At 61.9% G+C, this 56,762-nt stretch carries 54 protein-coding genes, 1 tRNA gene and 3 pseudogenes (2 of these 58 only partly in view); 29 read left to right on the forward strand and 29 right to left on the reverse strand.

Features of this window, described 5'->3' with window-relative positions; all coding sequences use genetic code 11:
- Both QMK32_RS03645 and nth read right to left on the reverse strand, forming a co-directional pair.
- Positions 1-373, reverse strand: partial view of a TlpA family protein disulfide reductase gene (locus tag QMK32_RS03645; protein ID WP_283473036.1) — the 5' portion only. The gene continues 302 nt to the left of window position 1, outside the view; 373 of the gene's 675 nt are visible here — the first part of the coding sequence; it begins with the start codon at positions 371-373; the stop codon falls past the left edge of the window.
- The gene (gene nth, locus QMK32_RS03650) at positions 370-1,056 is read right to left on the reverse strand and encodes an endonuclease III (protein ID WP_256895513.1); all 687 of its coding nucleotides are present in this window, start codon (positions 1,054-1,056) and stop codon (positions 370-372) included. Before nth ends, QMK32_RS03645 begins: the two co-directional genes overlap by 4 nt.
- A 161-nt stretch (positions 1,057-1,217) precedes the next feature.
- Between nth and QMK32_RS03655 the strand changes: the two genes are divergently transcribed.
- Both QMK32_RS03655 and QMK32_RS03660 read left to right on the forward strand, forming a co-directional pair.
- Positions 1,218-1,478 (forward strand): hypothetical protein, encoded by a 261-nt coding sequence (locus QMK32_RS03655; protein WP_283473037.1) that lies wholly within the window; start codon positions 1,218-1,220, stop codon positions 1,476-1,478.
- Between the two features lie 254 nt (positions 1,479-1,732).
- Entirely contained in the window at positions 1,733-2,407 is a 675-nt protein-coding gene (locus QMK32_RS03660; RefSeq protein WP_019662947.1) for a Crp/Fnr family transcriptional regulator, read from the forward strand.
- 26 nt (positions 2,408-2,433) lie between these two features.
- Here QMK32_RS03660 and QMK32_RS03665 read toward each other — a convergent pair whose 3' ends face one another.
- Genes QMK32_RS03665 through sp36 form a run of 3 tightly spaced genes read right to left on the reverse strand, consistent with a single transcriptional unit; the run spans position 2,434 to position 3,913 of the window.
- Positions 2,434-3,216, reverse strand: a complete 783-nt coding sequence (locus QMK32_RS03665) for an MBL fold metallo-hydrolase (RefSeq protein WP_283473040.1) — start codon at positions 3,214-3,216, stop codon at positions 2,434-2,436.
- 56 nt (positions 3,217-3,272) lie between these two features.
- The gene (locus tag QMK32_RS03670) at positions 3,273-3,740 is read right to left on the reverse strand and encodes a RidA family protein (RefSeq protein WP_269302335.1); all 468 of its coding nucleotides are present in this window, start codon (positions 3,738-3,740) and stop codon (positions 3,273-3,275) included.
- Between the two features lie 5 nt (positions 3,741-3,745).
- Positions 3,746-3,913, reverse strand: a complete 168-nt coding sequence (gene sp36 / locus QMK32_RS03675) for a Sp36 family protein (protein WP_088944003.1) — start codon at positions 3,911-3,913, stop codon at positions 3,746-3,748.
- 136 nt (positions 3,914-4,049) lie between these two features.
- On the opposite strand from sp36, the gene bagA reads away from it, so the two are divergent.
- Positions 4,050-5,057 carry an ATPase BagA gene (gene bagA / locus QMK32_RS03680; RefSeq protein ID WP_283473041.1) on the forward strand — a complete coding sequence of 336 codons (1,008 nt, stop codon included), beginning with the start codon at positions 4,050-4,052 and terminating at the stop codon, positions 5,055-5,057.
- Positions 5,054-6,184, forward strand: a complete 1,131-nt coding sequence (gene bagB, locus QMK32_RS03685; protein ID WP_283473043.1) for an ArsA family ATPase — start codon at positions 5,054-5,056, stop codon at positions 6,182-6,184. The genes bagA and bagB overlap by 4 nt, the downstream gene beginning before the upstream one ends.
- A 25-nt stretch (positions 6,185-6,209) precedes the next feature.
- Here bagB and QMK32_RS03690 read toward each other — a convergent pair whose 3' ends face one another.
- Positions 6,210-6,527, reverse strand: coding sequence for a WhiB family transcriptional regulator (locus QMK32_RS03690; RefSeq protein ID WP_247596322.1), 318 nt, complete (start codon positions 6,525-6,527; stop codon positions 6,210-6,212).
- Between the two features lie 353 nt (positions 6,528-6,880).
- Between QMK32_RS03690 and QMK32_RS03695 the strand changes: the two genes are divergently transcribed.
- Positions 6,881-9,247 carry a penicillin-binding protein gene (locus QMK32_RS03695; protein WP_283473181.1) on the forward strand — a complete coding sequence of 789 codons (2,367 nt, stop codon included), beginning with the start codon at positions 6,881-6,883 and terminating at the stop codon, positions 9,245-9,247.
- Between the two features lie 63 nt (positions 9,248-9,310).
- Here the strand turns inward: QMK32_RS03695 and QMK32_RS03700 are convergent, their stop codons facing one another.
- Positions 9,311-9,775 carry a GatB/YqeY domain-containing protein gene (locus tag QMK32_RS03700; RefSeq protein ID WP_084345641.1) on the reverse strand — a complete coding sequence of 155 codons (465 nt, stop codon included), beginning with the start codon at positions 9,773-9,775 and terminating at the stop codon, positions 9,311-9,313.
- Between the two features lie 149 nt (positions 9,776-9,924).
- Here QMK32_RS03700 and QMK32_RS03705 point away from each other — a divergent pair, with 149 nt between their 5' ends.
- Positions 9,925-10,863, forward strand: a complete 939-nt coding sequence (locus tag QMK32_RS03705; RefSeq protein WP_269302872.1) for a metallophosphoesterase — start codon at positions 9,925-9,927, stop codon at positions 10,861-10,863.
- An 18-nt stretch (positions 10,864-10,881) separates the two neighbouring features.
- A tRNA-Pro gene (locus tag QMK32_RS03710) sits at positions 10,882-10,955 on the forward strand.
- Between the two features lie 65 nt (positions 10,956-11,020).
- On the opposite strand, the pseudogene QMK32_RS03715 reads toward QMK32_RS03710, so the two are convergent.
- The 10 genes and pseudogenes from QMK32_RS03715 to QMK32_RS03760 all read right to left on the reverse strand — a co-directional run bounded on the left by QMK32_RS03715 (position 11,021) and on the right by QMK32_RS03760 (position 21,665).
- A pseudogene (locus QMK32_RS03715) lies at positions 11,021-11,858 on the reverse strand (TIGR03557 family F420-dependent LLM class oxidoreductase).
- Between the two features lie 85 nt (positions 11,859-11,943).
- The gene (locus QMK32_RS03720; RefSeq protein WP_283473045.1) at positions 11,944-13,728 is read right to left on the reverse strand and encodes a glycoside hydrolase family 15 protein; all 1,785 of its coding nucleotides are present in this window, start codon (positions 13,726-13,728) and stop codon (positions 11,944-11,946) included.
- Entirely contained in the window at positions 13,725-14,417 is a 693-nt protein-coding gene (locus QMK32_RS03725; RefSeq protein ID WP_283473047.1) for an HAD family hydrolase, read from the reverse strand. Before QMK32_RS03725 ends, QMK32_RS03720 begins: the two co-directional genes overlap by 4 nt.
- 89 nt (positions 14,418-14,506) lie before the next feature.
- Positions 14,507-14,980, reverse strand: coding sequence for a Dps family protein (locus tag QMK32_RS03730; protein WP_186627218.1), 474 nt, complete (start codon positions 14,978-14,980; stop codon positions 14,507-14,509).
- A 44-nt stretch (positions 14,981-15,024) separates the two neighbouring features.
- Positions 15,025-16,539 (reverse strand): catalase, encoded by a 1,515-nt coding sequence (locus QMK32_RS03735; protein WP_283473050.1) that lies wholly within the window; start codon positions 16,537-16,539, stop codon positions 15,025-15,027.
- A 12-nt stretch (positions 16,540-16,551) separates the two neighbouring features.
- Entirely contained in the window at positions 16,552-17,109 is a 558-nt protein-coding gene (locus QMK32_RS03740) for a Fur family transcriptional regulator (protein WP_349307545.1), read from the reverse strand.
- A gap of 50 nt (positions 17,110-17,159) precedes the next feature.
- The gene (locus QMK32_RS03745; RefSeq protein WP_283473051.1) at positions 17,160-17,846 is read right to left on the reverse strand and encodes an acetoacetate decarboxylase family protein; all 687 of its coding nucleotides are present in this window, start codon (positions 17,844-17,846) and stop codon (positions 17,160-17,162) included.
- Entirely contained in the window at positions 17,834-19,552 is a 1,719-nt protein-coding gene (locus QMK32_RS03750) for a GMC oxidoreductase (RefSeq protein WP_283473053.1), read from the reverse strand. The genes QMK32_RS03745 and QMK32_RS03750 overlap by 13 nt, the downstream gene beginning before the upstream one ends.
- Positions 19,549-21,087 (reverse strand): flavin-containing monooxygenase, encoded by a 1,539-nt coding sequence (locus QMK32_RS03755; RefSeq protein ID WP_283473054.1) that lies wholly within the window; start codon positions 21,085-21,087, stop codon positions 19,549-19,551. Before QMK32_RS03755 ends, QMK32_RS03750 begins: the two co-directional genes overlap by 4 nt.
- Complete coding sequence (locus QMK32_RS03760) at positions 21,084-21,665, reverse strand: TetR/AcrR family transcriptional regulator (RefSeq protein WP_269302311.1); 582 nt, start codon at positions 21,663-21,665, stop codon at positions 21,084-21,086. The genes QMK32_RS03755 and QMK32_RS03760 overlap by 4 nt, the downstream gene beginning before the upstream one ends.
- Positions 21,666-21,914: 249 nt before the next feature.
- Between QMK32_RS03760 and QMK32_RS03765 the strand changes: the two genes are divergently transcribed.
- The 3 genes from QMK32_RS03765 (at position 21,915) to QMK32_RS03775 (ending at position 24,436) form a co-directional block, all read left to right on the forward strand.
- Positions 21,915-22,664: an alpha/beta fold hydrolase gene (locus tag QMK32_RS03765; RefSeq protein ID WP_283473056.1), complete on the forward strand. Its 750-nt coding sequence runs from the start codon at positions 21,915-21,917 to the stop codon at positions 22,662-22,664.
- Between the two features lie 8 nt (positions 22,665-22,672).
- The gene (locus QMK32_RS03770) at positions 22,673-23,449 is read left to right on the forward strand and encodes an acetoacetate decarboxylase family protein (RefSeq protein ID WP_283473057.1); all 777 of its coding nucleotides are present in this window, start codon (positions 22,673-22,675) and stop codon (positions 23,447-23,449) included.
- 102 nt (positions 23,450-23,551) lie between these two features.
- On the forward strand, positions 23,552-24,436 hold the full coding sequence (locus QMK32_RS03775) for an alpha/beta fold hydrolase (protein WP_283473058.1): 885 nt from the start codon (positions 23,552-23,554) through the stop codon (positions 24,434-24,436).
- A gap of 359 nt (positions 24,437-24,795) precedes the next feature.
- On the opposite strand, the pseudogene QMK32_RS03780 reads toward QMK32_RS03775, so the two are convergent.
- Positions 24,796-26,609: pseudogene (locus tag QMK32_RS03780) on the reverse strand (multicopper oxidase family protein).
- A 188-nt stretch (positions 26,610-26,797) separates the two neighbouring features.
- Here QMK32_RS03780 and QMK32_RS03785 point away from each other — a divergent pair.
- Positions 26,798-27,874, forward strand: a complete 1,077-nt coding sequence (locus QMK32_RS03785; protein WP_283473059.1) for an ABC transporter ATP-binding protein — start codon at positions 26,798-26,800, stop codon at positions 27,872-27,874.
- A gap of 63 nt (positions 27,875-27,937) precedes the next feature.
- On the opposite strand, the gene QMK32_RS03790 is transcribed toward QMK32_RS03785, so the two are convergent.
- Positions 27,938-28,960 (reverse strand): aspartate-semialdehyde dehydrogenase, encoded by a 1,023-nt coding sequence (locus QMK32_RS03790; RefSeq protein WP_269302295.1) that lies wholly within the window; start codon positions 28,958-28,960, stop codon positions 27,938-27,940.
- Between the two features lie 5 nt (positions 28,961-28,965).
- Positions 28,966-30,231 (reverse strand): aspartate kinase, encoded by a 1,266-nt coding sequence (locus QMK32_RS03795; RefSeq protein WP_283473060.1) that lies wholly within the window; start codon positions 30,229-30,231, stop codon positions 28,966-28,968.
- A gap of 503 nt (positions 30,232-30,734) precedes the next feature.
- On the opposite strand from QMK32_RS03795, the gene QMK32_RS03800 reads away from it, so the two are divergent.
- The 3 genes from QMK32_RS03800 to leuA all read left to right on the forward strand — a co-directional run bounded on the left by QMK32_RS03800 (position 30,735) and on the right by leuA (position 35,591).
- Positions 30,735-33,266, forward strand: a complete 2,532-nt coding sequence (locus QMK32_RS03800) for a winged helix-turn-helix domain-containing protein (RefSeq protein WP_283473061.1) — start codon at positions 30,735-30,737, stop codon at positions 33,264-33,266.
- Positions 33,267-33,376: 110 nt separating this feature from the next.
- Positions 33,377-33,610, forward strand: a complete 234-nt coding sequence (locus QMK32_RS03805; protein WP_269302292.1) for a DUF8691 family protein — start codon at positions 33,377-33,379, stop codon at positions 33,608-33,610.
- Between the two features lie 175 nt (positions 33,611-33,785).
- A complete protein-coding gene (gene leuA / locus QMK32_RS03810; protein ID WP_283473062.1) occupies positions 33,786-35,591 on the forward strand; it encodes a 2-isopropylmalate synthase in 1,806 nt (601 codons plus the stop codon).
- A gap of 74 nt (positions 35,592-35,665) precedes the next feature.
- Here leuA and QMK32_RS03815 read toward each other — a convergent pair whose 3' ends face one another.
- Both QMK32_RS03815 and QMK32_RS03820 read right to left on the reverse strand, forming a co-directional pair.
- Entirely contained in the window at positions 35,666-35,959 is a 294-nt protein-coding gene (locus tag QMK32_RS03815; protein ID WP_283473064.1) for an SHOCT domain-containing protein, read from the reverse strand.
- A 9-nt stretch (positions 35,960-35,968) separates the two neighbouring features.
- A complete protein-coding gene (locus tag QMK32_RS03820) occupies positions 35,969-36,400 on the reverse strand; it encodes a DUF6325 family protein (RefSeq protein WP_269302287.1) in 432 nt (143 codons plus the stop codon).
- 153 nt (positions 36,401-36,553) lie between these two features.
- On the opposite strand from QMK32_RS03820, the gene QMK32_RS03825 reads away from it, so the two are divergent.
- The gene (locus tag QMK32_RS03825; RefSeq protein ID WP_502943515.1) at positions 36,554-36,946 is read left to right on the forward strand and encodes an SHOCT domain-containing protein; all 393 of its coding nucleotides are present in this window, start codon (positions 36,554-36,556) and stop codon (positions 36,944-36,946) included.
- Positions 36,947-36,984: 38 nt separating this feature from the next.
- Here the strand turns inward: QMK32_RS03825 and QMK32_RS03830 are convergent, their stop codons facing one another.
- Entirely contained in the window at positions 36,985-37,884 is a 900-nt protein-coding gene (locus QMK32_RS03830; protein WP_269302284.1) for a LysR family transcriptional regulator, read from the reverse strand.
- A gap of 72 nt (positions 37,885-37,956) precedes the next feature.
- Here QMK32_RS03830 and QMK32_RS03835 point away from each other — a divergent pair, with 72 nt between their 5' ends.
- The gene (locus tag QMK32_RS03835; protein WP_283473183.1) at positions 37,957-38,916 is read left to right on the forward strand and encodes an EamA family transporter; all 960 of its coding nucleotides are present in this window, start codon (positions 37,957-37,959) and stop codon (positions 38,914-38,916) included.
- On the opposite strand, the gene QMK32_RS03840 is transcribed toward QMK32_RS03835, so the two are convergent.
- On the reverse strand, positions 38,864-39,241 hold the full coding sequence (locus QMK32_RS03840; protein ID WP_269302282.1) for a nuclear transport factor 2 family protein: 378 nt from the start codon (positions 39,239-39,241) through the stop codon (positions 38,864-38,866). The genes QMK32_RS03835 and QMK32_RS03840 overlap by 53 nt on opposite strands.
- A gap of 107 nt (positions 39,242-39,348) precedes the next feature.
- Here QMK32_RS03840 and QMK32_RS03845 point away from each other — a divergent pair, with 107 nt between their 5' ends.
- Both QMK32_RS03845 and QMK32_RS03850 read left to right on the forward strand, forming a co-directional pair.
- Complete coding sequence (locus QMK32_RS03845) at positions 39,349-40,632, forward strand: Mur ligase family protein (protein WP_269302280.1); 1,284 nt, start codon at positions 39,349-39,351, stop codon at positions 40,630-40,632.
- Entirely contained in the window at positions 40,625-41,332 is a 708-nt protein-coding gene (locus QMK32_RS03850; protein WP_283473067.1) for a type 1 glutamine amidotransferase, read from the forward strand. The genes QMK32_RS03845 and QMK32_RS03850 overlap by 8 nt, the downstream gene beginning before the upstream one ends.
- Positions 41,333-41,384: 52 nt before the next feature.
- On the opposite strand, the gene recR is transcribed toward QMK32_RS03850, so the two are convergent.
- The 3 genes from recR to QMK32_RS03865 form a co-directional block, all read right to left on the reverse strand.
- Positions 41,385-41,993, reverse strand: coding sequence for a recombination mediator RecR (recR, locus tag QMK32_RS03855; RefSeq protein ID WP_283473068.1), 609 nt, complete (start codon positions 41,991-41,993; stop codon positions 41,385-41,387).
- Positions 41,994-42,002: 9 nt separating this feature from the next.
- Positions 42,003-42,341 (reverse strand): YbaB/EbfC family nucleoid-associated protein, encoded by a 339-nt coding sequence (locus QMK32_RS03860; RefSeq protein WP_088942966.1) that lies wholly within the window; start codon positions 42,339-42,341, stop codon positions 42,003-42,005.
- A 102-nt stretch (positions 42,342-42,443) separates the two neighbouring features.
- Positions 42,444-42,878 (reverse strand): SRPBCC family protein, encoded by a 435-nt coding sequence (locus tag QMK32_RS03865; protein ID WP_283473070.1) that lies wholly within the window; start codon positions 42,876-42,878, stop codon positions 42,444-42,446.
- 307 nt (positions 42,879-43,185) lie between these two features.
- Between QMK32_RS03865 and QMK32_RS03870 the strand changes: the two genes are divergently transcribed.
- On the forward strand, positions 43,186-44,586 hold the full coding sequence (locus tag QMK32_RS03870; protein WP_283473184.1) for an FAD-binding oxidoreductase: 1,401 nt from the start codon (positions 43,186-43,188) through the stop codon (positions 44,584-44,586).
- Positions 44,583-45,899, forward strand: a complete 1,317-nt coding sequence (locus QMK32_RS03875) for a class I SAM-dependent methyltransferase (RefSeq protein WP_283473072.1) — start codon at positions 44,583-44,585, stop codon at positions 45,897-45,899. The genes QMK32_RS03870 and QMK32_RS03875 overlap by 4 nt, the downstream gene beginning before the upstream one ends.
- Before the next feature lie 30 nt (positions 45,900-45,929).
- Here QMK32_RS03875 and QMK32_RS03880 read toward each other — a convergent pair whose 3' ends face one another.
- Positions 45,930-46,868: an oxygenase MpaB family protein gene (locus QMK32_RS03880; protein ID WP_283473073.1), complete on the reverse strand. Its 939-nt coding sequence runs from the start codon at positions 46,866-46,868 to the stop codon at positions 45,930-45,932.
- A 52-nt stretch (positions 46,869-46,920) separates the two neighbouring features.
- On the opposite strand from QMK32_RS03880, the gene QMK32_RS03885 reads away from it, so the two are divergent.
- From QMK32_RS03885 to QMK32_RS03895, 3 genes are read left to right on the forward strand one after another with little or no spacing between them, the layout of a single operon-like run.
- The gene (locus QMK32_RS03885) at positions 46,921-47,511 is read left to right on the forward strand and encodes a TetR/AcrR family transcriptional regulator (RefSeq protein WP_283473074.1); all 591 of its coding nucleotides are present in this window, start codon (positions 46,921-46,923) and stop codon (positions 47,509-47,511) included.
- Positions 47,512-47,564: 53 nt separating this feature from the next.
- Positions 47,565-47,825 carry an acyl-CoA-binding protein gene (locus tag QMK32_RS03890; protein ID WP_269302268.1) on the forward strand — a complete coding sequence of 87 codons (261 nt, stop codon included), beginning with the start codon at positions 47,565-47,567 and terminating at the stop codon, positions 47,823-47,825.
- A 28-nt stretch (positions 47,826-47,853) separates the two neighbouring features.
- A complete protein-coding gene (locus QMK32_RS03895) occupies positions 47,854-50,211 on the forward strand; it encodes an FdhF/YdeP family oxidoreductase (RefSeq protein WP_283473075.1) in 2,358 nt (785 codons plus the stop codon).
- Positions 50,212-50,221: 10 nt separating this feature from the next.
- Here the strand turns inward: QMK32_RS03895 and QMK32_RS03900 are convergent, their stop codons facing one another.
- On the reverse strand, positions 50,222-50,911 hold the full coding sequence (locus QMK32_RS03900; protein ID WP_283473076.1) for a GntR family transcriptional regulator: 690 nt from the start codon (positions 50,909-50,911) through the stop codon (positions 50,222-50,224).
- A gap of 271 nt (positions 50,912-51,182) precedes the next feature.
- On the opposite strand from QMK32_RS03900, the gene QMK32_RS03905 reads away from it, so the two are divergent.
- The 6 genes and pseudogenes from QMK32_RS03905 to QMK32_RS03930 form a co-directional block, all read left to right on the forward strand.
- Positions 51,183-52,679 (forward strand): aldehyde dehydrogenase family protein, encoded by a 1,497-nt coding sequence (locus tag QMK32_RS03905; protein ID WP_283473078.1) that lies wholly within the window; start codon positions 51,183-51,185, stop codon positions 52,677-52,679.
- A gap of 1 nt (position 52,680) precedes the next feature.
- Entirely contained in the window at positions 52,681-53,616 is a 936-nt protein-coding gene (locus QMK32_RS03910; RefSeq protein ID WP_283473080.1) for an oxygenase MpaB family protein, read from the forward strand.
- A 35-nt stretch (positions 53,617-53,651) separates the two neighbouring features.
- Positions 53,652-55,175: pseudogene (gene fadD5, locus QMK32_RS03915) on the forward strand (fatty-acid--CoA ligase FadD5); the annotation flags it as partial.
- 281 nt (positions 55,176-55,456) lie between these two features.
- Positions 55,457-55,771: an integration host factor, actinobacterial type gene (gene mihF, locus QMK32_RS03920; RefSeq protein WP_084345684.1), complete on the forward strand. Its 315-nt coding sequence runs from the start codon at positions 55,457-55,459 to the stop codon at positions 55,769-55,771.
- A gap of 52 nt (positions 55,772-55,823) precedes the next feature.
- On the forward strand, positions 55,824-56,369 hold the full coding sequence (locus QMK32_RS03925) for a cation:proton antiporter regulatory subunit (protein ID WP_283473081.1): 546 nt from the start codon (positions 55,824-55,826) through the stop codon (positions 56,367-56,369).
- Positions 56,345-56,762 carry the beginning of a cation:proton antiporter gene (locus tag QMK32_RS03930; protein WP_269302254.1) on the forward strand. It continues 749 nt past the right edge of the window, so only the first 418 of its 1,167 coding nucleotides appear in the window; the start codon lies at positions 56,345-56,347; its stop codon lies off the right edge, out of view. Before QMK32_RS03925 ends, QMK32_RS03930 begins: the two co-directional genes overlap by 25 nt.

The raw sequence follows: 56,762 nt of genomic DNA on the forward strand, positions 1-56,762 counted from the left end.
CAGCGCACGGCCCACACCAGTACGCCCACAGATTGATCAAGGCGGGCTTACCTGCCAGTGCTTGGCCGACGTCGATGCTGCTGCCGTCCGAGACACACTCGAGCACGATCCCCGTCAACGGGCCTGCCGGTGCGGGTGATCCTGGATCGGGAGTCGGGCAGGGCTCCAACTGTGCCCGCTCGCGAAGCGAGGCGAGCCCTTCGATGGAATCGACGGAACCACCCGCAGAGCCCACGGTGGGCCCTTGGCCCGTAGCGAGGCCACCGATCGGCGGTTGCAGACCCGGGTTCGTATCGCGCGGCCACAGGGCATAGATCATCCCGACGACGACGATCAGTGCCAGCAGCGACCAGCGCAGTGCAGATTTGTTCACGGTGTGATTCCGGCGAGCGCGAGGAGATGTTCGGTCTCCGGACCCTTGACCAGAGCCGCGGCCTGCGTCTTGTCCACCGGACCGATTCCGTAGGACGGGCAGTCCTTGGCCAGAATGCACACCCCGCAGGCCGGCTTCCGGGCGTGGCATACGCGGCGTCCATGAAAGATCACCCGGTGCGAGAGCAAAGTCCATTCCTTGCGCTCGATGAGTTCGCCGACGGCGTGTTCGATCTTGACCGGGTCTTCCAAGTCAGTCCATTGCCAGCGTCGGACGAGTCGAGCGAAGTGGGTATCGACGGTGATGCCGGGGACGTCGAATGCGTTTCCGAGGACCACATTGGCCGTCTTACGACCGATGCCGGGAAGGGTCACCAGGTCCTTCAGATTGGCAGGCACTTCCCCGTCGAACCGCTCGAGCAGTGCGGCTCCTAGGCCGATCAGTGAGTTCGTCTTGTTGCGGTAGAAGCCGGTTGTGCGGATGTACTCCTCCAGTTCCGTTCTGTCCGCTTCGGCGTAGTCGCGCGCAGTGCGATATCTCACGAATAAAGCAGGCGTGACGAGATTTACGCGCTTGTCGGTGCACTGGGCCGACAGGATCGTTGCGACGGCAAGTTCGAGGGGGGTCGTGAAGTCGAGTTCGCAGTACACATGCGGAAACGCCCTCCCCAGCTCCCGATTCATCCGGCGGGCGCGTCTGACGAGCCCAAGTCTTGTCTCTTCGCGTTTACGCACGTCGAAGGCCTTCGAGGCTGTCGAATCCACTCCACAACTGTACGGACAAGAATCGGCATCTAATTCGCCCTGTGTTCTTATCGAGACTTTTTCGGTGTTAACTTCCCCGTATGCATGGACTCGCCGTAGTGCTTTTTCCAGTACTCCTAATGCTCTTCTCGCTCGCTATGGAGCGCGTCGAAGGCAAGCTGAGCAAGCTGGCGGTTCGTGAGCACGACGTCGAGGAGTTTCTCGATCAGGCCAGTAGTTCCGAGGTGGCAACGCTCGCAAACGACGGCTTCCCCAACGCTCTCGCCAAACTCAACGACCGCAAGAGCCGCCCCCATGTGGTGAAGGATGCCGGCGCATTGGTGGACCAGCGCGCAAGCTGAGCGGTACGTAACGTCCGGCATGCCCGTTTCGAGATGAAGATCCGGTGAACTACCCCTGGTCCATTCATTCTCTTCTAGGGTTCCGTGGCGCCGATCACTCGATATCGGACTCGGCGAAGTAGACTTCACCGAGATTCTTGTCATGTTCAATTATTGGTGTGGCGTTGCTGGCCTTCGGGTACGCAACCTGCGCCGTGTAAAAACGCCTTGTCGATCCGGAAACCTGTATCGACGACATCCCAAAAGGAGCGCAAGTGGACGACGTCCTGGCACGGGCCGGCATCTTCCAAGGAGTCGAACCCTCTGCGGTAGCAGCGCTGACCAAGCAGTTGCAGCCAGTCGATTTCCCCCGAGGACACGTGGTCTTCAACGAGGGCGAGCCTGGTGATCGGCTGTACATCATCGTTTCCGGCAAGATCAAGCTCGGCCGCCGCTCCCCGGACGGCCGCGAAAACCTGCTGACCATCATGGGCCCGTCGGACATGTTCGGTGAGCTCTCGATTTTCGACCCGGGCCCGCGTACGTCCACGGCGACGACGGTCACCGAAGTCCGTGCCGTCAGCATGGACCGCGACGCTCTGAAAGCGTGGATCGATCAGCGTCCGGAGATTGCCGAGCAGCTTCTTCGCGTGCTGGCCCGTCGGCTCCGTCGCACCAACAACAACCTCGCGGACCTCATCTTCACCGATGTGCCCGGACGCGTCGCCAAAGCGCTACTTCAGCTCGCTCAGCGATTCGGAACCCAGGAAGCCGGGTCACTTCGTGTCACCCACGACCTGACGCAGGAAGAGATCGCCCAGCTCGTCGGCGCCTCACGTGAGACCGTCAACAAGGCACTGGCCGATTTTGCGCACCGCGGATGGCTGCGCCTCGAAGGCAAGAGCGTGCTGATCTCGGACTCCGAGCGCCTCGCTCGGCGAGCACGCTAGAACCGCACAGCTCGCTGGAAACACTGCTAGCTATCGCGTAGGTACGCCAGCTGTGTTTTGACGGACATGCGGGCGGCAGGCCACAGCTTCTTGTCAACGTCCGAGTAGACATGCTTGACCACCTGCATCGGCTTCGCATCGGCACCAAGTTCGTGCAGTGCTGCACGAACTTGGTCCAGCCGTTCGAGTCGGTGCTTTCGGTAGAACCTCACTGCCTCGGGGAAGTCGGCGATCTCGGCGCCGTGCCCAGGCAGAGCTACCTTGCCCTCACCCACTTCTTCGAGGCGGTCGAGCGAGGCCAGGTAGTCGGCGAGGGTGCCGTCTTTCGGATCGAGCACCGTAGTTCCGCGTCCCAGAATCGTGTCACCGGTCAGGACCGCGTCATCGAGGACGAAGCACAACGAATCGGCTGTGTGCCCCGGTGTCGCCAGCACCGAGATTGACAGGCCGGCCGCGACGATCACCTCTCCGTCGGTCAACGGAGAGGTGTCGCCATGGACGTACTTGGACTCGAAGGCTCGGATCGGCGCGCCACTCTTCCGGTGAAACCTCTTCAGCCCTGCCGTGTGGTCCCGATGCCGATGCGTAACAAGCGCGAGAACCACGTTGCCCGCCCCGACAACCGCGTCGAGATGCTCGGAGTCCTTCGGACCGGGGTCGACGACGACGCAGTCCCGGCTGCCAGGGGCGCGGAGAATCCACGTATTGGTGCCATCGAGCGTCATCTTGCCCGGATTGTCGGCGAGCAACACAGCAGCTGTGTCGGTCACCTGTCGTAGCTTTCCGTAGGCAGGGTGAGCAAGGGTCATAGACGTACCTTAGGACGAAGAGATGAAGTGGCACGAGGATCTTTACCTCGCGGCGTTCAGGCCTCGGGTGTGAGCTCGACGATGAGCTCGACCTCGACTGCTGCACCCAGAGGCAACTCGGCTACACCGACCGCAGAACGCGCATGCACGCCTGCATCCCCGAAGATTTCACCGAGCAGGTTCGACGCCCCGTTCATTACCGGAGGTTGGCCGGTGAAGCCGGCCGCCGACGCAACGAAGCCGACAACTTTGACTACGCGCGCAATGCGATCGATCCCGACGAGCGAGTGGATCGCTGCCAGCGCGTTGAGTGCGCACGTCCGCGCTGCTGCTGTGGCGTCCTCCGGAGAGACCTCCGCACCGACCTTGCCGATGCAGGTCAACTTGCCGTCGACCATCGGGAGCTGACCGGAGGTGTAGACGTACATTCCCGTCCGAACCGCCGGCACGTACGCGGCCAACGGCGGGACGACGGCGGGCAGTTCGATGCCCAGTTCGGCCAGTCTCGCGGACCAGTCGGCCATACCGATCAGGCCTTCGGGCGCTTGAAGTACGCCACGAGCGAGTCCCCGCCATTGGGACCCGACATGATGGTCACGAGCTCCCAGCCCTCGGAACCGTAGTTGTCCAGAATCTGCTTCGTGGCGTGAATCAGAACCGGTGCGGTGAAGTATTCCCAGATAATCTTTTCGCTCATACCGACGAGCCTAGTCGGCATCGAGGATGCAGTGGTGCCCCATCCGGCATAGGTGACGGACCACGTCACAGCCGGAGACGGTGGGCTCGGCCGTGTTCTCGGGAGCCAATGAGTGATTCGTCTATATGGTCGTGCTGTGGGAACTTCCAGTTTGTCAGCTTGGCCGGACAAGGCCGCGGCCGCTCGCTTGCACTTCGTGTCCGGCAAAGGCGGCACCGGTAAGTCGACGGTGGCCGCCGCTCTCGCACTGTCACTCGCAGCGGGCGGTCGACGCGTACTGCTGGTGGAGGTCGAGGGTAGGCAGGGCATCGCACAACTCTTCGACGTGCCGCCGCTACCGCCCGTCGAAACCCGCGTCGCTTCGGCAGAAGGAGGCGGTGAGGTCTTCGCCCTCGCCATCGACATCGAGACGGCATTTCTCGAATATCTCGACATGTTCTACAACCTCGGATTCGCCGGACGAGCGATGCGCAAGATCGGCGCCATAGAGTTCGCGACGACCATCGCACCCGGTCTACGTGACGTTCTCCTCACCGGCAAGGTGAAGGAGTGCGTAGTCAGAACGGACAGGGCCGGAAACCGCGCGTACGACGAGGTCGTCGTCGATTCACCGCCGACCGGGCGCATCGGCAATTTTCTCGACGTGACCAAAGCGATGGCGGATTTAGCCAAGGGCGGCCCGGTCCGATCGCAGAGCGAAGGCGTTGTCCGCCTGCTGCATTCGGCAAAGACCGTCGTCCATCTCGTGACACTGCTCGAGGCTCTTCCGGTGCAGGAAACTGCCGACGCCGTCCGGGAACTCGAGGCCGCAGATCTGAGGCTGGGAACCGTCATCGTCAACCGAACGGAGCCGACCTTCCTTCCGCCGGAAGCACTCGCGGACGCAGCCGATGGCGTCATCGACGCCGAGCTGATCCAGCAGGGACTGAAGCGAGCTGGAATAGCATTGTCCGACAGCGACTTTGCCGGCCTTCTCACGGAAACGATCGAACATGCTTCGACCCTGGCCGCGCAGGTGGAGAGCGGAAGCCAACTCGACGAGCTGGACACGGCACGAATGCATCTGCCGATGCTCGGCGGGGGAATCGACCTCGGCGGACTGTACGAACTAGCAGCCAAGCTCACAGAACAGGGTGTCAAATGAGCTCTCCCGCAACGGATGTCCTCGACGTCTCCAGAATCCTCCTCGAGAACTCCTCACGCATCGTGGTGGTGTGTGGCGCCGGCGGAGTCGGCAAGACGACCACGGCAGCAGCGATGGCCCTTCGCGCGGCCGAGCAGGGCAGGAAGGTCGTGGTGCTCACCATCGATCCAGCCAAACGACTCGCGCAGGCCCTCGGTGTCGGCGAACTCGACAACACTCCGCAGCCGGTAACACTCGCGGCGGGCGCCACGGGCGAACTGCACGCAATGATGCTGAATATGCGTCGAACATTCGACGAGATGGTCATCGAGCACTCGACGCCGGAAAAAGCGGAACAGGTGTTGGCCAACCCTTTCTACCAAACTGTCGCATCCTCGTTCTCCGGCACGCAGGAATACATGGCGATGGAGAAACTAGGGCAGCTCGCGGCCGATTCGACGTGGGATCTCATCGTCGTCGACACTCCGCCGTCGCGCAACGCTCTCGACTTCCTCGACGCCCCGCAGCGCCTCGGATCGTTCCTGGACGGTCGATTCATCCGCCTACTGATGGCGCCCGGTCGAGGATTGACGAGGATCGTCACCAGCGCGATGGGTTTGGCGTTGAGAGGAGTCTCGACGGTCATCGGGAGCCAGATGCTCAACGATGCGTCGGCGTTCGTTCAATCACTGGATTCGATGTTCGGCGGATTCAGGGAACGCGCGACACTCACCTATCAATTGCTGCGTGAGAGCGGGACAAGCTTCGTGGTCGTCGCTGTGGCCGAACCCGACGCGTTGCGTGAGGCTGCGTTCTTCGTGGATCGCCTCAGCAGCGAGGGCATGCCGTTGGCGGGGCTGATCCTCAATCGAACCCATCCGACCCTGTCGGCGTTGCCCGCCGATCATGCCGCCACGGCCGCCGACCAGCTGGACGATGACGACGACGCCTCAGCTGTTCTGACCGCTGCAGTGCTGCGAATCCACGCGGCTCGCGCGGTGACCGCCACGCGCGAGCTCCGACTGCTCCGCCGCTTCACAGCGGCTCATCCCCGGGTCCCCATCGTCGGGGTCCCGTCCCTGCCCTTCGAAGTCTCGGACCTTCATGCCCTACGCGCTGTGGCCGACCAACTCACCGGAACCGCATAGCGCACAACGCGACGAGAGAGCCGCCTCAGATGGCTGCTTGTGTCTGTCGTTGACTTTCGAAGAACTCGGACCACGAGTCGACCTCGGGATGCTGCTTGAGCAGCGCGCGTCGCTGACGCTCCGTCATCCCGCCCCACACCCCGAACTCGACGCGATTGTCCAGCGCATCTGCGCCGCACTGCATCAACACAGGGCAGTGCCTGCAGATCGTTGCGGCCTTGCGCTGCGCTGCCCCCCTCACGAATAGCTGGTCCGGGTCCATGCCCGAGCACCTTGCCTGCGCCACCCACGCAATACGCGCTTCGGCTTCTTCCACATCGAGCCGCGTCGGCGCTGCTGTCATGTTCATGTGCGGATCCCCTTTGCAGTTCGAACATCCTCGCTGGACGTTCCACAAGCTCTTTCGACCTCGAACTTCACCTCGAAGCACATCGACCTAGGAGCTGCCCCACATTCATATACAAGTGTTATGTGAATCACACCGTGCTCACAATTTAGGTAAAATGCGTCCCGAACGCAAGACGGGCGGGGGAACTTTCTGGTACGCCCGTCTCTACCTGCGGCTCAGCGAAAACCCGAAGAGCCGCGGCGGAGATCGAAGCCCGCGAACGGGCACAAGTCGAGCCCGCAGATCCGTGTCCACTGGGAGAGACGGCGTCGTCCACGTACGCTGTGCCTGTGTCAGTTGGAAAAACCGTGGCGAAGCTCGCCGGATGTTCAGCCCTTGCGGGTGCGTTGTTGGCCGGCGTCATGTTTCCGCTGGCAGGCGGGTTCGGATACGCATCCAACCGTGCGGCCGATACCGTCGACAATGTTTCGGCCGAATTGGTCGAGGGGTCCGTCCCTGCGGTCTCGACCATGGTCGACAGTGCAGGCAACCCCATTGCGTGGTTGTACGAGCAGCGCAGATTCGAAGTGCCGAGCGAGAAGATCTCGAACGAGATGAAACTCGCTATCGTCTCGATCGAGGACAAACGGTTCGCCGAACACAAGGGCGTCGACTGGCAGGGAACGCTGCGCGCGTTTCTGACCAACACGAGCAGCGGTCAGGTCGAACAGGGCGCGTCGACTCTGGATCAGCAGTACGTCAAGAACTATCACCTGCTCGTCGTGGCCAAGACCGACGCCGAGCGTCGGGCAGCTATCGAGACGACGCCCGCTCGCAAGATCCGCGAGATCCGGATGGCGCTCACCCTCGACAAAGAGCTGACCAAGGACGAGATCCTCACCCGCTATCTGAACCTCGTCCCGTTCGGTAACTCGTCGTTCGGGATTCAGGACGCCGCACAGACCTATTTCGGCATCGACGCCAGCGAGCTCGACGCCAGGCAGTCGGCCATGCTCGCGGGCATGGTGCAGTCGAGTTCGGCGCTCAATCCGTATACCAACGAACAGGGCGTCCTCGATCGGCGCAACACCGTCCTGGACACGATGATCCAGAACATCCCAGAACGCGCCACGGAGTTCCAGGCCGCGAGAACCGAGCCGCTCGGTGTGCTCCCCGAACCGCAAATCCTCCCCCGCGGGTGCATTGCTGCCGGCGACCGCGGGTTCTTCTGCGACTACGCGCTGCAATATCTTGCCAATGCAGGTATCAGCCGAGAGCAGATCGACCAGGGTGGATATTTGATCAAGACCACCCTCGATCCCGTTGTGCAGAACTCGACCAAAGCCTCGCTGGTGGCCAATACCAAACCGACACTCGACGGTGTCGCGACCGTCATGAATGTCATCGCACCCGGCCAGGATGCCCATCGCATCCTGGCAATGGGCAGCAGCCGAACGTACGGTCTCGATTCCGGTGCAGACGAAACGGTGCAGCCGCAGCCGTATTCGCTCGTCGGACACGGCGCAGGATCCATCTTCAAGGTGTTCACGACAGCCGCCGCCATGGAGCGCGGCCTCGGCACCAGCGCAACCCTGCAGGTTCCCAGACGCGCCGAGGTCCGAGGCATGGGCGACGGCGGCGCAAAGGGTTGCCCCGCAAACACGTATTGCGTCGAGAACGTCGGTGACTACCCTGCGTCACTCTCGGTTACCGATGCACTGGCGAAGTCTCCGAACACGGCGTTCGTCAAGTTGATCGAGTCCGTCGGAGTGACGCCGACGGTCGACATGGCGGTGCGCCTCGGCCTACGGTCCTACGCTGCACCGAGCACATCCGGCTTCGACGAGCGGAGTATGGCCGACTTCCAGAAAAACCAGAATCTCGGCTCCTTCACCCTCGGACCCACCTGGGTCAATCCACTCGAGTTGTCGAATGTGGCGGCAACCCTCGCGTCTTCGGGCAAGTGGTGCCCACCGACACCGATCGATTCGGTGTTCGACCGTAAGGGCAAGCAAGTACCTGTGACGCAGCAGGCATGCGAGCAGGTCGTCGAGCCCGGCTTGGCCAACACCCTGTCCAATGCGATGAGCAAGGACGACCAGCCCGGTGGCACATCCGCATCCGCTGCAGGATCGGTGGGTTGGACCTTGCCGATGTCCGGTAAGACGGGCACTACCGAGTCGCACATGTCCTCGGGCTTCCTCGGTTACACCAACAATTACGCCGCCGCGGTATACACCTATGGAGACTCCCCGAGCCCCGGTGAAATCTGCTCGTTCCCGTTGCGCCCGTGTGGCGACGGAAACCTGTACGGCGGCAACGAGCCGGCTCGTACCTGGTACGAGGCCGTCAACCCGGTCGCCAACAACTTCGGACCGGTCTCGCTACCTGCCGTCGATCAGAAATACGTTCGTGGATCCGCCAACGGTCAGGTTCCCGACGTGACCGGTTCGACCCAGTCGTCCGCTACCGCGACCCTGCAGGCCGCAGGTTTTCAGGTAACCGTGGTGAGCACGTCCGACACTGCAGCACGAGGAACGGTCACCGGAATGTCCCCCTCGGGATCGGCTATCCCCGGTGCGATGATCACGATTTACGTGAGCGATGGATCCGTTCGACAGGCGCCACCGGCTCCGTCGCTTCCAGCACTACCGGAGCTTCCCAACATCCAGATTCCGGCAATACCGCCGAACCTTCCGATCCCGGCCATACCCGGGCTTACAGCACCCCGCTAGAGCGGGATCCATCGCACGAAGTACGAGGGTGTGCTTCGTGCGATGGATTCCCAGCGATCGAGATTACAAGCGGTCCTTGACCGCCTTCGAGATCCGAGTGCCGTCGGCCTTGCCCTTGGCGAGTTCGGTCGCGACTTTCATGACCTGACCCATCTGCCGAATCCCGGGACGCTCACCCAATTGCTCGGCGACCTGGGCGAGTGCGGTGTCCGCAATATCGGCCAGTTCTGCGTCGGTCAATGGCGTCGGCAGGTATTCGTCGATGATCTGCGCCTCGGCATGTTCGGTCGCCGCCAGCTCACCTCGGCCGTTCTGGGTATAGATCTCTGCGGACTCACCGCGCTTCTTCGATTCCTTGGCAAGAATCTTGATTACCTGGTCGTCGGTGAGATCGTGGGCTTGTTTGCCGGATACTTCCTCGGTTTGAATCGCGGCAAGGAGCATGCGGATGGTCGCGGTTCGAAGTTTGTCTCTGGCCTTCATGGAGGTGGTCAGGTCGGTTCGCAGCTGGGACTTCAGTTCGGACATGTATCAGAACGCTACGCGGGCACTGCCCTGGCCCGCACGTCGATTGCACCACCTGACGTATCGTGGAAGACGTGTCCGTGAAAATCACTACATCGGCCCGACTCCTCGCAGCAGCAGAACGTACTCGCGCCGCTGCCTCGGAGGCCCCCATCAGAAGCGCAGCGATTGCGACAGCCGGCGCGGCGGCACTGGGTATCGGTTATGCGACTCTCGTCGAACGTAATGCCTTCACATTGCGGGAGACGTCGATGGCAGTGCTGGAACCTGGTTCGTCTTCGCTTCGGGTGCTGCACATCAGCGATCTGCACATGATGCCCGGCCAGCGTTCGAAGCAGAATTGGCTCCGCGAACTCGACAGCCTGGAACCGGATCTGGTGGTCAACACCGGGGACAACCTGTCGCATCAACGCTCGGTGCCTGCCGTCGTTCAAGCTCTCGGTCCCCTGTTGTCCCGACCCGGGCTGTTCGTCTTCGGCAGCAACGACTACTTTGCGCCCAAACCGAAGAATCCACTGCTGTACTTCAAGAAAGAGCACAAGAAGGTACTCGGTGAAGCATTGCCGTGGCGTGATCTGCGGGCAGCCTTCTCCGAACGCGGTTGGCACGACGTGACGCATGTGCGCAGAGAACTCGAAGTCGCGGGCGTACGCATCGCATCGGCCGGTGTCGACGACCCTCATCTGAAGCGCGACAGGTACGACACCATCGCCGGCCAACCGAATCCCCTCGCAGACCTTCGGCTGGGAATCACGCACTCCCCCGAGCCACGCGTGCTGGATCGTTTCGCCGACGACGGTTACGACTTGGTCCTTGCCGGACACACCCACGGCGGTCAGATCTGCCTACCGTTCTACGGTGCCCTCGTCACCAACTGCGAGCTCGATCGGTCTCGGGTGAAGGGTCCGTCGAAATGGGGCGCACATACCCAGCTGCACGTCTCGGCGGGTGTCGGCACGTCCCCCTATGCCCCGGCCCGGTTCTGCTGCAGGCCCGAGGCGACACTGCTGACGCTGACCCCTGCCCCGCGTCAAGGACCTCGCGAAGGGTCGAACGAGGGCGTTTCGCGTTCAGAGGCAGTCGTAAGCTAGACTCTCCGAGGCGGTACACGGGGTGTGGCGCAGCTTGGTAGCGCGCTTCGTTCGGGACGAAGAGGTCGTGGGTTCGAATCCCGCCACCCCGACAAAGTATCGGTGAATCACAAAAGTCCTGGCCTTTCCACAAGGCCAGGACTTTTGCGTTCTCGACTCAGTTCGCAGCAGCGCGCAGCTTCTCCAACAGCGGACCTGCGGCCTCGGCGAGGAATCGTTCCTGGGTTTCGTCGCCTACCTGCACCAGTGCGATGTCGGTGAAACCCGCCTCCCAGTACGGTTTGACGGACTCGACGATCGCATCGAGGTCCGGTCCGCAAGGAATTGTTTCGGCCACATCTTCTTTGCGAACGAATTGCGTCGCTCCAGCGAACCCGGCCGTTGTCGGGAGGTCCGCGTTGACTGCCCAGCCGCCGGCGAACCAGCGAAAGCGGTCGTGCGCGCGGTCGATTGCCGCATCCTTGTCCGGATCCCAGGAGATCGGAATCTGACCGATGGTGCGTGAGCGTCCCGAGTGCTTCTCGGTCCATTGCTTCACCAGGCCGCCATTGGGTTCGACGGCGATCAAATGGTCACCGTACGGAGCGAATCTCTCGATGGACTTTTCTCCCGAAACTGCGATTCCGATCGGGATGCCGCCGTCGGGCATATCCCATATCTTGGCGGAGTCGACTCGAAAGTGCTTACCCTCGTAGGTGATCAACTTGCCTGTGTGAAGTTGCGCGATGATCTCCAACGCTTCGACGAACATGTCCTGACGCTTGTCGATCGATGGCCATCCCTCACCGACGACGTGCTCGTTGAGATTCTCCCCGCTGCCGAGTCCGAGCGTGAATCTGCCGTCGGCGAGTATTTGCATGGTCGCGGCTTTCTGTGCGACGACGGCAGGGTGGTAGCTCGAAGTCGAAGCCGACTTTCTCGGCGCCGACCGCATACTTTACAAGTTCTTTGGGACCGCTCTGCTCGGTCATCAATGTGTAGCCGAAGTTGGTCATCGGTTTCTCCTAGATGGTTGCGCAGTCGTGACTCCGGAAGACTGACCCAGAATTTCTATATCGCCCAGCACTTTTCATCGCTCCCCTATCGATTCGTGGTGGCATCGTGCGAGCGCGCGATGGTCAGTGCCGCGTTCACGAGCGCCAGATGGCTCAATCCCTGCGGGAAGTTACCCAGGAAGGAGCCATCCGATGCGTCGATCATTTCGCTGTACTGGCCGACGTCGTTGGACATGGCAACCAGCTCGTCCATCAGGTCCATCGCTTCGTCGTCACGGCCGACGCGGGAGAGTGCGGACACTCTCCAGAAGGCGCAGGCAACGAACGTTGCTTCTTCGGCGTCGACCCCGGTGTAGCGGTAGAGCAGTGGTCCGGCGCCGAGTTCGGCACCGAGTGCATCGATGGTCGAGGACATGCGTTCTCCGCGATCGAAGTTCATCTCCGCCGCCAGCAGTACCGACGCATCGAGCCCTTCCGCGCCTGGATAAGCCATGTAGGACTGCCGCTCGTCCGACCAGCATTTCTCTTCGATGTACGACCTGATTCGCTCTCGCTCGGCTCTCCACCTGTCGGGGATGCCGGGGATCTGGCCGTCCTCGGCGAGGTAGACAGCGCAGTCGAGTGCCTGCCAGCATCCGAGCTTCGAGCTCGTGAAATGCTGCTCGTCCTCGAGTTCCCAGATTCCCGCATCTCGCTGCTGCCAGGAATCGCACGTCTGGTCTGCGATCGTCGCGAGGAGTCGACCAGTGGAAGCATCGAGCACATTGCCTGCATCGACGTACAACCGAATAATCGAGAAGAGATCTCCGAAGATGCTCAGCTGCAGTTGATCTGCTGCCCGATTACCGTTCACGACGGGCCCGATGCCACGCCAACCCGGCACGTCGGGTTGTTCGGTTCCGCCAGGTAATTCACCACCGAGGGTGTAGAAGACATTGACCAGGGGACCGTTTGCCCGGATGACTTTCAGTAGCCACGCAACGGCGGCGTGTACTTCTTCGCGCAGCCCGAACCGAATCAAAGCTCTGAGTGTGTATGCGGTGTCACGAACCCACGCGTAGCGGTAGTCCCAGTTCTTACCTCCCGCAGGATTCTCCGGCAACGACGTGGTCGCTGCGGCAGCAATGGCACCGGAAGGGCTATGAATCAACAACTTCAGCGCGAGTGCACTCCGAGCCACGTGTGCCGCCCATGGGCCGTCGTACTGGAATTCGTCGGTCCACGCACGCCAGTTCGCGATGGTTCTGTCGACACCTTCGTCGACCTCCCGTGGGTCCGGGATGTGCAGTGGTTCGTTTTCGGTGCCGGCCAGTCCTACGAGGTGCCGCGATCCAGCACTCGTGGTGAAGACGCCGTGGATGTTCTGTTCTTCGACGGTCACGTCGTCGGCCTCGAGGGTTCGTACGGCCAGCGTCACTCCGTCGACACGCAGAACGGTCCCGTGGGAAGTGTCGTAGGCCCATGGCGATGCTTTGCCCATCATCGTTCCCGGCGCGACCCGCCACTCCATGTCGACCACACCTTCGACACCGTCGATTCGACGGGCCAGTTCCAGCCACGGCAATCGACCCGCCACTCCGGTGTTGAGTGAATCGGTTACTCGCACCGAACCGGTTGCGGTTCGGTAGGTGGAGGTCAAAACGTTTGTGCCTTCGACGAATTCACGTTCGACTGTAAACGGCTCAGCCGGTGACATTTCGAATCTTCCGCCATGCTCGGCATCGAGAAGTGCCGCAAACGTCGGCGGCGAGTCGAGATTGGGAATGGGCAACCAATCGATCCGGCCGTCCATTGCGATCAGGGCTACCGTTCGCCCGTCTCCGATGGCGGCATAGTTCTCGATTGCGGTGTATCCGTGCTCACGACTCATGGTGCGGTCAGCCTCGAGATCGCACTCGACTCGAGCCGGCCGAGCAGGTCGGCGGGATCCTCGTACACTTCTTCCGCACCGGCAGAGCGTAGTTCGGCGTCGGCAACGCCGCCGCACCGAACACCGAGACAGACCACCCCCGCTTTGCGGGAGGCCTTCATGTCCCACACGCTGTCACCGACCATGACCGCGCTGCCCGCCGATACGTGGGCCCGTGCCAGTGCGACCTCCACGATCTCCGGGCTCGGCTTCGCCACCTCGGCGTCCTCTGCGGATGTCACGACCGCGACGATGTCCTCGACGTCGAGCAGATCGCGAAGAAGAGCAAGCTCGGATTCGGGTGCCGACGTCGCCAACACGACGATCGATCCGCGGTCTTCGAGCCGCTTCAGCAGGTCCCTCGCGCCGGGAAGAACCTGCAGGCGATGACTTGCCTGTCGGAAGTACTCGCTGTGAAGGCTCTTCGCCTCACTTGCGATGTCGCTGTCCGCAGATCCGACCAGCGACTCCAACAGTTTGCCACCGTCCATTCCGATGCAGCGGTGGATGCGCCAGGCCGGCACGGCAACGCCTGCCTCGAAGAATGCTCTGGACCAGGCGTCGACGTGGATGTAGTTCGAGTCGACGAGCGTGCCGTCGATATCGAACAGCACCGCAGTTGAACCTTGGCCACGCGAGAGTTCGCTCATTCCACCCTCGTACCCGAGGCGTACAGCCACGAAACAACAAAGAGGGCCCCTCGGCATGCGAGGGGCCCTCTTTCGTATCGTTGGGGCGATTAGCCGACCTGTGCCTGCCACATCCAGTGCAGCTGCTCGAGTCGTGCGGTGATCGCGATCAGCAGATCCTGGGTGACCGGGTCGGCCGCCTCGGTGTCGGCGATGCGGCCGCGTAGGCGATCGATCACCGCGGCGAGGTTATCCACCACTGCGGCGATGACCTGCTCATCCTTGGTCCAACCGTCACCGATTCCCTTGGTTCCCGCTGTCGCCGAAACCGTGGCGGAGCGGCCGTCCGGGCTGACCCCGATAGCGGTGGCGCGCTCGGCCGACGAGTCGGTGAACTCTCGCGCTGCGGCTACGAGTTCGTCCAAAGCGAGGTGGACCGAACGGAAGTTCTTTCCGATGACGTTCCAGTGCGCCTGCTTGGCGATCAAGGACAGATCGATCAGGTCCACGACGGTGCCCTGCAGCGCGTCGCCTGCGATCTTCTGCTGTCCGGCGTCGAGTGAACTGGTAATGGGGTTGTTCATGATGTGCCTCCTAATGAGAGTCGGAGAGAAGGAGCCGTGAGCGACTAGACCTTTGCGGCCTCGTCGCCAGGAGCGGTCGGCGACTGACTCGTCGTCGGCTCGGCGTCGGACTGACCTGCACGGACACCTTCTTCGACCTTCTTGCCGAGTTCTGGGTCCACATTCGACCAGTACTGGAAGACTCGAACCAGTACTTCCTCGGTCACGCCGTTGAGCGCATGTCCGACGATGTTGCCTACCAAGCGCTCCCGCGCCGCATCATCCATCACCTCGCGGTACAGCGTCCCTGGCTGAACGAAGTCACCGTCCTCGGGATGCTCGACGTAACCGGTGCGCACGAACCGTGGCTCGAAGTCCCAGGATCCGTCGTCGCCGTACGTATTCGTGTCGGCCTTCGGTCCGCCGTACGAATTCGGTGCGTACACAGGGGTGTCGGCGGAATTGAACGAGTACCGCATCGACCCGTCCTTGGAGTACGAATTGACCGGAACCTTCGGTGCATTGACGGGCAGCTGCGCGTAGTTGGCGCCGATCCGGTAGCGGTGTGCATCGGCGTAGGAGAAGACCCGGCCGAGCAGCATCTTGTCCGGGCTGAACCCGATGCCGGGAACGATGTTCGACGGCTCGAAGGAGCTCTGCTCGATCTGGGCGTGGAAGTTCTCCGGGTTGCGATTGAGAGTCATCTTACCGACCTCGATCAGCGGGTAATCCTTCTGCGACCAGATCTTGGTGAGGTCGAACGGGTTGAACTTGTAGTCTTCTGCCTCGTTGTACGGCATGATCTGCACCTTGAGCGTCCAGCTGGGGAAGTCACCCTTCTTGATGGAGCCGAACAGATCCTGACGGTGATGATCGGGCGAGGTTCCGGCAAGTTCGTCAGCCTTGGCCTGCGTCAAGAATTCGATGCCCTGGTCGGTCTTGAAGTGGAACTTCACCCAGTTGCGTTCACCGGCCTCGTTGATCAGCTGGTAGGTGTGCGAACCGAATCCGTCCATGTGGCGGAAAGACTTCGGGATGCCGCGGTCCCCCATGAGCCACGTAACCTGATGCGCGGTCTCGGGAGAGAGCGTCCAGAAGTCCCACTGCATATTGTTGTCGCGCAATCCGGAGTCCGGCATGCGCTTCTGGCTCCGAATGAAGTCCTGAAACTTCATCGGATCCCTCATGAAGAAGACCGGGGTGTTGTTGCCCACGAGGTCCCAGTTGCCTTCCTCGGTATAGAACTTGAGCGAGAATCCGCGCGGATCGCGCCAGGTGTCCGGGCTACCCTGCTCGCCCGCCACCGTGGAGAAGCGTGCCAACATTTCGGTCTTGGCGCCGGGCTGGAGAACCTTGGCCTTCGTGAATTTGCTTATATCACCGGTGATTTCGAGTTCACCGAATGCACCTGCGCCCTTGGCGTGGACGACGCGCTCCGGGACACGCTCGCGGTTGAACTGCGCCATCTTCTCGATGAGGTAATGGTCATGTAGCAGGATCGGACCCTGCGTGCCTGCAGTGAGCGAATGCTCGTCGCTGGCGACTGGGATTCCGCCATTGGTGGTGGTTGGCTTCGTCATATGCACAGCCTCCTAAGTTGATGAGTGGTTGCCGACCGAGGGACTGGCCCGGAAGGCTTGGTTCGACGCCGCCTGCGTTGCAATGGCGTTTCGAGCGGATGCAGCCGAAGGTGCCGTGTTCGAGTCGAGTTGCGAATCGTGTGTCGATGCGCAGTCGGAACAGAGCCCCCAGAACACGATCTCGGCTTCCTCGACGACGAATCCATGAGAATCCGACGGCTCGAGGCATGGCGATCGGCCGACGACGCAATCGACGTCGACCACTGTTGTACATACGCGGCAGACCAGGTGATGGTGATTGTCGCCGGTTCTGCTTTCGTACAGCGCAGAAGAACCTGCAGGCTCGATCCGTCGGAGAAGTCCGGCACCGACGCAGGCACGAAGAACGTCGTATACCGCCTGCGTGGACACCGAGCCGATGCGGGATCGCACCACTGCTGCTACCTCATCTGCATCCGAATGCGGTTGGGCTGCAACCGCAGTCAGAACCGCCACCCGTGGCGCCGTCACTCGCAAACCCACCGAGCGCAATTGCGCGGTGGGTTCGAGTGTGGCGTCGTTCAGTGGCATGCATTCGAGTATGCCCCTTTTCTGGAATTAGTCAAGAAAAGGCAGGCTAACTACACGCGACCGCCGCTGAGCAGTGTTGATACCCCCGTGGCCATCCGGCCCGAGACGATCTGCAACCCGAAATGGATGCCCGGAGTGATCCACTTGCCCAAGCTCGGACCCGACGCATCGACTTGGACCCGCGCGAGCCGTGCCTTACCCGTCAACCGCGCAGTCGCCAGAACCGAACCCTCGTCCGAAGGCTGCGCGAACCCGAGCGCACCCTTGATGGGGAAGCTCGGGCCGATACCTTTCGCCGACGTGCGCACAGACCAACCGTCTCCCGACGACCCTTCACCTGACACCCCTGCAGCCGATACCGAGGCGTCGGCAAGTACGTCGCCGCCGAAGTCCGCGAGAACTTTGGGTAGATGCCAATGGGTACGGCCACCGTGCACCGAAGTCTCGGAGTCGACGGCGATGAACGGAACCGATATTCGTGGCATCGGACCCATTCCACGGCCCGGACGCCACAACACCGGACTGGCGAGAACCTCGCGGTACGGCCCGACCGGTGAGTTCAGGTAGTCGATGACCATCACCACCGTGATCGGAATCGTCCGACTACTCAGTAGCGCACGCCCGGCGGGCCGAGCCCGATGCCACCAGATGGTGGCTTTCACTTCGGCAGGCCACGGCGGCGGCGGACTTTCCGGCCACTCGGTTCTCGTCGATTGGGATTCTGTCACGCTCCACATGTCGAACCTCCGGGAGAGTCGACCGAAACGACGGTCAACGGCAGTCGCAGTGCGCCAGGAGCAGCGGCAGGTACTACCGGGCTTCTCGGCGACGTCGGGAGGATCTCACGGTACCCGTCTCCCAGTTCTGGACGTCGGTCCGGCTCACCCTTGTTCGGCCACAACGCCATAGCTCGTTCGGCCTGGGCGGTGATGGTGAGCGATGGGTTGACACCGAGGTTGGCGCTGACGGCCGAACCGTCCACCACATGGAGACCAACGTGTCCGTAGACACGGTGATAGGCGTCGACGACGCCCGTGTCGGCCGAGTCTCCGATAGCGCATCCGCCGAGAAAGTGGGCAGTCATCGGGATGTTGACGATCTCGGCCATCGACCCTCCCGGGTCGCCGCCGATCTTGTCCGCGAGCAGCCTGATTGCCTCGTGGCCCTGCGGGATCCACTGCGGTGGCGGGTCGCCGGCTCCGGGCCGAGAGGTGAGGCGCCTGCCGAAGACACCGGACTTGGAGCCGAGCTCGAGCGAGTTGTCGTCGGTCTGCATCACCAACGCGATCACTGTCCGCTCCGACCAATGACGGACGGACAGGCTGCGAAACGCCGCTCCCGGATGGCGTAGCGCCACGCAGAGAGTCTTCAGAATACGAGGCGTTTTACCGCCACCGTCGCTCAGCACAGTCTGCAAAAGCCCGATTGCATTGCTGCCCTTGCCATATCGAACCGGTTCGATATGTGTGTGATCATCGGGATGGAACGATGAGGTGATCGCGACGCCTTCGGTGTAGTCGACCTCGCGGCCACGTGCGGTCGCGGCGAGTACTGCTTCGGAATTGGTCCGTACCAGTGAACCGATCCTGTTCGACAGATTCGGCAGTCCCGCAGTCTCCTTCATCGCCAACATCAGCTTTTGAGTTCCGTACGTACCGGCTGCGAAGACCACTTGGTCGGCCGTCAGCACGGTGACGCTTCGGCGAAGCTTGCCACCGGTCCTACGTGTGGAAACCTCGAATCCACCGCCTGGCGCGGGCCGAACAGCCGTCACGGTTGTCAGTGGAAATACCTGTGCACCAGCTTTTTCTGCCAGGTAAAGGTAGTTCTTGACAAGAGTGTTCTTGGCCCCGACCCGGCATCCCGTCATGCACGATCCGCACTCGGTACAGCCGGTGCGCGTTGGCCCGACGCCACCGAAGAACGGATCCTCCGACTCCTGCCCTGGCGTTCCGAAGAAGACACCGACCGGCGTACTGGTGAAGGTGTCCCCGACTCCCATGTCCTCGGCCACTTCCTTCATGACCTTGTCCGAGGGCGTGATGGTCGGGTTCGTCTCCACGCCCAACATCCGTTTGGCCTGGTCGTAGTACGGCGCGAGTTCCCGATGCCAGTCGGTGATGTGCCCCCATTGCGGATCCTCGAAGAATCGGCGCGGGGGTTGGTACAGAGTGTTGGCATAGTTGAGTGAGCCACCGCCCACACCTGCGCCCGCCATCACGAGGACATCGGGAAGTAAATGGATTCTTTGCACGCCGTAGCAACCTATAGCGGGCGCCCACAAGTACTTTCGAAGCCGCCAACTGGTCTTCGGCAGTTCGTCGTCGGTGAAACGTCGACCGGATTCGAGTACTCCGACGCGGTATCCCTTCTCCACTGCGCGCAAGGCCGCCACGCTACCGCCGAACCCTGATCCGATGACGAGGACGTCGAAATCACTCATACCCGAACACCTTTCAGTGCTGCCGTACTCACATAGTCCGCAGTGTCGAAGGTCCGAGTCGAGTTTCGGAAGGTGAAGGTGTAGGTCGGCCACATCACCGGATTGCGGCCTTCCGCATCCAGATACCAACTCGAGCAGCCACCCGAATTCCACACCGTTCCTGCCAACGAGTCGTGAATCCACGAATTATATTGCCGCTGAGCTGCTTCGGTGACCTCGACGCTGGCGATCCCGCCCTCGCGCATCTGTTCGAGTGCGGAGGCGAGATAGTTCGCCTGCGACTCGAGCATGTACACGATCGAACTGTGACCGAGGTTCGTATTGGGCCCGTACATGAGGAACAGGTTGGGGAACCCATGCACCGTGGTGCCGCGGAATGCGTTGGGGCTGCCGTCCCAATGCTCGGCGAGGGTGCGCCCGTCGAGGCCTGTCAGAGCGTGCGATACCGGAGGCTCCGTCGGCGTGAACCCCGTGGCGAAGATGATCGTGTCCACCGGATAGTGATTTCCCGACGCGTCGAGCACGGAATCGGCGGTGATTTCGGTCAGGCCGCTGGTCACGAGGTCGACGTCGGGCCGATCGAGAGTGGAGAGCCAATCGTTGGAGAGAAGCATTCTCTTGCAGCCGATCGTGAAGTCCGGAGTCAGCGCAGCTCGGGTCAGAGGGTTCTTCACCTGCCTGCGCAGATGAGCCTTGGCCACCACCGACACCGCCGGTAGCACCCAGGGGTTGTGCGCCAGCGCGGTGACGTAGAGCTCGCGGTAACTGTATATCGTTCCACGTACTGCCTTTTGGACAGCCGGGAACTTCCGATACAGCATGCGTTCGGCTTTACCGAGGGTGCGGTCCAGCCTGGGAACTACCCACGCGGGCGTTCGCTGAAATACCGTCAGCCGTTCGACGCGGTCGACGATCTCGGGAACGAACTGGACAGCGGACGCGCCGGTACCGATGACCGCTACGCGGCGACCAGTCAGGTCCTGCTCGTGATCCCACGTCGCCGAGTGGAATACCGTGCCAGTGAACTTCTCCAGACCGGGTACGTCAGGAAACTTCGGGGTCGATAATGCACCGGTGGCGGCAACGAGGACGTCGGCGTGCACGATGCCCTTGCTCGTCTCTACGATCCAGATGTTCTGCGCCGCATCCCATCGTGCCGCATCGAGCGAACAGTCGGTGATGATCCTGCGACCCAGACCCGACTTGTCGACGACGCCGCGCAGGTAGCGGTAGATCTCAGGTTGACGCGCGAAGGTGTGCGACCACTCGGGGCTCGGTGCGAAGGAAAAGGAGTACAGCGAGGTCGGGACGTCGCAGGCGCATCCCGGATAGGTGTTGTCACGCCAAGTTCCGCCGATCTCGTGTGCTCGTTCGATGACGAGAACGTCGGCGTCGGGGTCGTCCTGCAGGATGCGGGAGACCGCGGCGATACCGGCGAACCCGGCTCCCACAACAAGTACGTGCACCGATTTCGGCAACGCAGATTTTTCAAGAGGAGTGGATTCCTCGGCAAGGACCGATTCGGCTTTTGTCATGACTGGATCACCTTTGCCTCCCATACCGGGAGAAGTCGGGCCCGCAACTGGGCGTCGGCGTCGGAAGTACGAAATATCGACGACACCGCCAGTCCGCGAGCGAGTTCTACGCTCAGTTCGATGGATTCGGGCGACATCGTCTTACCCATGATTGCGGTGGCCCCGCCGGCAATGGCGTCGGCGACCTTGCGTTCCAGCGGGACCATTGCCTCGTGCAATATCGGGTCGGTTCGCGCGGCCACCCACAGTTCGAGGGCGGCGTAGAACAGCGGTCCGGAGAACGCTTCGCTGAGAAGTTCGACGCCCCGGGTGCCATCGGTATTCGCCGCGAGGATTTCGGCCAGCCGCTTGTCCACCAGATGTTCGACGGCGGCGATGAACAGCGATTCTTTGGTCGGGAAGTGGTGCAATTGCGCTCCGCGGGACACGCCTGCGCGACGGGCTATCTCTTGTGTGCTGGTCTTTGCGAAACCCTTTTCGACCAGGCAGTCGATTGCCGCGTCGAGCAATTTCGTCTGTGTACCGGCAGTGCGTTGCGCCTGCGTGCGCCGCTCTTGCGGCTGAGTGCTCTGGGTCACATGCGCGACTGTAGCCTGAAATCAACAAACAGTCCAGACTGATTGTAAGTGTGGTGAGATCGCAGCCACGCACCTGCTCGCCGAGGCGGGTGCCCACACTCACCGCTACGTGGGCATTTTTACGTGAAGCACAGAGAGCGCTTCGCGGACACTTCTCGTGAGTCTCGTCGAATCGTGGACAGAATGTGAACTGGCTCATATAGTCAGCCGGTAATACCGAGCGATCGCTCGGTCGCTTGAGGAGGAAGTATGACGCCATTCGTGGAAGGTTCTGGCGATATCCGGGTGCTCGTATTGCACGGGTGGGCGCTTGATAGTGCTGTGTGGGCCGCGGCCCGATTGGAGACGAATCTCGACAAATTCACTTACGCTTTTGTCGACTTCCCTGGCTATGGCCCGAACCGTTCCGACGCTGACTCGCCTACGGACGGCATCGATGGCATGGCGGCGGCGGCTCTAGCTGCGGCCGACGACATTGGCTGGGACAAGTTCGCGATCCTTGGCCACTCGATGGGCGGCGCGACCGCCCTCCGAATAGCAACTGTGGCTTCGGATCGTGTGAGCTCAGTGGTCGCGCTAACTCCCGTCTCGCCTTTCGGCACCCCGTTCGACAAGGCAACGTATGAGGGATTCGCCTCTGCGTACTCCGATCCAGGCCCGACGTTGGGCGGACTGGCTCCGCACCTCAGTGACGCTCAGCTTCAAAACCTGGTGGCGCGATCGCAAACGGTTCTGGACCGGGAAGTGTGGGAGGCCTACTTGGCGAACTGGAGCAACGCGAGTTTTGGCAGCGAACTCCCCGGATACCACGGCCGAGTCATATTGGCCTATGGGGAAAGCGATCCATTCGTCAGCAAGGAGTACCTGCAAGAAACCGCCGACTCGCTCCCCAACGCTTCGATGGTCGCCATTGAGCACGCCGGCCACTACCCCATGGTCGAGGCGCCGGTCCAGACCGTGCGGCTCTGGGAAGACGCATTCACCGACAAGCAGGAATGAGATCCATCATGACCAAGGTTCCGTATCGGGGCATGCCCCCCACTGTGTGGGCACCCGAGGCTCCCCAACTCATCCGCGATGCACGCATGGTGATCGTGGGCTATCAATCCGACCGCGAAGCGCTACAGGAAATGCTTCCCCCGGGCCTGGTTCCGCACGAAAACAACACAGTTCAGATGAATATGTACGACATCGAAGCCGACCAGAGCAGCGGGTTTGGGGGGTTCTCCCTGACGTACCTGACGGTTGAAATCGACGGGCACGACAGTCTCGCAGCCGACGGCGCCATGGCGATTCCGGGCCGATACTTCGCGTATTACTGGAACAGCTCCCAGCGAGTCATCTCGTACGCGCGAGAATCCTCCGGCATCCCGGCAATGCTCGGCACACGAACCGCGGAACTGGAGGGAAGCAAGCTCACCTCCACCCTGAGCATCGACAACAGCGCAGCCATCACGGTGTCGGCAAGCGTCACCGACACGCCCGTCGGCAACCTTGGCGGGCATCTGAATTACTACAGTCACCGCCAGATCCCAGAACCGTCTGGCGGGTACGCAGCGCTGAGTCAACTTATCGAGCTTCCTCTCCCGTTCACCGTCGAACTCTTCGACGCGTCGGTCGACGACATCACGTTTACGATGCCCGACGGGCATCCCGCGGCGAAGCTCGCTCCGACCACCCCGTTGAACGTCACCTCACTCCTATACGGCGACGTGACATTCACATATTCAATGGGCCGAGTCATCCATGACTACCTCGAGGACCCTGATCCCGGAAACCTCTAGTAGAGCCTGTCGCTCCTGCTGACAGCAGACCACTTTTTTGCCCGCGTGCGTCGGCTCCAGCCCGATTGAATCCCCTCCTCACTCGAACCCAGAAGGACCTCGATGACTACGAAAACTATCGATATCCCCCACCTTGGCGGATCCACCATCGGCTACAAGTTCGGACGCGAATACGATGCGTCGCTGCCAACCATGGTCATGGCCAACTCGTTCACCACGTCCGTGGAGCTGTACCGCCCTCAATTCGCCAACGCAGAGCTCAATGCGGCTATGAACCTCCTGGCCATCGAGCCCTACGGTCACGGCGCAACCCGCGCCAACTACCGTCAGTTCACCTACTGGGACAGCGCAGTCGCGAACCTGCAGGTCCTCGAGGCACTCGGCATCAAAAAATCGTTCGCGCTCGGAACCTCCCAAGGAGGATGGATCGCCACGCGGATGGCGATGCTTGCTCCTGATGTCATCCAGGGAATCGTTATCTTTGGCACCTCCATGGACTTCGAGAGCCAAGCGAGCATGGACAGAGGTTGCTGGAACGGGTCAGAATTCTGCAGCCCATCCATTGATGCACTATCGACGCCTGTCAGTGACGACTGGGTGGTAGGAGACGATTTCGTAAACGCCGTCCTTGGCGCCGGCTTGGGCGAAGTAGTCTCCGAGGAAGAACGCGATTTTTGGCTGCAAACCTACCGATCCAACTACACCGGAGACGAGGGCCGGCGCCGACTCCGGACGAGCACGGTCAATCTCCGCGATCGGGATGGCCTCGAGGCACGCCTCGGCGAAGTGAAGTGCCCAGTGCTGTGGGTACAAGGCACTGCCGATCAGGTTTACTCCGTCGCCAACGCCGAGCATGGAATCTCACAGTTCACGCAATCTCCTTCAGCCGAACTCCAGATCGTCGACGGGGGACAACACTTCCTGACTGCATCACACCCCGATACCGCGAACACCGCCGTGGGTGCGTTCGTCGAACGGTGGACGTGAAGCCTGCATGCGGTCCCGCCGTCGACCTTCCAAAAGCAAAGCTGTCCTTCCAAATCTGGAGTCGTAGCGCAGGTTGGCTGGAGGTCTGGCGAGGCGGGAGATGAAGAGGTCCTGGGGCGGGTGAAGATGAGTTTTACGCCAACTTTCATCCGCCTCGGGGTCTCAGCAGCGGCCATCACCCGTCGGCCCTGTCGCGGTCCGACGAGCACCCCCCACCCACAGCTAGCGCGTTGACCAGCGGCTTGCAACTGGCAGGGGCAGGAACTCGGAAGCTGAGAGTAGTTTCCTCAGCCGCCGCGTAGTCGATAGCAACCGGGTGGGTCGTCTCGGCCTGAGCTTTCCGTGTGGCATCGACGCGACTAGGCACGTAGTCGGTAACGCAGCATCATCTCGTGATCCTCATGATCAAGCATGTGACAGTGCCACATGTAACCCTGCAGCTCGGTCGAGCTCGCCTGCCCACCGCCAGCCTCGTGACCTGCATGGCCGCCATCGAGCACAGGCGCAGGACCGGCAAAAGTTGCATCGGGATCGAATCCGAGCTCGTCGGCCGTGGGGAATCGCACCAGAATTCGCGTGACGGTCCCCGGATAGGTGTTGACGGTGTCCTTCGCGCCCGACTCCCATGCGGCCGGCGGAGACAGCGGCCCGGTCACATATCGCTCGACGTCGGGTGCCCACTTGACGCCGACGTCCGGACGCGGGCTGTCTCGCATGTACGCCGTCAGATCCACCGGCGCTCGGCCGAGCGTTCGAAAGTGCACCAGATGCAGGTGAATCGGGTGGGGTTCGAGGGTGGTGTTGACGATGTTCCACTGTTCGACGACGCCCTGCGTCGGCATCTCGATATCCGGGTCGCTGTAGCGAAGATTGTTGAGCGTCATCATCGGCGGTGCCAACGACAACCCTGCCGAAGGCTGATTGACGGTCACCGTCCGCTGAACCTGGGCCGTAGGAACCATCGGGAGCAATGGTGGCTGACCCTTGCCTCCGCGATACATCGTCATGACGTCACCGACATATCCTCGGCCCGATGCCACCCTGAACTGGCAGAACAACGGCATCGGAACCGCTCCCAACGATGCAGCCTGGGCGGGTGGCGGCTCGTCGTTGCGGAGCTCGACCAGTTCGCCGGGTGCCAGCGAGCCGAAATCGACCAACACATCGACCCGTTCGGCCGGCGCCAGTCGAATACTGTCGGTCTGCACCGGCGCATCGAGAAGCCCGCCGTCGTTCCCGATCACCCAGAACCGCATCCTGTTGCCGAAGAACAGATTCCACACACTGTAGGAGCCGGCATTGACGATGCGGAAGCGGTACAGCCCCCGTGCCACTTCCATCGTCGGCCAGATCTTCCCGTTGACGACGCCGACGTCTCCGGTCGCGCCACCTTCCCATTTTCCCTGGGGGACAGTGATATTGGATCTGATACTCATACGGCCGTCAGGATTCATGATCTTTTCCTGCAGCACCAACGGCACTTCGAACTCACCGGACGGCAAGCCCAGAGAGTTGTCGGCGAGGCCCGAATCGAATTGATCCCGAACCAGATTCACTCCAACCAGACCCGCATAGACATTGATGCGCGTCATCGACATCGCGTGATCGTGGTACCACAACCCGGCAGCTTCGTTGAGCCCCGGAAACCTATGAGTGAGAGATTCACCGGACGGACGAGCATCTCGGAGTTGCCGTCACTGTCGGGTGGAGTGATACTCCCATGCAGATGCAGCGACGTCGGAGTCATGTGCCGGTCCTGCTCGCTCATCCCGTGCAGCGAAGTATCCACATCGGCCGCAAGCGGATTGCCTTCGGTGCGATTGGTGTAGTTCAACGTCCACGGCTGACCCTGCACGGACTCGATGGTCGGGCCCAGATAATCCAGTTCGCCGTATCCGAACGTCGGACCGGCCGGGAGATCAGCATGGAAAGAATGCATCGCACTCCGCGCATCGAGCGACACCTGCGAACCCCCGACAACCGGCAGCCTCGGCAACTCGTCACGAAACGGTGCAAGCGTGGGCGAATGGAACAGCAATGGGCTACGGCCGCCGAAGATATCGTCGGCAAAAGCCCGCCGAGCTACCGAACTCGACGGCAGCGCTGCACCCCCGGCAACGGCAGCAACCAGAGCGAGACTCCGAAAGACCGACCTGCGCGAAATACCGTCCACATCCACACCCTTCGCCCGTACCGTGTCATGCCGCGGGCTACCCTCCCGCCCACCTGGGTCGTTCCGCGGGCTACCCTCCCGCCCACCGGTGTGACCGCGCCCATACTATGTTCCTTCGTCGGCACCCGTCGATACCCCACACTCGGATCGTCCGGCACGTTCCTGCCGGTGGAGGGATTTCACAGAACATGGCATCGATTACCTTCGATCGCGCGAGCAGGCTTTTCCCGGGCTCGGATGCGCCTGCAGTGGACGCACTGGACCTGGAGATAGAGGACGGCGAGTTCCTCGTCCTCGTCGGCCCATCCGGTTGCGGCAAGTCCACCTCGCTCCGCATGCTTGCTGGTCTCGAAGAAGTGAACAGCGGACGGATCCTCATCGGGGGCAAGGATGTCACCGACGCCGAGCCCAAGGATCGCGACATCGCGATGGTGTTCCAGAACTATGCGCTCTATCCGCACATGAGCGTCGCCGAGAACATGGGCTTCGCGCTCAAGCTTGCGAAGGCGAGCAAGGAAGAGATCAACGCGCGAGTGCTCGAGGCTGCGAGGCTGCTCGACCTGGAGGACTACCTCGACCGGAAGCCCAAGGCACTCTCCGGTGGTCAACGGCAGCGAGTCGCCATGGGGCGCGCCATCGTGCGTCAGCCGCAGGTATTTCTCATGGACGAACCACTGTCCAACCTCGACGCCAAGTTGCGGGTGCAGACGCGTACCCAGATCGCCCAACTGCAACGGCGGTTGGCCACCACCACGGTCTACGTGACGCACGACCAGGTCGAAGCAATGACGATGGGAGACCGCGTCGCAGTCTTGAAGGGTGGAGTGCTGCAGCAGTGCGCTTCACCGCGCGAGCTGTACCGAACCCCGGTCAACGTGTTCGTCGCGGGTTTCATGGGTTCGCCGTCGATGAATCTGTTCAGGCTGCCGATTACCTACGGCGGGGTGCAGATCGGTGATCAAGTGATTCCGGTTCAGCGCGAGGCCCTTGCGGCGTCATCCGGGGCGGAGGTCGTGTTCGGGATCAGGCCCGAACACGTGCAGATCGCAGACTCGGGAGTGAAGCTCGAGATCGACATCGTCGAGGAACTCGGCTCGGAAGCGTTCGTGTTCGGTCGCGCTGATATCAATGGCCGGACGCAGACGATCGTCGCGCGCGCCGACTGGCGTGATCCACCACAGAAGGGCCAGGTCGTGCACGTCCGGTTCGACGAGGCCCATGCGCATCTGTTCGACGCATCTGGCGACGGGCACCGCCTGGGCTGAGCCCATTGCGATCCGCTTCCCGGTTGTGCTCGATCGCACAACCGGGAGGCAGATCGGGTAGATCTAGACCAGCAGCTCCGCAATCTGAATGGTGTTGAGCGCAGCACCCTTACGAAGATTATCGCTCGACACGAACAGCGCGAGCCCGCGGCCTTCGGGAGCGCCCGGGTCCTGCCGGATACGCCCGACGAGGGAATCGTCCTTGCCTGCAGCCTGCAACGGCGTCGGCACATCCACCAACGTCACACCCGGTGCCGCTGAGAGAAGCTCACGAGCACGTTCCACCGAGAGCGGGTTCGCGAACTCTGCGTTGATCGACAGTGAGTGCCCAGTGAACACAGGGACGCGCACGCAGGTGCCACTGACCAGCAGGTCCGGGAGTCCGAGGATCTTCCGCGATTCGTTACGCAGCTTCTGATCCTCGTCGGTCTCGCCTGATCCGTCGTCCACCAGCGCTCCGGCCAGCGGAAGAACATTGAACGCGATCGGCGCTACGTAGTTGTTCGGAGCCGGGAAGTCCACCGAAGATCCGTCGTGCACCAACTTCTCGACGTCACCGATGACGGCCCGTGCCTGCGTGGCGAGTTCTTCGACGCCTGCAAGCCCACTGCCCGACACTGCCTGGTAGCTGCTGACGATGAGGCGTCGAAGGCCCGCTTCGTCGTGCAGAACCTTCAGGACGGGCATCGCGGCCATGGTGGTGCAGTTCGGGTTGGCGATGATGCCCTTCGGAGGGTTCTTCGCTTCCTCTGGGTTGACTTCGCTGACGACGAGCGGCACCTCGGGGTCCTTACGGAATGCCGAAGAGTTGTCGATGACGACTGCACCTGCTGCGGCGAACCGTGGTGCCTGCGCACGTGAGAGCGTGGCGCCGGCAGAGAACAGTGCGATGTCGATGCCTGCGAGATCGGCCGTCGACGCGTCCTCCACGACGATCTCCTCCCCACGGAACGGCAGCTTCTTGCCCGCGGATCGCGCCGAGGCGAAGAACCGCACCGTGTCGGCGGGAAAGTTGCGTTCCTCCAACAAGGTTCGAATGACAGCACCGACCTGACCGGTCGCGCCCACTACTGCGACTGTTGTCATCTTTTCTACCGTCCTGTTCCGCCGTGCACGACAGCTTCTTCGTCGCTGCCAAGCTCGAAGGCAGCGTGTAGTACGCGCACAGCCTCGTCGAGTTGGGTGTCACTGACCAATACCGAGATACGGATCTCCGAGGTGCTGATCAAATCGATATTGATGCCGGCGTCGGCGAGCGCTTCACAGAACGTCGCAGTAACACCGGGGTGGGTCTTCATGCCTGCGCCGACGAGCGAGACCTTGCCGATGAGATCGTCGTAGAGCACCTGAGCGAAGCCGATCTCACCCTGCAGCTTGGTCAACATCTCCACTGCCCGCGGGCCGTCGGACTTCGGGCAGGTGAAGGTGATGTCGGTCTTGCCGGTGTCGATCTTGGATACGTTCTGCAACACCATGTCGATGTTGATCTCGGCATCGGCGACGGCGCGAAAGACCTTGGCTGCGTAGCCAGGTGCATCGGACAGACCGACGACGGTGACCTTCGCTTCACTGCGATCGTGTGCGACGCCGGTGAGAATGGCTTCTTCCACTGGAATGTCCTCCATAGATCCGGAGACGATTGTTCCGGGTTTCGTGGTGTACGACGACCGAACATGTACGGGAACGTTGTATCGACGGGCATATTCGACGCATCGCAGCATGAGCACCTTGGCACCGCATGCCGCCATTTCGAGCATCTCTTCGAACGAGACTGCGCTCAGGTGGCGGGCGTTGGGAACGATGCGCGGATCGGCGGTGAAGATGCCGTCGACGTCGGTGTAGATCTCGCACACGTCGGCATTCAACGCCGCGGCGAGTGCGACGGCAGTGGTATCGGAACCACCGCGGCCGAGTGTCGTGACGTCCTTGCTGTCCTGACTGACGCCTTGGAACCCGGCGACGAGCACGATCGCACCTTCGTCGAGTGCGTCGCGGACACGCCCCGGTGTCACGTCGATGATCTTGGCATTGCCGTGCACGCTGGTAGTCACGACGCCCGCCTGCGATCCGGTGAAGGAACGAGCCTCGGCGCCGAGGGAGTGGATAGCCATCGCGACCAGTGCGTTGGAAATTCGCTCACCCGAGGTGAGCAGCATGTCCATTTCACGGGCGGGTGGCGCTGGGCACACCTGCTTGGCGAGATCGAGCAGTTCGTCGGTGGTGTCGCCCATGGCGGAGACCACGACGACGACGTCGTTGCCGGCCTTCTTGGTCTCGACGATTCGTTCAGCAACGCGTCGGATGCGCTCGGCGGTTCCCACCGACGATCCGCCGTACTTCTGGACGATGAGAGCCACGCGTGTGTACCTCCGGTGCAATTTCATGTGTGTTTGTGGTGCATCTGGCCCCGCCACCTTACCGAGGTATGTCGTCGCCAGCAGCCTTGGGTGTTCCGGGGAGGGCTCGTCGGAGCCCTCTACCTGCGGCGACATGGTGCGGGTGGGCTGGTCACCGGACAAGTCGTGTCATTCACGACAAATGGGACGCCCATGCATTTCAACCGAAGAAACCGCACAGCGACATATTCCGCTTTCCCCATTCGGCGTATCCAGTATCCATGCCAAAAAAAGGCACGCCGCACCCGCAAAGAAACTAGAACATACCGGTTAGTACCGAATATCGCTTTCGTCGCACAAGATCACTTCGAGTGGAATATTATCGACGCGTCCAGCAACCTCCGTGTGGCCTTTTCGTCGGGAGACGGTCGTATATGAATACGCTGCATTGCGCCGCACCGAGAGTGCGGAGCCGAAAACCACAGAGATCCAGCGCCACGATTCGGAGACGTCGCCTTCTGGCCATGCTCGAACCGACGGGTGACCGCAGCCCCATCGCTGTGATCACGGCCCCCGCAGGTTCAGGCAAAACGACCCTGCTCGTCGATTGGGTCCATACGATCGACGCCGAAGGCGGCACGCTTCTCGCCTGGATCACCATCGACGAATCCGACAACGACGTGGCCGTACTCAGAGCGTGCGCCGTCTCGGCGCTCGCCCAGTGCGGATCGCCCCACCTCGCGTCTGCTGTCGGATCCCTTCCGTCCGTCAACGATCCGTCCTACTCGGAGTTCAGCGCACTGCTGGTCGAGGCCATCGAAAGCGTCGACGCACAGATCTGCCTGATATTCGACGACGCCCACCTCTTGCACAACCGTGAAGTCCTGGCACTTCTGGGTACATTTCTGCATTGGCCGCCGTGCAATCTCCGAATCATCCTCGCTGGACGATTCGAACCTCCACTCGCACTGCAGAAACCTCGACTCGACGGGCTCGTTCGCGACATTTCCACAGCAGACTTGGCATTCACCACCGATGAAGCGTCGGAGATGTTTCATCGATCCGGAATCGCCCTTGCCCGAAACGATCTGACGAAGGTCATGAAGCGAACCGAGGGCTGGGCAGCGGGTCTGAGGCTGGCTGCGATGACGCTGAGCGGTGGCGCGAATTCTCCCGAACTCATCGACGGTTTCACCGGAACACAGCACACGGTCGTCGACTACCTCGTGAACGAGATCTTGGCCGGATTACCCGATGATGCTCGTACGTTCCTGATCGAAACCTCCGTACCCGAATGGTTCACAACCGATCTCGCCGAGAAATTGACCGGCGTCGGGGGTGCGCAGGCCACTATCGATCACCTGCTGGCGCAGAACTTTCTCATCGATCAGATACCCGGATCCGAACCCACCTACCGATATCACCCACTGATGCGTGCTTATCTTCGTGCCGAAATTTGTCGTCTCGGCGCCGGGCAGATCAGAAGCCTCGAGCGCGTCGCATCCTCGTGGTTCAACGACTATCGACAGCCACTGCAGGCTTTGCAGCACAGCGTGCACGCTGGTGATTCGAGATCGATTCTCGACATCCTCGGCACATCCGGTCTCGGACTCGTACTTCGCGGCAATGCTTCGGAAATTCTGATCGCCATCGACGACAGCCCGTCTCCGGTACGTAGGCACGAGATCGTTCAGTTGATCAGCGCAGCAGCACTATTGGCTGCCGGGAGTGTCGCACCGGCAACCTCGACGCTGACGGCGCTACGGCGCAGGCCAGTCGACGAGCTTGCGCGCTTCGATCTCGAAATCCTGCGTCGAACTCTAGAGGTTCACGCGGCAGTGCAGGTCGGCAAGGACATCGAGGACACCTTGGGGCGCTTGCAAGAGGTGGAGTTCGGCGAATCCGGTTCGCCCGAACTCGATTCCTACGCGCTGCTGATCGCCGGACTCGCCGAGTTGCATCTCGGTCGAACCACCGAGGCGCAGCGCTACCTCGAGGACGCTGTTGCGAACGGTCGGGCTGGAAATCTCCCAGCGGTTGTCACGACCTGCCTGGTGACCTCGGCCGGGATCTGCTTTCTCACCGGTAGATTGACCGAGGCCATTGCCCGTGGCCAGCGCGCCGTCACCTACGCACGCCTGCACGCACTGACCGATACTCCGCTCTTCTCGGTCGCCGAATCGCTCGAACTTCTCGTTGCCCATATCCGGATGGCCCCGACGCCCGTGGCAGCGGAGGATGTGTGGTCGAGCATCGGTCGATCCGCTGATTCCGCCGTCGCGCAGTACGGCAAGCGCGCGGCTCTCGTGATGAACGGGGCTGTCGAGGTGGTGAGCGCCGCAGGCCGTGAGTGGATCGAGTCGGTTCACCCGGTCATTCCTGCCTACGAGGCACTGCTGGCGCCGATGGTCCAGCGTCGATATCTAACGGCGGGCGAGACCCTCTGGGCCACCGAGCTGGTAGCCGTCACGAGGCGACGGCTCGGCAAGGTCGGCGAGGTTGCCCTGTTGTCCGCCGAGATCCACCGCGTGCACGGACGCTTCGAGGCCGCAGACACCGAACTGTCGGCAATTCTCGGCGGTCAGCTTCGATGCGCCAGCTTCACGACCACCATCCGCGCCACGATCGCTGCCGTAAACGTCGCACTGGCACGACGCAATCCAGCACGCGCATTCGAGCTCGTGTGCCGCGCTCTTGCCGAGGCCGAACCCGAGGCGATACTGCTGCCGTTCGCCGAGGGTGGCGCCACCGTGCGGGATATTCTCACCCACAATCGCGGACGGTTCGGTCTTCTCGAACCATTCGCAGATCGTGCCCGCGAAGTTGTACCGAGGAATCCTGCTGAGGCCGAGTCGAAGATGTCGGGGGCACTGACCCGCCGCGAACTGGAATTGCTCCGCGAGCTGCCGTCCTGGCGTACTGCCGAGCAAATCGCGTCCGATCACTTCGTGTCCGTCAACACAGTCAAGACGCATTTGCGCGGCATCTACCGCAAGCTCGAGGTCAGATCGCGCCGCGACGCGATTGCCGCCGCGCACGAGCTCGGTCTGCTGTGATGCGTCGATCGAAGACAATGCGCGGGTTCACCATCTGCGGGTGATGCCGCGGTGGCCGGGGGCGCGGAACCTGGTAATAACGCAAGCAGGGACCGCGAAGGAGCAGCACCATGGCTCAGCCCGCCGATACCAACACCCGCAGAGTTCGGTACGAATTCCTCGTCGAGGGTGAGCTGTCCGAACGTGCGCAGGCTGCCTTCCCCGATCTCGCCACCACCGAGGTCCCGATGCCGTTCACCCGGCTGTTCGGCCCGGTGGACGACGAGACCGCCTTGCGCGGGATGCTTGCGCGTTTCGACGCGTTGGGACTGACCGTCGTCGAGTTGCGAAGACTTCCCGATTGAAACTTCCCCACTGACCCCGGCACGGGGATTGCGCTCGCGGTAGTACACTCTATTCATGCAGCGTGCGCTCCTCCTCGATCGCCGCGACGGGGTCTGAATCAGACTGGCTTCCCGTCGCGGGGTTCTTCGCGCCGGTCGATAACCATTTCAGCCAGTAACTTCGGAGATTGAGCCAATGTCACCAGCCGACGCATTCACATCGAGAACGATTACTCCTCCTTCACGGCCCGCTCCCAGCGACCAGCCGGCGTGGAACACCCAGAAGAATTCCTCGATGCCGACGTACCGGTATCTGCCGTTCGCCGAGGAGGTCGAGCCGATCACCCTCCCCGACCGCACCTGGCCGGACAAGGTAACGGACCGGACCCCGCAGTGGTGCGCGGTCGACCTGCGGGACGGCAACCAAGCGCTCATCGACCCGATGAGCCCGGCACGTAAGCGACGCATGTTCGATCTGCTGGTCCGTATGGGCTACAAGCAGATCGAGGTCGGATTCCCCTCGGCCAGCCAGACCGATTTCGACTTCGTTCGCGAAATAATCGAAGACGGCGCCATTCCCGACGACGTGACGATTCAAGTTCTGACGCAGTGCCGACCGGAGCTCATCGAGCGCACATTTCTCGCGTGCGAAGGTGCACAGAACGTCATCGTGCATTTCTACAATTCGACGTCGATTCTGCAACGTCGTGTGGTGTTTCGTGCGGAGCGCGACACGATCAAGAAGATCGCCACCGACGGTGCACGTAAATGCCTCGAGGAATCCAAGAAGTACCCGGACACCGACTGGCGATTCGAGTACTCCCCGGAGTCCTACACCGGTACCGAGCTCGCCTACGCCAAAGAGGTCTGTGACGCCGTAGTCGACGTCATCGATCCTTCACCAGCCAAGCCCATCATTCTGAATCTGCCTGCCACGGTGGAGATGGCCACGCCGAACGTGTACGCGGACTCGATCGAGTGGATGAGCCGAAATCTCGATCGCCGTGACAGCGTGATTCTGTCACTACACCCGCACAACGATCGCGGGACCGGCGTGGCTGCTGCCGAGCTCGGCTACCAGGCAGGCGCGGACCGTATCGAAGGATGTCTCTTCGGCAACGGTGAGCGCACCGGCAACGTATGCCTGGTGACGCTGGGTCTGAACCTGTTCACCCGCGGCGTCGATCCGCAGATCGACTTCTCGAACATCGACGAGGTGCGTCGAACAGTCGAGTATTGCAACCAACTCCCCGTCCACGAGCGTCACCCGTACGGTGGAGACCTGGTGTACACGGCATTTTCAGGAAGCCACCAGGACGCCATCAACAAGGGCCTGGACGCGATGAAAGTGTCCGCCGACGAACAGAACTCGGATGTCGGCGAGATCACCTGGCAAGTCCCCTACCTGCCGATCGATCCGAAAGACGTAGGCCGCACCTACGAAGCCGTCATTCGCGTGAACTCGCAGTCCGGCAAGGGCGGCGTCGCCTACATCATGAAGTCCGATCACGGTCTCGCTCTGCCGCGGCGGCTGCAGATCGAGTTCTCGCAGGCTGTTCAACGCATTACCGACGGCGAGGGCGGCGAGGTCTCCCCGAAGGAAATGTGGGATGTCTTCGCCGAGGAATACCTGAGTCCGGTGCGTCCGCTCGAGCGCATCAAGCAGCGCGTCATCGCGGCCGAGACGGACGGCGGGACCGACAACATCGTCGCGACGATTCTGCTCGACGGCGTCGAGCAGGACATCACCGGCTCCGGCAACGGTCCCCTTGCCGCATTCGTCGACGCGCTGTCGACGATCGGTTACGACATCAGCGTCCTGGACTACTCCGAGCACGCAATGTCGGCTGGTGACGACGCCCAGGCTGCCGCCTACGTCGAGGCCTCGGTCACCGGTCCCTCCGGTACTGCTGTGACCGTGTGGGGTGCTGGTATCGCGACGTCGATTACAACTGCATCGTTGCGAGCGCTCGTTTCCGCGGTCAATCGCGCTCTGAAGTAACTCGCTGGAAGATCACTCGGGCCCTTCTCCTCCACAGCGGAGAGGGGCCCGTGTGGTTCCACCACCCCCGGGGATCAGGCGAGGAGCTTTGCTTTCGCTGCCGCGAACTCGTTCTCGTCGAGCACCCCTGCATCGCGCAGCGCGGCCAGCTTCTGGATCTGGCCGACGAGGTCGTCCTCGGCTGGAGGTGCAGCTACTGGTGCAGCTACTGGTGGCGGTGGCGGTGGTGCCTGTTGTTGCTCCTCGCGCGATTGTCTGCGGCGATTCATCGCGTTGGACGTCGCGTTCGCCGTCCCCGCGACGACAGCGGTGCGGGCTACCGTTCCGAGTAGTCCCGGTCTGCCGACGCGTCCTCGTCCGAATACCATGTACTTCTCCTATACCAGCGCTGCAGCGAGCGCGATCTCGACTGTTTCCCGTGGAATTTGAACGTGCAGTGCGACTTCGCCACCTGCCGCGCGCGATGCGTTAGCGAAGGTTCGGGCCCAGGTCTGCTCGTAGACGAGAACTGCGGCGGAAGTCCCCGGTTCGAGGGACTCACGCACGACGTCGAGATCCTCATCGCTGATCAATGCCTTGGCTTCGAGCGAGAGGATCTCGAGACCCACGTCTTCGAGCTTCTCGTCGACATCGACCTGACGGTAAGTTCCGTCCGGTCTTCGTCCGATGAACACCAGATCGAGAAGCGACACCGAGCCTTGGGCGATCGCGCTTTGTAGCGCCTCGACCACCTTGGGATTTGCCCGATCACCGGGAAATGTCATGACCAACAGGCCAACCGGCCCTATGTCGAACACCGTCTCACTCATCGAAACGATATTTCCTTGCATTCGTCGACGACGGCATCATCCGACACGGGTGAATTCACCTGTTTCGGATGATGATCTTGCTCGAAGACAAGTGCGACACTGAGTCGCAAGACCCGCACCAATTTCTGTCGTCAGGAATTGCTCTTACTCGAAATGGAGTATCGAATCGTGGATTCGTTCTGGGATTTCCTCTGGCTGATCATCGTCAGCTTCGCATTCATCGCCTATCTCATGGTGCTGTTCTCGATCATCGGAGACTTGTTCAGGGATCACAAGAGCTCTGGATGGGTGAAGGCCATTTGGGTCTTCTTCCTGATCGTGGCACCGTTCATCACTGCGCTGATCTACCTGATCGCCAAGGGTGGCGATATGACCAAGCGTCAGGTGTCGGCCATGCAGCACGCGAGGGACGAACAAGAGCAGTACATCAAGCAGGTCGCTGGACGCACCTCCGCCGAGGAGATTGCACACGCCAAGGCACTTCTCGACAGTGGAACCATCACCGATGAGGAATTCTCGCAACTGAAGGTCAAGGCACTACAGTAGGCAGATTTCTTCGCATCTGAGCGAAAATGTATGGCATGTCATGCATTTCCGCTCACCTGCGAAGCCTCCGCACGAAAAGCCTCGATGACCGCGGCGACGGCCGGAAGCCTGTGTGCTCCCGGCCGCGTTGCGAGTTCGTAGATCCTCCCGGCCTTCACACCCTTCAACGGCAGTCGAACAAGCAGCGGATGCACCACCGCAAAACGTGGCATCAGCGCGACGCCGTGACCGCGAGCTACGAGCTCCTCTGTCACCCGAAAATCATTGATGCGCTGCACGACTCGCGGTTGCACTCCGGTAGCCGCCGCGACCGACAGCAATACGTCGTCGACCGGGAAGCCACCGCGCACGCTTATCCAGCGCTCTTCCGCCAGCTGGCGCAGATCTACCGAATCCTGCCCTGCCAGTGCATGATCGGGCGGCAACACCAGATCGATCGGTTCACGCATCAGCGGCACGACTTCGATGCGCATTGCCGCGGTCGCCGGGGCAACGTCATCACGATGAGTCAAGACGACGTCATAGTCCGCAAGAAGCGTCGGCACGGAAGATGCGGGGAGGTCCTCGTCGCTGGCGTCGACGCGGGTCCCGCTCTCGCTCAATCTGTCCAGCACACCAGGAAGCAGTAGCGCCGCGCCCGAAGGAAACAGCGCGACCCGCACGCGTCCACGCGGGGAGTTGCCGTACGAGGCCATCTCTGCGGCGGCCCTGTCCAACGCTGACACGACCTCGTCAGCGCGCAGCACGAGCGCATGCCCGGCGTCGGTCAATCGCAGCCTTCGGCCGTCGGGTTCCAACAGCGTCACGCCGGCTTCTTTGGCAAGCAACTTGAGCTGCTGGGACACCGCCGACGGCGTCAAGGACAGCGCCGAAGCCGCTGCCGCGACCGTCCCGCGGTCGGCCAGCTCCCGCAGGATCCGCAAGCGCTCGACATTCATGAAGCAAAGCTTAATCATTCATGTGGATTTATTAGATTGTGCTGATGTTTGCTAACGGTCACGATAGTGACCGTGAACAACCGCGATCGACTCCTCGGGCTCACCGTCGCGGTGCTCTGGGGACTCAACTTTCTTGCCATTCGGGTCGGCCTCGATCACTTCCCGCCGTTCTTCTTCGCCGGTCTTCGGTTTCTCGTGATCGCGATCCCGGTACTGCTGTTCGTTCGTCCGCCGAAGGTGCCGATCGCCTGGCTTCTGCTCTACGGGTTCGGCTTCGGATTTCTACAGTTCGCTTTTCTCTTCGCAGCGATGAATGCCGGGATGCCCACCGGGCTCGCATCACTCGTGCTGCAATCTTCGGCACCATTTACCATCGTCCTCGGTGCGCTGCTACTTCGTGAGCACGTCGGTCGCCGCCGAATAGTCGGTATCACCGTCGCCGTCGTGGGGATGGCCCTCATCGGTTGGGACCGAGCACAGGCCGCGTCGTTGCTGCCCGTCGTACTGACGTTGCTCGCCGGCCTCGGTTGGGCATTCGGCAACCTCGGCAACAGGCTTGCCAGGTCGACCGAACCGATGCGGCTCATGCTGTGGATGTGCGTGATCCCGCCGCTTCCGATGCTTGCACTCTCGGCTGCGGTAGAGGGACCATCCACGGGGTGGCGTGCCCTCGGTGACTCGTTCAGCTCGTCGGGTTGGCCGGCGCTCGCCGGTCTCACCTACATCGTGCTGCTGGGCACCATCGCCGGATCGGGCCTTTGGACGGTACTGATCAGCCGCCACCCCGCGGGTGTCATCGCACCGTTCTCCCTGCTCGTCCCCGTCGTCGGTATCGCCGGAGCGTGGACATTCCTCGACGAGGCCCCGAGCGCCCTATCACTGGTCGGAGCAGCCGTCGTCATCGGTGGCTGCCTCGGCGGAATGACCGGAACTCGGGGAACGACCGGGGCTGTGAGCCCCGGGCGTGATCGACCTCGACTCAGGGAATCTGAACCATGTCTTCCTGACCCCAGATTGCGCGCATCGAAGTGATCTTGCCCTCGTCGTCGAACTCCATCACATCGATCGGCGAGATCTCGAGCATCTTGTCACCGAACTTGGTTGTCAGCTTGAAGTGGAACGCAGCGGTGCTCGCCGCGATTCGCACCGTCAGCACCTCTCCGGTCTGCTCCATCGGTTCGACCACGGCATAGAACTCCCTGATCGATGCTTCGGTGGTCTTGACCTCGGTGCCGACTGGATCTTCCACCGTGGCGCCCTCGGCGTACAAAGCCAAGATGTCGTCGACAGTGCCGTGCGCGACGGCCTGAACGTATGCGTCGACCGTCTTGCGGATGACATCGGCAGTTGGAGCCATGAAAAGTAGTCCTTTCGTAGTTTTAGAACATGTTCTAGAAACCAAGATAGCGGTCCGGGGTGACTTCCGAGGAGAGTTCGTCGGCCAGTCTGTGCCAGACTCGGCGCATGGTTCGAGCGGGTGAGCGCAGAGCGGCGATAGGTGCACGCGGAAGGCTGGCACTACGAGCAGCCGACGCTGCAACGTGGGCGTCACGCAAGGCAGGCCGGGGCAAGGGATCGATGATCGGCGGCCTCGTCGCTCTCAAGATCGACCCGGACATACTGACCGGTCTCGGCTCCGGCCGTCGCACGGTCGTGGTGACGGGTACCAATGGAAAATCGACGACGACGCGAATGACGGCGGCAGCACTCGCTCCCCTCGGAGAAGTAGCCACCCAGGCCGACGGTGCCAACATGGATGCCGGAATCGTTGCGGCCCTGTTCGCCCACCTCGATGCTCCGATCGCTGCGCTGGAAGTGGACGAACTACACGTCCCCCACGTGTGCGACGCGGTATCCCCCGATGCTGTCGTACTACTGAACCTCAGCCGCGATCAGCTCGATCGCGTCGGCGAGATCAACATGATCGAGCGCAAGCTGCGCGCCGGTCTGGCACGGCACCCCGAGACCGTCGTCATCGCCAACTGTGACGACGTCCTCGTCACGTCAGCCGCGTTCGATGCCCCCAACGTCGTATGGGTGGCGGCAGGAGGCGGCTGGGCGGGAGACTCCGTCAGCTGCCCGAGGACCGGCGAACCGATCGTCTGGGACGGCGACCACTGGTACAGCACCGGCGGCGACGTCGGAAACGGCGTAGCCTTCGAGCGCCCGACACCCGACTGGTGGCTCGACGACGAAAATCTGTACGGGCCGAACAGTCTCAAGATTCCGATGACCCTGGCTCTGCCCGGTAGAGCCAACCGCGGTAACGCGGCTCAAGCCGTCGCCGCTGCCGTGACTCTCGGTGCGAGCGCGGTCGACGCCGTTGCCGCTGCGTCGGGAGTGGACGAGGTCGCCGGCCGCTACTCGACAGTCCAGTACGGACCTCATTCCGTGCGTCTGCTTCTCGCCAAGAATCCCGCGGGATGGCAGGAAGCCATGTCGATGATCGACCCCACCGTGGAGGGCCTGGTCATCGCCGTCAACGGTCAGGTTCCTGACGGGGAAGACCTCTCCTGGCTGTGGGACGTACGCTTCGAACATTTCGAGAACGTCGCCGTCGTCGCTTCCGGAGAACGCGCTACCGATCTGGGTGTGCGCCTGCTCTACGCCGGTTCCCCGCACACGACCGTGACAGATCCACTGAAGGCCATAGCATCCTGTCCGCCCGGACGCGTGGAAGTGCTGGCCAATTACACTGCGTTCCGCGACCTCGGCCGCGCGCTCGCACGCGAGGTGCACGATGTCTGAGTCCACCGTTCGGATCGGGCTCGTCCTGCCCGACGTCATGGGAACCTACGGCGACAACGGCAATGCGCTGATTCTCCGCCAGCGTCTTCGTATGCGCGGTATCGATGCCGAAGTAGTTCACATCACCCTGCAGGACCCTGTCCCCTCCTCTCTCGACGTCTACACCTTGGGCGGGGCCGAGGACTCAGCGCAGCGATTGGCGACGCGTCACCTCGCCCGATATCCCGGACTGCAGAATGCGGCCGCGCGAGGCGTTCCCGTCCTCGCGATCTGCGCGGCTATTCAGGTCCTCGGGCACTGGTACGAAACGTCTTCCGGCGAGCGCGTCGACGGCGTGTCACTGTTCGACGTCACCACCAAGCCACAGGCGACGCGGTCGATCGGTGAGGTCGTCACCGAACCTTTGCTCTCCGGGCTCACTTCACATTTGACCGGCTTCGAAAACCACCGTGGTGGAACGACACTCGGTGCCGACGCGTCTGCGCTCGGGAAAGTTACGCACGGTGTCGGCAACGGCGTCGGCGATGGACGCGAAGGCGTCGTACAAGGTTCGGTGATCGGGACGTACATGCACGGACCGGTACTCGCGCGCAATCCCGAGTTGGCGGACCATCTCCTCGAACGTGCGCTCGGATCGCCGCTGGCGCCGCTCGATCTCAACGAGGTCACCCAACTGCGGAAGGAGCGGCTCAGCCGCTAGGGTGTCTCGCTCGTCCTTGCCGAGGTCTTCGGGAGCGAACGCGCTGATCAGGTCAGAGCACCCGACGTCCCGTCAACGCCCGACCCAGGGTGAGCTCGTCCGCGAACTCGAGATCCCCACCCATCGGTAGCCCCGAGGCCAAACGGGTGATCGACAGACCTGGAAAGTCACGCATCGTCCTGGCAAGATACGTCGATGTCGCTTCGCCCTCGGTGTTCGGATCCGTGGCGATGATCACCTCGGATACGTCGACGCCGTCGTCCTGGTTTCCTATTCGCACCAACAACTCTCGAATGCGAAGCTGGTCAGGGCCGATGCCGTTCAAGGGATCGAGGGCGCCCCCCAGCACATGGTAACGGCCTTTGAACTCCCGCGTTCTTTCCACTGCCTGAACATCTTTGGGCTCTTCGACAACGCAGATGATGCTGCGATCCCGTCTCGGGTCGGCACAGATTCGACACAGTTCCTTTTCGGAGACGGTGCCACACACCGTGCAGAACTGGACGCCGTCGCGGACGCGTTGGAGTGCTTTCAAGAGCCGGTCGATGTCGGGTGGTTCCACGCTCAGCAGATGAAACGCAATGCGCTGAGCACTTTTGGGTCCGACACCTGGAAGTTTTCCGAGTTCGTCGATCAGATCCTGAACAGGACCTTCGTACACGTGTCGGCCCTAGAAGCCGGGAAGGCCGAGCGAACCGCCGCCGAGGCCACCAGTGAGCGGACCGAGCTTGTCTGCCGCTACGGTCTGGGCGGATTTCGACGCGTCGGCGATCGCACCGATGATCAGATCCTGCAGTGTTTCGACGTCGTCCGGGTCGACGACCTTCGGGTCGATCGTCAGGCCGACGAGTTCGCCTGTGCCCTTCACCGTTGCCGTGACCAATCCTCCGCCCGCCTGCCCGTTCACCTCGATCTCCGCGATCTGGGCTTGTGCGGCCATCAGTTGCTGCTGCATTTGCTGCGCCTGCTGCATGATCGACGCGATGTCGGGCTGCTCACCGGGTTGCACTGTGGGGGTCCTCTCGGTTCGGTTACACATCTCAGCCTAGCCGCGCCCCACTAAGGTGGCGCGGCCCAGCATCCATACACGTGAGTGTCGCCATACGGCGTTCTATCGAACTTCGCGCTCCAGGTTTGCCAAAGTCTGCGCCTGGATCTTCTTCAGTCCGAGCGGCGCGAAAGTTTTTTCGAAGAATCCGCCGATGCCGCCTGCGCCTTTCCACTCGGTCGTCGTCGTTACCTCGGATCCCGTACCGGACGGGGCGATCGCCCAGGTCGTGACCATCGTGGAGTTGGCGTCCCGCTCGGTGATCTTCGATCCCGCGACCGTCACGGTGGCCAGGACGTTGCGCGAGCGCTTCGAGGTGGCCTGCAGTGTCCACTTGGCCACTGTGCCGTCACCTTGACCGCCCTCGACAACCGCGTAGTCGAGATATTGCTCGGGAAGAATGCGCGGGCGCACCGTTTCGTAGTCGGAGAGCGCAGCCAATACCTTCTCGGCCCCCTGAGCGATGGTGATGGAGCTGCGTGCACTTACCTGAGCCATGTTCTGTCTCCTCCGATGAATCCGTTCAGGACCGAAGCACCATTCTGCCCACCCTTGCCGCTGCGCCGGCCCAGCGGTATGCGGCGGTGTGACAGGGTTCACCAACTTTTATTTAGCCGTGCAAAAGACATGCAAGACGCATCCATTTGACCGATTAGTCCGTTTCAGACGCTGCTTTCGCGCAACGTTTACGTGAAATTTTGCGTACGAGGCCGCATTCTCGGTGGCCCTCGACCTGCAGTAGAGATAGCGTCAGTCTGTGGCTTCCGCGAACGTGCTGACGAGACGACGACCCGAACCTCGAGAGATCGGATTCGCCGCGTATCGCGCCGGAGTCGGCGCAGTACTTGCAAGCTACCGAGCAATCCCCGAGGACGCGACGGTACGACTGGAGAAGAAGACCTCGAATCTCTTCCGAGCACGAGCAGGCTCGACCGCCCCCGGACTCGACGTATCGGGGCTGACCAGTGTCATCACGGTGAACCCGATGGACCGGACAGCCGATGTGGCCGGAATGTGCACCTACGAGGATTTGGTCGACGCGACGCTGCCGTACGGCCTGGCTCCGCTCGTCGTCCCGCAGCTCAAGACCATCACACTCGGCGGTGCTGTCACCGGCCTCGGAATCGAGAGCACCTCTTTCCGCAACGGACTTCCACATGAATCCGTTCTCGAGATCGACGTCCTCACCGGAAACGGCGAGATCATCACCGCCACACCGGACGGCGAGAACGCCGAACTGTTCCGGGGTTTCCCCAACTCGTACGGCACCCTCGGATACTCGACCCGACTGAAGATTCAACTCGAACCGGTAAAGCCGTTCGTCACTCTCCGTCACGTGCGCTTCCACGATCTCGACGCGATGCAGTCGACGATGGATACCATCGTTTCCGAGCGTGCGTACGACGGAATCGAAGTCCACTACCTCGACGGCGTCGTGTTCTCCGCCGACGAAAGCTACCTGACACTGGGTACCCAAACGGCCGAGCCCGGCCCCGTCAGCGAGTACCACGCCGGGCCCGACATCTTCTACCGCTCGATCCAGCACGACGGCCGCGAGCCGAAGACCGATCGAGTGACAATTCACGACTACCTGTGGCGTTGGGATACCGACTGGTTTTGGTGCTCACGCGCTTTCGGCACCCAGAACCCGAAAATTCGACGTCTTTGGCCGAAGAAGTATCGACGCTCCAGCTTCTACTGGAAGCTCATCGGCCTCGACCGCAAATACGATATCGCCGATCGCCTCGAGGCCCGCAAGGGAAGACCACCGCGAGAGCGCGTCGTTCAGGACGTCGAGGTTCCCATCGAGAACACCGCCCCGTTTCTGCGTTGGTTCCTCGACGAAATCCCCATCGAGCCATTGTGGTTGTGCCCGTTGCGCCTTCGTGATCCGACACCTGACGGCGCCGACGGTGCGCGACCATGGCCGTTGTATCCGCTCGAGCCCGAGAAGACCTACGTCAACATCGGCTTCTGGTCGTCGGTCCCCATCGTCCCCGGCCAACCGGAAGGTGCCACCAATCGTGCCATCGAACACAAGGTCACCGACTTCGATGGGCACAAATCGCTCTACTCGGATGCTTACTACTCCGAGGCAGAGTTTGCCGCGCTGTACGGCGGCGAGAAATTCGAAGAACTGAAGAAAAAGTACGATCCGAAGTCACGTCTGTTGGACATGTACTCGAAAGCGGTGCAAGGAAAATGACAACGTTGAAAGAACCCACCGGTAGCGACGCGAGCCGCACCCACAAGCTCACCATCTCGGAGATTCTCGAGCTGCTTTCCGACGGAAACATCCCCCTCCGTTTCAGCGCTTACGACGGCAGCGCCGCCGGACCCGAGGATGCCAGGCTCGGACTCAAGCTCAAGAGTCCGCGCGGCACCACCTACTTGGCGACCGCTCCGGGTGACCTCGGCATGGCCCGCGCCTACGTATCCGGCGACCTCGAGGCGCAGGGCGTACATCCGGGAGACCCCTACGAGTTGTTGCGCGTGATGGGAGACGAGCTGCACTTCCGCAGGCCGTCCGCCCTCACACTCGCCACGATCACCCGCTCTCTGGGCTGGGACCTGTTGCGTCCCATCGCGCCGCCGCCCCAGGAGGCGATTCCACGGTGGCGTCGCATCGCGGAGGGCTTGCGGCACTCCAAGACTCGTGATGCCGAGTCGATCTCGCACCACTACGACGTGTCGAATACGTTCTACGAGTACGTACTCGGAGAATCGATGACCTACACATGTGCCGCATACACCTCACCGGAGCAGTCCCTCGAGGATGCACAGGAGAACAAGTACCGGCTGGTGTTCGAGAAGCTCGGATTGAAGGAAGGCGACCGACTGCTCGATATCGGTTGCGGCTGGGGCTCGATGGTCCGCTATGCCGCACGGCGTGGCGTCAAGGTCATCGGCGCGACTCTTTCACGCGAGCAAGCAGACTGGGCGCAGAAGGCCATCGCCGACGAAGGGCTCTCCGAACTCGCCGAGGTTCGCTTCTCCGACTACCGCGACATCGCCGAGACCGGTTTCGATGCGGTGTCTTCGATCGGCCTCACCGAGCACATCGGGGTGAGCAACTATCCAGCGTATTTCGGCTTCATCCAGTCGAAGTTGCGCGACGGTGGTCGAGTGCTCAATCACAGCATCACCCGCCCCGACAATCGAAGCCACGCCAAAGCCGGATCGTTCATCGACAGGTACGTCTTTCCGGACGGTGAGCTGACCGGCTCGGGGCGCATCATCAGCGAGATGCAGGATGTCGGCCTCGAGGTGCGGCACGAGGAGAGCCTCCGCGAGCACTATGCCCTCACGCTGGCCGCGTGGTGCCGCAATCTCGTCGACAACTGGGACGCGTGCGTCGCCGAAGCCGGTGAAGGAACCGCCCGCATCTGGGGCCTCTACATGGCCGGCTCCCGTCTTGGATTCGAACGCAATGTCGTTCAGCTGCACCAGGTCCTGGGCGTCAAGCTCGGGCCCAAGGGTGAAGCAGGGCTGCCACTGCGACCCTGGTGGGATGCCTAGGCAGCTTCCGTAGACAGGTGAGTAAAACCTCTAGACCCGAGGACTGTAGTGCTTCGGATCGTTCCGCTCACCGATCGGCGGAAGATTGCGTGCCGGGGTTTGGGGTAGCGCCGCGTCGACCGGAATACGTCCGGTCGCGCGGTCCAGGCCGGCTCGCCCTCGCGGGTGCATACGGTATCGCCGAGGTATCACGGCGAACGCCTTGTCGATCAGCTTTCCCACGACCGAGAAAATTCGTTCGTCACGCTCGGTCCAGTTGTAGCCCAGAAGATCTCGTATCGATTGGTCGTAGAGTCCGACGGTAAGCCACACGAAACCTCGCGCGACCGGTCGCCGGAGAACGCCCCAGATCGGCGCTGGAATCCACGACGCGTACGGCGGTGGCCCCAGCCCCGACAGATCAAGGACGTCGCGAGTGGCCTTGTTGTCTTCCAATACCTCGCGGCACATATACCTCCAGTACACCTGGAAGTCTTCCCATGTCTCGGGCACCGGGCGCATGCTCATCCCGTACAAGCGGTACCACTGAACATGTTCGGTGAACAGTTGGCGCTTCTGTTCTTCGTCGAGGCCACCCATGAAGTGGTCCGCCGTCAGAACGGTCCCCATGAAGAACGTTGCGTGTGCCCAGTAGAAGGTATCCGGGTCGAGCGCGTGATAGCGCCTGCCTTTGGCGTCGATACCTTTGATGTTGTCGTGATATCCGCGGACGGCCAGCGCAGTTCGTTCGGCCCGGTCGCCGTCGAAGACCACGCCGCCGATCGGATACAACGATCGGTACAAGCGCTGCCAGCGTTCGTCGAAGAAAATCGAATGCTCCTCGACGCCCGCTCCGAGTCCGGGATGCATGTTCTGCATGGATCCGGCCCATACCCCCTGCAGCATTCCGCGCCAATCGCCGAAGTACTTCCACGTCAACGATTCGGGCCCCAGCGGAATCGGCCGATCCACCCCAGACTGACTACACATGTTGTCAGACTAGGATTCGACAACATCCGTAGTCAAGAGGGCAAGGAGACCGGTGAACATCGACGAACGCCGAAAACACCGATACGCGACGCTACTCGACGCCGGTGTTGCACTCCTCGGATCCCCGGGCGGACCCGCAATCAGCGTCCGTGCGGCCTGCCGGAGCGCCTCCCTGACCGAGCGATACTTCTACGAGAGCTTCACCGACCGCGACGAGTACGTCCGAGCCGTCTACGCACACGTCGGCGTTCAGGCCCGTGCTGCCATCGAAACCGCCGTCGCGATCTCCACCGAGGAGAACAGGGCCGCCGCACCGGTTCGCGCCTTCGTCGAACTGGTCCTCGACAATCCCGCCGTAGGCCGAGTATTGCTGCTGGCACCACTGTCCGAGCCTGCCATCAGCCGAAGCGGAACTGCCCTCGTCCCTACCTTCGTCGACCTGGTTCGTGCGGAATTGACCGACCTCGACGCCGAAGATCAACACCTGGTCGCCATCGGTGTCGTGGGAGCGCTCACCTCGTTGTTCGTCGGATACCTCGACGGAACAGTCACCACGACACGGGAGAAGTTTCTCGCTCACTGCGTCCGCCTCGTCGCCGATGCCGGACGAACAGCCCGCCAGCACTCCGCTCGCGTGCCATGATCGGATGAGAGCAGATCACCAGAGCATCGCGTCGCACAACAAGGGAGCCGAAAGTGTCCGATCTCGAGCAGTCGTTTCAGCAGGCCCAGATCGACGTGAAGACGCTGACCTCCAAGCCCAGCAACGACGACCTTCTCAGCCTGTATTCATTGTTCAAGCAAGGTTCGAAAGGCGATGCCGAGGGTAAGCGGCCCGGAAGACTCGACATGGTCAATCGCGCCAAATTCGACGCATGGGCGAAGCTCGAAGGAACGAGCCAGGATTCGGCGAAACAGTCCTACGTGGACTTGGTTGCCAGGATGCTCGGCAAGTAGCAGCGTCGCCCGACCCGAAAGGACCAGCATGGAGCGTCACGAAACAGAGCTCGACATCGGCACACCGAAGACTCATGCTGCGGGCCTGACCGCCGTCGCAGTGTCGATGAAGCGCGCGCTCGGCCATATGGGTCCGGTTCGGACGGCGAAGACGCTTCTCGACCTCAATCAGGCCGAGGGCTTCGACTGCATGAGTTGCGCATGGCCGGATCCCGACCCCGGCCATCGGCACGTCGCCGAGTTCTGCGAAAACGGCGCCAAGGCGGTGGCCGAAGAAGCGACGACGACGCGTGCGACCCCTGAGTTCTTCGCAGCTCACACCATTGACGACCTGGACGGCCACACCGAACACTGGCTCGGGCAGCAGGGGCGAATCACCCATCCGATGGTGAAGCGGCCAGGCAGCCGGCATTACGAATCGATCGAGTGGGACGACGCGTTCCGGCTCATCGGCGAGGAACTTCGATCGCTCCCCGATCCCAATGAGGCAATTTTCTACACCTCGGGTCGAGCATCGAACGAATCAGCTTTCACCTACCAACTTTTCGCGCGGGCATTCGGTACCAACAATCTGCCCGACTGTTCCAACATGTGCCACGAGTCCACCTCGATCGCGTTGCAGGAGACCATCGGCATCGGTAAGGCCAGCGTGACGCTCGACGACGTATACGACGCCGAACTGATCATCCTCGCCGGCCAGAACCCGGGCACCAACCATCCCCGCATGCTGTCGGCGCTGGAGAAGGCGAAGCAGAACGGCGCGAAGATCCTCTCGATCAACCCACTGCGTGAAGCCGGTTTGGTGAACTTCAAGAACCCGCAGACCGTCCGCGGAATGGTCGGTCCCGGTACGGACCTTTCCGACATGCATCTGCCGATCAAAATCAACGGAGATCTGGCGCTGTTCCAGGCGTTCGGATCGTTGCTCGTCGAATGGGATGCACTCGACCACGAATTCGTCGAGGCCCACACTGCGGGCTTCGATGCATGGCACGAGAACGTGCGTGCTCTCGACTGGGAGGTCGTCACCGAATCCACCGGATTGACAAGGGAAGTCATCACCGAGGCGGCACGTATGCTTCGTGATTCGAAGGCCACCGTCTTCTGCTGGGCCATGGGTTTGACCCAACACCGCAACGCCGTCGCCACCATCAAGGAACTCACCAATCTGGCTCTGGCACAGGGCAATATCGGCAAGGCCGGTGCCGGCCTGCTGCCCGTACGCGGACACTCCAACGTGCAGGGTGATCGCACCATGGGGATCTGGGAGCGAGTCCCGCAGCACTTCCTCGACTCCATCGAGGCAGAGTTCGGTTTCGATCCACCGCGCGAGAACGGTCTCGACACAGTCGACTCGATCCGCGCGATGCGTGACGGTAAAGCCCATTTCTTCCTCGGACTCGGCGGCAATTTCGTCCAGGCGACGCCGGACAGCGACGTCACCTTCGAGGCCATGCGCGGTATGCGCATGACCGTGCACATCTCGACGAAAATCAACCGTTCGCACCTCGTCTGTGGCGAGACTGCGCTCATCCTCCCGACACTCGGCCGCACCGAGCAGGACGTGCAAGCCTCGGGCCCACAGTGGATTTCCGTCGAGGACTCCACCTGCTCGGTGCACTCTTCCCGCGGTCCGCTGAAGCCTGCCAGTGCGCACCTTCGATCCGAGGTGGCCATCCTCACCGGCATCGCCGAGGCCACCTTGGGCGACCGCCATGACATCGACTGGAAGGGCATGCGCGAGGACTACCGAAACATCCGCACGCACATCTCTCGCGTCGTACCGGGGTGTGAAGGGTACGAGGTCAACGTTCGCAGGCCAGGCGGATTCGTTCTCCCACATCCACCGCGAGATTCGCGAACCTTCGAAACCGACTCCGGGCGAGGCGAATTCACTGCCTTGCCGATCGACGTTCTACAGGTCCCGGACGGCCACCTACTGCTCCAGACGCTACGAAGCCACGATCAGTTCAACACGACGATCTACGGCCTGAGCGATCGCTACCGAGGAATCGAAGGCGGCCGACGCGTCGTGTTCGTCCACCGCGAGGACATCGCCGCACTCGGCTGTCGGGACGGCGAGTACGTCGACCTCGTCACCAAATGGGACGACGACGACATCGAGCGGAGTGCGCCGTACTTCCGGATCGTCGAATACGACACCCCTCGCGGGTGCGCCGCGGCGTACTACCCGGAGACCAATCCGTTGGTTCCCCTGGACTCGACGGCGGTGGGAAGCAACTGTCCGACATCGAAATCGGTCGTCATCAAGCTCGTTCCTGCCGGGACTGCCGGGACTGCCGGCACCGAGGGCCACGGTCGCCAGGACGGCATGGGGTCCGACGAGGCTCACAAGTCCCATCCGCAACCGCATCATCTGAGTTAGGCGCCCGTCCTTACCTCGCCACGGTGTTCGGAGAGGCCCACAGGCCTACCCGTTCGAGATGTGCTGTCAACCGCTCGGCCCCGTCCACGAACTGACGACACATCTGCTCACCGACCGCATCGAGGTCACCTCGCCTCAGTGCATCGATGAGGATCTCGTGGCTCAGGACGGACTCGGTGCCCCATGCCGGGTCGGACGCATAAAGTCTGGCCGGCGTGTAACGGATCGCGCCGAAGAGAAACCACGCGAGCTTCGAACCACCCGCGACTCGGTTGATGAAACGATGGAATTCGAATTCGCACGACTCGATTGCGTCGGGGTTCGCCTGCTCCACTGCCTCGCGTAGCCCAGCATTGAGATGGGTCAGCTGTTCGATCTGAAGCGCGGTGATCACTCGGGCCGCTCGACGTGCCAACTTGGTTGCGATCGTGCCCTGCAGCCAGAAGATGTCGTCGATGTCCTCCCTGGAGAGATCTCCGACGCGGTAGCCACGGTGCGGCACTTGCTCGACGAGGCCTTCTCCACGAAGGGAGACGAGCGCTTCCCGCACCGGAGTCGCGCTCACCCCGAGCTCCATCGCCGTCTCGTCGATTCGGACGAACTGTCCCGGCCGGAGGGCCCCGGACATGATCTGCCCTCGAATGCGTCCGGCGACTTCCTCCGACAGCTGTGGTCTGCGGCGGAGTGTGGATGCGACCATCAGAGTCCGTAGGTCTTGCCGATGATGTCGCGCTGCACACGAGTGCCCGCCTCGTGCCTACAGAAGGCCGCTACGGCCTGGGCGAACGACGATTGCCCCTGGGTGAAATCCGTACTCATCGCGGTGCTCCTGATCTCGATTCGTGAGGAACAGGCCCATCCGAATCACAAGGGGTTGTCGCTACCGATTGCGGCACATAGTGTGAGCCAAACAACAGTAAATTACATCAAATATATGTGATGTGATGATGAGAGCGGGAGGATTTCGGCCGATGACGGACCAGGTCACGCAGATGAAAGTTCCAACGTTCGACAGTCTCGATCCGAGGACAGGCGATGTGCTGGCCAGCTATCCGATCGCCGACGACGCTGCAGTCCAGGCCGCCGTCGACCGCGCTCGGGCCGCTTCTCGGTGGTGGGATATTCAGGGTTTCAGCGGACGTAAGAATTGGTTGCTCGAATTCAAGAACGCGATCGCCAAGGATGCGCAGAGCCTTGCCGCGGTCATCTCCGCCGAGAGCGGCAAGCCGGATGAGGATGCGATTCTCGAGGTCATGATGGCCGTCGAACACATCGATTGGGCTGCACGGAACGCCGAGAAGACGCTCGAGCAGCGCAAGGTGTCCTCGGGACTGATCAGCGCCAATCAGAAGGCCTATGTCGGCTACCGGCCGTTCGGTGTCGTCGGAGTCATCGGGCCGTGGAACTACCCGCTATACACCCCGATGGGTTCCATCGCGTACTCACTCGCGGCCGGCAACGCGGTGGTGTTCAAACCCAGCGAGCTCACCCCGGGTGTCGGTGTGTGGCTGGCAAAGAAGTGGGAGTCCCTCGCACCGGCACAACTGGTATTCCAGACCGTCACCGGTGACGGATCGACCGGAGCAGCACTGTGTACTGCGGGAGTCGACAAGATCGCCTTCACCGGGTCCACGGCCACCGCCAAGAAGGTCATGGCCACGTGCGCACAGTCGCTGACCCCGCTCGTCGCCGAATGCGGCGGCAAGGATGCAATGCTCGTCGACGTTGACGCCGATCTCGATGCAGCCGTGGAGTTTGCAGCATTCGGTGCGATGGGCAATGCAGGTCAGACGTGCGCGGGTGTCGAGCGGATCTATGTCGCGGCTCCGGTGTACGAGGACTTCGTCGACAAACTTGCTGCGGCAGTATCAGCGTTGAAGCCCGGCGGTACCGGATCCTCCTCGTACGGTCCGATGACCCTCGGTAAGCAGAGCGACATCGTCCGAGGCCAGATCGAAGATGCTCTGGCCAAAGGCGCGCGTGCTGTCGTCGGTGGCCTCGAATCGCTGCACGGCCCGTACATCGACCCTGTCATTCTCACCGACGTTCCCGAGAATTCTACTGCGATCACGGAGGAGACCTTCGGCCCTACGGTGGTCGTGAACAAGGTTCGTGATCTCGACGAAGGTATCGAACGCGCCAACGCATCGGTGTACGGACTCGGCGCCTCGGTCTTCACCAAGGACACCGAGGCCGGACGACGAGCAGCGGAAAGACTCGATTGCGGCGTCGTGACGGTCAATTCCGTCCTCGGGTTCGCCGGCATTCCTGCTTTGCCGTTCGGTGGTACCGGCGATTCCGGTTTCGGTCGCATCCACGGCGCCGACGGACTCCGCGAGTTCAGCACCGTCAAATCCCTTGCCGTACAGCAATTTGCGATACCACTGAAGCTACTCACGTTGAACCGCAAGGCACGTGACATGAAGATCTCGAAACTGATGCTCAAACTGCGGCACGGGAGAGGCTGACATGGATGTCACTCCCAAGCGTGGCCGGTACGGGTGGTTGCGGCGAATAGAGGAACTCGATCCGAAAGTGGACAACCACGAGATCCATCTCATCACCGCAGGCTGCGAATTTCCATGGGACTACCAACGCGCTCTCGAATTTGCCCTGTTCCGGACATACTGTGTCCCGACCATCTCCGAACTGCTGGAGAAGACAGGCGAATTCGAGAATCGACCACAGAAGCGCTATGACGACACATCGCTCCTGATGGCGGAGATGCTCGAGCACGGCTACGACTCCGAGAGGGGACGCGAGTCACTGCGGACGATCAATCGAATGCACGGCAAGTACGACATCGACAACGACGATTTGCTCTATGTCCTGACCACATTCATCTACGAGCCGATCGATTGGATCGACCGATACGGCTGGCGTCGGCTGCACCCGAAGGAACGCCTGGCCACGTTCCACTTCTACCGCGAAGTCGGAATTCGTATGGGTATCAAGAATATTCCGGAGTCCTACACCGAATTCGCGCGATTCAAGCTCGACTACGAAGAGCGCACGTTCCGGTACACCGAGGACAACCACCGCGTCGGGAAGTACACCCTCGACTTGTTCTGCTCATGGTTTCCGACGGCACTGCATCCGGCGGTACGGCAAGGTGTCTATGCGCTGATGGACGACAAGATGGCGCACGCGTTCGGCTTCCCGGCCGGCTCACCGACTCTGCGTCGCATCGCGGTAGCGAGTTTGCGCGCCAAAGCGCGCGGGGAACGATTCATGCCCAAGCGTAGGCATTCGAGAACCACCGACGATTCGAAGAACAAGACGTACCCCGGCTACCCGCGCGGCTACCGTCCGAGCCAGCTCGGCGCGCTCGCCGACCCACCGACGTGTCCGTACACACCCGAACGCAGTGTCGGTCCACGAGCGGAGCAACCCACGACACTCTGACCGGTGAAGATCGCCAGTAGCCGCCGAGTGCGGTTCGAAACAACTGGAACAACCAGGTTCGTCGCCACGCCCTGATGAATCCGGACGGGCTCGCGCTGAGATTCCTCGGCGAATCCATTACCTGGCACAAGCTTTCCGACCGGGTCGCGAGATTCGCCGGCGTCCTGAGTCGACGAGGTGTCGGCGCCGGGGATCGCGTCATGATCCTCATGCTCAACCGCCCCGAATACCTCGAATCGGTGCTGGCAATCAATGCGCTCGGCGCGCTGGCAGTGCCCGTGAACTTCAGGATGACCGCACCTGAGGTCGCGTTCCTGGCCGACAACAGCGGTGCGACGCTACTCGTCACCGACGAGCCACTCTCTCGACTTGCCGAAGCAGTTGCAGCACAATCGGATTCCTTGGCAGCAACGATCACGGCCGGTGAGGAGTACGAGAGACTGCTCGTCGACGCCGATCACGCTGCACCCGTCGACGTCCCCGATGATGCACCGGCATTGATCATGTACACCTCCGGCACCACCGGCCGACCGAAAGGCGCTGTGCTGACCCACGCCAACATGCAGGCGCAAGCACTGACGTGCATTCGCGCACTGCAGATGCACGGAGTGGACGAAATCGGCTTCTGTGCGTCACCGATGTTTCACATCGCGGCCCTCGGCAGCTTGGCCCCGAGTCTGCTGCTGGGGGTCCCGACAGTCATCTACCCAGTCGGCGCATTCGATCCTGCAGCGCTGCTGGATGTCCTGGAATACGAGGAAGTCACCACACTGTTCCTCGTGCCCGTGCAGTGGCAAGCGATATGTGCCGAGCAATCGCGAGCGCCACGCGCGGTGAAGCTTCGCGTCATATCCTGGGGCGCTGCCCCGGCGTCGGACACCATCCTGAGGTCCATGTCGGCAACGTTCCCCGATGCACTCAACGTCGCGGTTTTCGGCCAGACCGAGATGTCACCCATCACCTGCGTTCTCGACGGAGCGGATGCGCTGCGCAAGCTCGGTTCCGTCGGACGCGTCATCGCCACTGTTTCGGCCCGTGTGGTCGACGACGACATGCACGACGTCGCTCGCGGAGAGATCGGTGAGATCGTCTACCGGGGCCCTACTCTCATGCGCGAGTACTGGCAGAACCCCGACGCCACAGCCGACGCGTTCGGCGGTGGCTGGTTCCACTCCGGCGACCTGGTCCGTCAAGACGACGAAGGTTTCGTCTTCGTCGTCGACCGCAAGAAGGACATGATCATCTCCGGCGGTGAGAACATCTACTGCGCCGAGGTGGAAAACGTCCTCTTCTCACATCCACGGATCCGCGAAGCCGCAGTCATCGGGCGAACCGACGAGACCTGGGGAGAAGTACCCGTGGCCGTAGTTGCATTGACCGACGCGGGCGGGGCCCCGGATCTGACTCTGGAGGAACTCGTGGACTGGCTGGGCGAGCACCTCGCACGGTACAAACATCCGAAGGAGCTCGTGGTTGTCGACGCCCTCCCTCGCAACGCCAGCGGCAAGGTCGTCAAAGTCGCTCTCCGAAGCTCGTACTCACCCGCCGATGCGAACTGACCGGATGACGAGCCTGAGCGGCTTTACGCGCTACCGACACCGCTGGCTACTGGCGTCAGCTGGCCCGAAGTGACACAGTTGCCGAGATCCGGATCCGCCCAACTGCTGGTCGGGGCGTACCCCGAAAGCGAAAGGACGTAGCCTGGCGGTGAAGGATCGGTGGCTCACTTCGAATGACACGTGTGTCGTTCGAAAAGATTGTCCGAGCCACCAGGCACGATGCAAGAGGGTCCCGACCATGTCATTGAGCGACGGGTCACCACTATCGAGGAGATAAGGCCATGGCTTTACCAGTATTGACTCCGGAACAGCGCACCGCGGCGTTGGCCAAGGCGGCCGAGGCACGTACCGCCAGGTCGAAGCTGCTGGCCGCCGTCAAGTCCGGCGAGCTGAGCGTTGCTGACGTTCTCGCAAAGGCCGAGGGCGACGAGATCGTCAAGAAGACCAAGGTCTCCGCACTGATCAAGGCACTTCCAGGTGTCGGTTCGGTGCGCGCCGCACAGCTGCTCGAGCAGCTGTCGATCGCAGACACCCGCCGTATCGGTGGACTCGGCGCCAACCAGCGTGAAGCACTGCTGGCCGCTGTCGCGTCCTGATCGAGGGGCTCTAGGCGGTACGGGTCATACCGACTGGGGTTAGCATTCCCCTATGAATGTCGAAGTGACCCTGCTGCCCGGGATCGGGGTGCGGAAGGACTTCGCCCTCGCATCTGGGCGTCGTATCGGAGTCATCACCCGCAAGGACGGCGTGAACGAGCTGATCGTTTCGCGCATGGATGATCCCGACGCGACACAGGCGTCCATCACACTGAGCAATGAGGAAGCGGCGGCGCTGGGCAATTTGCTCGGCACGCCGCAACTCATTGCTCAGCTCGGGGAAGAACACCGTGAACTTCCCGGCATCAACACACGGCAGCTCCGCATCAAAGAGGGCTCGCGATTCGACGGCCGAACTCTCGGCGACACCACGATGCGCACCAAGACAGGTGTATCCATCGTCGCGGTCATGCGCGCAGGCCAGGTCCAACCGTCACCCAATCCTGACTTCCTGATCGTCTCCGGCGATCTACTCGTTGCGGTCGGTACGGCAGAGGGACTGGATGCAGCCGCCAAGCTGCTCGGCAATGTGTGCGAACAACAATGCATAAGAACAAACAGGGCTGATTCCCTGTGGCCGAGAGCGCACTTGCGCTGACCGAACTCGGGGCAGTGTTCTTCGCACTCGGCCTCCTCGCCAGACTCGCCGGACGCATCGGCGTCTCACCGATTCCCTTCTATCTCCTCGGCGGCCTCTGCTTCGGCAACGGCGGCTTCATCACGCTCGACGGCATCGACGAGTTCAGCGAACTGGCCAGCGAGATCGGCGTCATTCTCCTGCTATTACTGCTAGGGCTCGAGTACACCGCCACCGAGCTCGTCACCGGGCTTCGCAGGTCATGGATGGCGGGGGTCGTCGACATCGTCCTCAACTTCGCGCCGGGAGCCGTGGTCGCGCTCATGCTCGGCTGGGGTGGCGTGGGCGCCCTCGTTCTCGGCGGCGTCACATACATCTCGTCCTCGGGCATCATCGCCAAAGTTCTCACCGATC

Source organism: Rhodococcus sp. H29-C3 (genome assembly GCF_030063405.1).
In the GTDB taxonomy this organism is placed as follows: Bacteria; Actinomycetota; Actinomycetes; order Mycobacteriales; family Mycobacteriaceae; genus Rhodococcoides.

Excerpts from the sequence above, each read along its gene's own strand:
- QMK32_RS03700 (WP_084345641.1), bottom strand. The coding sequence starts at position 9,775 with ATGTCCGAACTGAAGTCCCAGCTGCGAACCGACCTGACCACCTCCATG.
- QMK32_RS03690 (WP_247596322.1), bottom strand. The coding sequence starts at position 6,527 with ATGACAGCAGCGCCGACGCGGCTCGATGTGGAAGAAGCCGAAGCGCGT.
- QMK32_RS03910 (WP_283473080.1), top strand. The coding sequence starts at position 52,681 with ATGGATGTCACTCCCAAGCGTGGCCGGTACGGGTGGTTGCGGCGAATA.
- QMK32_RS03750 (WP_283473053.1), bottom strand. The coding sequence starts at position 19,552 with ATGAGTGATTTCGACGTCCTCGTCATCGGATCAGGGTTCGGCGGTAGC.
- mihF (WP_084345684.1), top strand. The coding sequence starts at position 55,457 with ATGGCTTTACCAGTATTGACTCCGGAACAGCGCACCGCGGCGTTGGCC.
- QMK32_RS03770 (WP_283473057.1), top strand. The coding sequence starts at position 22,673 with ATGACCAAGGTTCCGTATCGGGGCATGCCCCCCACTGTGTGGGCACCC.
- sp36 (WP_088944003.1), bottom strand. The coding sequence starts at position 3,913 with ATGAGCGAAAAGATTATCTGGGAATACTTCACCGCACCGGTTCTGATT.
- leuA (WP_283473062.1), top strand. The coding sequence starts at position 33,786 with ATGTCACCAGCCGACGCATTCACATCGAGAACGATTACTCCTCCTTCA.
- QMK32_RS03925 (WP_283473081.1), top strand. The coding sequence starts at position 55,824 with ATGAATGTCGAAGTGACCCTGCTGCCCGGGATCGGGGTGCGGAAGGAC.
- QMK32_RS03720 (WP_283473045.1), bottom strand. The coding sequence starts at position 13,728 with ATGAGTCGTGAGCACGGATACACCGCAATCGAGAACTATGCCGCCATC.
- QMK32_RS03805 (WP_269302292.1), top strand. The coding sequence starts at position 33,377 with ATGGCTCAGCCCGCCGATACCAACACCCGCAGAGTTCGGTACGAATTC.
- QMK32_RS03665 (WP_283473040.1), bottom strand. The coding sequence starts at position 3,216 with ATGACCCTTGCTCACCCTGCCTACGGAAAGCTACGACAGGTGACCGAC.
- QMK32_RS03865 (WP_283473070.1), bottom strand. The coding sequence starts at position 42,878 with ATGGCTCAGGTAAGTGCACGCAGCTCCATCACCATCGCTCAGGGGGCC.
- QMK32_RS03830 (WP_269302284.1), bottom strand. The coding sequence starts at position 37,884 with ATGAATGTCGAGCGCTTGCGGATCCTGCGGGAGCTGGCCGACCGCGGG.
- QMK32_RS03900 (WP_283473076.1), bottom strand. The coding sequence starts at position 50,911 with ATGGTCGCATCCACACTCCGCCGCAGACCACAGCTGTCGGAGGAAGTC.
- bagB (WP_283473043.1), top strand. The coding sequence starts at position 5,054 with ATGAGCTCTCCCGCAACGGATGTCCTCGACGTCTCCAGAATCCTCCTC.
- QMK32_RS03790 (WP_269302295.1), bottom strand. The coding sequence starts at position 28,960 with ATGACAACAGTCGCAGTAGTGGGCGCGACCGGTCAGGTCGGTGCTGTC.
- QMK32_RS03800 (WP_283473061.1), top strand. The coding sequence starts at position 30,735 with ATGCTCGAACCGACGGGTGACCGCAGCCCCATCGCTGTGATCACGGCC.
- QMK32_RS03825 (WP_502943515.1), top strand. The coding sequence starts at position 36,554 with ATGGAGTATCGAATCGTGGATTCGTTCTGGGATTTCCTCTGGCTGATC.
- QMK32_RS03820 (WP_269302287.1), bottom strand. The coding sequence starts at position 36,400 with ATGAGTGAGACGGTGTTCGACATAGGGCCGGTTGGCCTGTTGGTCATG.
- QMK32_RS03785 (WP_283473059.1), top strand. The coding sequence starts at position 26,798 with ATGGCATCGATTACCTTCGATCGCGCGAGCAGGCTTTTCCCGGGCTCG.
- QMK32_RS03875 (WP_283473072.1), top strand. The coding sequence starts at position 44,583 with ATGACAACGTTGAAAGAACCCACCGGTAGCGACGCGAGCCGCACCCAC.
- nth (WP_256895513.1), bottom strand. The coding sequence starts at position 1,056 with ATGAATCGGGAGCTGGGGAGGGCGTTTCCGCATGTGTACTGCGAACTC.
- QMK32_RS03730 (WP_186627218.1), bottom strand. The coding sequence starts at position 14,980 with ATGAACAACCCCATTACCAGTTCACTCGACGCCGGACAGCAGAAGATC.
- QMK32_RS03895 (WP_283473075.1), top strand. The coding sequence starts at position 47,854 with ATGGAGCGTCACGAAACAGAGCTCGACATCGGCACACCGAAGACTCAT.
- QMK32_RS03735 (WP_283473050.1), bottom strand. The coding sequence starts at position 16,539 with ATGACGAAGCCAACCACCACCAATGGCGGAATCCCAGTCGCCAGCGAC.
- QMK32_RS03755 (WP_283473054.1), bottom strand. The coding sequence starts at position 21,087 with ATGACAAAAGCCGAATCGGTCCTTGCCGAGGAATCCACTCCTCTTGAA.
- QMK32_RS03725 (WP_283473047.1), bottom strand. The coding sequence starts at position 14,417 with ATGAGCGAACTCTCGCGTGGCCAAGGTTCAACTGCGGTGCTGTTCGAT.
- QMK32_RS03745 (WP_283473051.1), bottom strand. The coding sequence starts at position 17,846 with ATGTGGAGCGTGACAGAATCCCAATCGACGAGAACCGAGTGGCCGGAA.
- QMK32_RS03845 (WP_269302280.1), top strand. The coding sequence starts at position 39,349 with ATGGTTCGAGCGGGTGAGCGCAGAGCGGCGATAGGTGCACGCGGAAGG.
- QMK32_RS03880 (WP_283473073.1), bottom strand. The coding sequence starts at position 46,868 with ATGTGTAGTCAGTCTGGGGTGGATCGGCCGATTCCGCTGGGGCCCGAA.
- QMK32_RS03655 (WP_283473037.1), top strand. The coding sequence starts at position 1,218 with ATGCATGGACTCGCCGTAGTGCTTTTTCCAGTACTCCTAATGCTCTTC.
- QMK32_RS03840 (WP_269302282.1), bottom strand. The coding sequence starts at position 39,241 with ATGGCTCCAACTGCCGATGTCATCCGCAAGACGGTCGACGCATACGTT.
- QMK32_RS03670 (WP_269302335.1), bottom strand. The coding sequence starts at position 3,740 with ATGGCCGACTGGTCCGCGAGACTGGCCGAACTGGGCATCGAACTGCCC.
- QMK32_RS03765 (WP_283473056.1), top strand. The coding sequence starts at position 21,915 with ATGACGCCATTCGTGGAAGGTTCTGGCGATATCCGGGTGCTCGTATTG.
- QMK32_RS03815 (WP_283473064.1), bottom strand. The coding sequence starts at position 35,959 with ATGGTATTCGGACGAGGACGCGTCGGCAGACCGGGACTACTCGGAACG.
- QMK32_RS03850 (WP_283473067.1), top strand. The coding sequence starts at position 40,625 with ATGTCTGAGTCCACCGTTCGGATCGGGCTCGTCCTGCCCGACGTCATG.
- QMK32_RS03740 (WP_349307545.1), bottom strand. The coding sequence starts at position 17,109 with ATGCCACTGAACGACGCCACACTCGAACCCACCGCGCAATTGCGCTCG.
- QMK32_RS03905 (WP_283473078.1), top strand. The coding sequence starts at position 51,183 with ATGACGGACCAGGTCACGCAGATGAAAGTTCCAACGTTCGACAGTCTC.
- QMK32_RS03775 (WP_283473058.1), top strand. The coding sequence starts at position 23,552 with ATGACTACGAAAACTATCGATATCCCCCACCTTGGCGGATCCACCATC.